Genomic DNA, 41,931 nt, shown 5'->3' with positions numbered 1-41,931 from the left:
TTCAGCACCACTTGTGTAGCCATCGGATTCTTAACCACCACGTGGCATGTAGCCTTCATTCCGCTACCATCTTGTGCAGTAGCAGTGATGGTCACTTCTCCAGCTTTCAAGGCTTTGAACTTGCCATTGCCTAAATCTTGGAGAGTGTTGGTTTTATCCATCGTCCAAACCACGTTTTGTGCTGCCTTTTCGGGCATTACTTTAGCGGTAAGGGTGAATACATCATCTACAATCGCATTATGCTGAGTTTTGTTCAGTACCACTTGTGTAGCCATCGGATTCTTAACCACCACGCGGCATGTAGCCTTCATTCCGCTACCATCTTGTGCAGTAGCGGTGATGATCACTTCTCCAGCTTTCAAGGCTTTGAACTTACCTTCACCCAAGTCTTGGAGGATGTCAGTTCTATCCATCGTCCAAACCACGTATTGTGCTGCCTTTTCGGGCATTACATTAGCAGTAAGGGTGAATACATCATCTACAATCGCGTGGTGTTGCGTTTCATTCAGCACCACTTGTGTAGTCATCGGATTCTTCACCGTTACGTGGCATGTAGCCTTCATTCCGCTACCATCTTGTGCAGTAGCAGTGATGGTCACTTCTCCCGCTTTCAAGGCTTTGAATTGACCATTTCCGACCATGTCCAGAATACCAGGTTGGCTCAAGTGCCACGTCACCTTTTGGTTAGCTTCCTTGGGTAAGACATTAGCAACTAGATTGAAGACATCGTCCACAGTCACATTGCGTAGGGTTGCATCCAGCACCACCTGTGTAGCCTTCGGGGTTTCGGGTTGAGAAGGTTGTTCGGGAGTTGGGGGAACAACAGGCTTGGTGGGGTGGTCTGGTGTCGAATTGCTTTTTCCATTCACCACCATTATTTGCGCACGAGGATAGTCGTTTGTCCAAATCTCACGGCGTTTACCATTCTCGTCAATCTCAACGTGAACCTCGTAGCGACGTCCAGGCGTTAAGCGTTTGAGGTCAATTTTGGCAACTGTTGAGTTTGGTTCTGTGCGTTGGAAGGGGCGTAATGTCACATTTCCAGATTGTCCAGCTTCAATCGACTCGTTGGCTTCTGGACAAACTAAACGATAGTAAATCTTGCTATAATAGTACTTTTGATTATTGCCACGGATTTCTGTATGAATCCGCATACCAATTTCTCGTTGTTTGGTGACATCAAATACTTGTTGATTGACTTCATTGCCATTCACCAAGAAATCAATATTGTCTACCTTAATTTTGATTTCAGGATAAGGCAAAACATCGATTTGGAAATTTTGATCTGCACCAAGAGGTATGAATTGTTTGGTCTTAGTATTGGTTGTTTCCAACACTAGTTTCACATTGTAACGTCCTGGAGCCATCGCATGAGGACCCGTGTTGTCGGAGTAATTTGTGGGAAAGTTCACTGCCACTTGTGTGTCTGCCAAACGGCGGAATGACACAATGCTATTGTTGGTGAAAGGAGCCACAAATTTAGCCCCACCATTCACGGGTTCAAACGTCATTCTCAAATTGCCATGCACTTCATCCACATTGGGATTACGCACGCCGAAGGTTATCATGGCAGGTTCTCCTACGTTTGCATAAGCGGGGAAGAGCATTTCGGGGGCTCGGCACACGGTCAAGGCACCCCCTTGGATCTCATCCGTCACGGAGACTCCGCTACTGGTTACTGCCAACTTCATGCGATTGGCATATTCAATAGGATACCACGCCTCGTATTTATCTGGATTCTTCGCCACTAGCTCACGTGAAACGGGCACCAAGAGATAGTCGCCTTGAGGAATGTCAGCAAAATGAATGTCTTCAATAGGGATATTTTGTGTCATGAAAATGGTTGTCCATTCAAAATTCCTATTGTTAGAGTTAATCAGTTTTACCGTATTCCCTTTTTGATCCATCACCGCAATGCCCACTTGTCCAGTGAAACGATAGAACTCTCCATTCATTGGATGGTAAGAACCAGAGGAAATCGTTGCATTAAAACGAGTGTTTGCGTCTCCTGTTCGGGGACTAATTTCAAAAGCAGCATTCTTGCGCGCGCCCAATGTGCGTTGTGGGGTGGGGAAGTCCGGGTATTGTCCATTCTTAGGGTGCGCCATCAGTACCACTTGGTTTTCCCAAAACTGCCCATTGCCCATAAACGGACCAGGCAGAGGAGTGGTGATGGTGTTAATATCATAATAGCCATCGCCTTGACCATCCCAACCAAAGTTGGCATGAATGAAGCCGCGTCGGTCATAGCCATCATAAATAAAGGCATGGATACCACCGCAAACCATCACAGGGTAGCCATCGGAAAGCTCTTGCATGATTGCTTCACGAAATTCGTCCGCTTGCATGCGATCGCGGTGCAACAAGCGTGTGGTATAACCAAAGTCATTTTGCAAAGCATCGAGGGTGTATTCGATGTTGGAGGGACTGGCTTGGGTGCCGAATGTGATGCGAATGGCTTTACCCACGTCTACCAGCAGACGACCAACAGCGTGCACAGAACGGAAGTCTTTCATTTGCTCGCGTGTGTCCTTCATTGCCTCCCAAAGATAGGTGGGCGATGTGTCGGCTTCGTCTCCGTCACCAGCTTTGCGGACATAGAGTGCTGGACGCTGTTTAGGCCATTTGTAGAAATACAAAAATTGTGCAGCAGCTGTGGCTACGCAGCCCGTGTAGGTGGGTTTCCCATTGATAACAGGGGTTTTGCTATTGTAAGGATAACTCTGCCCCCACTGAGCTGTGACAAGAGGAGTCACATAGCGCTTCAGCGATTTAGGAAGAGAAGCTGCAGGCTGTTGTCCACTGCGCACTTGACGCACTGTTTCCGTGTATTGTTGCAACAAAGCGTGAACTTGTGGTGGCAAAGCATTGACATCGCCTGTGGATAATTTTCCATAACCCACCACTTCATTCATTTGGCTTTCCCCTGAAACAATGACAAATCGTTGCTCCTCTTTGCTGACAAAGAGGTGGTAAGCAGGGGCTTCAGCTACAGATCTTGTGCTAATAGTAGAAGAACCAGGAGTAGGCACTGCCACTGGCTGTCTCATATATTGACGCGCAATGTCTGTTGCTTTCCTGATATCCACAGGATTTGCTTTAGCCGTGTACCCAACCATGCTGAGCACACTGACCGCAAATGATAGAATAAGTTTGTTATTTATCATGAGTTGATTAGTTTGATGCGTAAAAATCGGATATTATTGGAAACTACTGTTTTAAGCGATATGTTTTGTTCCCAACAACCACAATCCACAGCGGAGATTCTCCCACATGGAGACGGGTTGTTGAGGCATTCGTACGACCGCTAGCTAATTTTCGTCCCAATAAGTCGTAGATCACAACAGGAAGTCCTGCTGGTGCCTCTTCGATCAGAAGCGTCGTGTTGTTGCGATAAACTACGAGAGGGATAGTCTGAGACACTATTGCCGTGGGGGCAATAACAGTAACTACGCATTTTGCAGTCACTCCGCCAGCGTCTTTTGCACGTGCGGTAATGGTTGTTTCTCCTACTTGGAGGGCGCGGAATTTGCCACCACCGAGTGACTCTATAACCTTTGAATCTGCCACTTCCCACATGATGGCACTGGTGGCTTCTTGGGGGAGAGTTTTTGCTTGTAGCGTAAATTCGCTGTTGAGTGGTTGCGTTAAATTCGCAGGCATTTCAATGCGTGCCACATTTGGCGCAGGCACGCGCACTACGCATTTTGCGGTCACACCACCTGCATCTTGTGCACGTGCGGTGATGGTGGTTTCTCCCACTTTGAGGGCGCGAAACTTGCCACCACCGATAGAGGAAATGATGGTCTTATCAGCCACTTCCCACACGATGTCACTGGTGGCTTCTTGGGGGAAAGTCTTAGCGGTCAAGGTAAATTCGCTGTTGAGTGGTTGCGTTAAATTCGCAGGCATTTCAATGCGTGCCACATTTGGCGCAGGCACGCGCACTACGCATTTTGCAGTCACACCACCAGCGTCTTTTGAACGTGCGGTGATGGTGGTTTCTCCTACTTTGAGGGCGCGGAATTTACCGCCACCGAGTGACTCTATAACCTTTGAATCTGCTACTTCCCACACGATGGCACTGGTGGCTTCTTGGGGGAATGTCTTCGCTTGCAAGGTAAATTCGCTGTTGAGTGGTTGCGTCAATGTCGCTGGCATTTCGATGCGTACCACATTGGGCGCAGGCACGCGCACTACGCATTGAGCAGTCACTCCGCCAGCGTCTTTTGCACGAGCGGTAATAGTCGTTTCTCCTACTTTGAGTGCGCGGAATTTGCCACCACCGAGTGACTCTATAACCTTTGAATCTGCGACTTCCCACACGATGGCACTGGTGGCTTCTTGGGGGAAAGTTTTTGCTTGTAGCGTAAATTCGCTGTTGAGTGGTTGCGTCACTGTCTCAGGCATTTCGATGCGTGCTACAATTGGCGCAGGCACACGCACCACGCATTTTGCGGTCACACCACCTGCATCTTGTGCACGTGCGGTAATAGTCGTTTCTCCTACTTTGAGGGCGCGAAATTTACCGCCACCGAGTGACTCTATAACCTTTGAATCTGCCACTTCCCACACGATGTCACTGGTGGCTTCTTGGGGGAAAGTCTTTGCTTGTAGCGTAAATTCGCTGTTGAGTGGTTGCGTTAAATTTGCAGGTATTTCGATGCGTGCCACATTGGGCGCAGGCACACGCACTACGCATTTTGCAGTCACTCCGCCAGTGTCTTTTGCACGTGCGGTGATGGTGGTTTCTCCCACTTTGAGGGCGCGGAACTTGCCACCACCGATAGAGGAAATGATGGTCTTATCAGCCACTTCCCACACGATGGCACTGGTGGCTTCTTGAGGGAAAGTCTTTGCTTGTAGCGTAAATTCGCTGTTGAGTGCTTGCGTTAAATTCGCAGGCATTTCAATGCGTACCACATTTGGAGCAGGCACGCGCACTACGCATTTTGCAGTCACTCCGCCAGCGTCTTTTGCACGTGCGGTGATGGTGGTTTCTCCTACTTTGAGTGCGCGGAATTTGCCACCACCGAGGGATGCTATGATTTTTGAATCTGCCACTTCCCACACGATGGCACTGGTTGCTTCTTGGGGGAAGGTCTTAGCTGTCAAGGCGAATTCGCTGTTGAGTGGTTGCGTCACTGTCGCAGGCATTTCGATGCGTGCCACATTGGGAGCTGGCACGCGTACCACGCATTTTGCGGTCACACCACCTGCATCTTGTGCACGTGCGGTGATGATGGTTTCTCCTACTTTGAGGGTACGGAATTTGCCGTCACCGAGGGATGCTATGATTTTTGAATCTGCCACTTCCCACACGATGTCACTGGTGGCTTCTTGGGGGAAAGTCCTAGCTGTCAAGACAAATTCGCTGTTGAGTGCTTGCGTTAAATTCGCAGGCATTTCGATGCGTACCACATTTGGAGCAGGCACGCGCACTACGCATTTTGCAGTCACTCCGCCAGCGTCTTTTGCACGAGCGGTAATAGTTGTTTCTCCCACTTTGAGGGCGCGGAATTTACCGCCACCGAGTGACTCTATAACCTTTGAATCTGCCACTTCCCACACGATGTCACTGGTGGCTTCTTGGGGGAAAGTTTTTGCTTGTAGCGTAAATTCGCTGTTGAGTGGTTGCGTCACTGTCTCAGGCATTTCGATGCGTTCAACCTTGAGAGGCGCCTCTGGGTCTTGTGAGAAAGGAGAAAAGGAATCCCCTACAACGCAACGTTCTGCATTGATAATCTCTCGATTTTCGGGATCAATGACTAACACCACAGCGTGAACCTTCGTGTCTTTCTTGATGAAGTTGAATGCTCTAGATGTTAAGTTGGAAAAGCTTCCATATTTCTGAGTGTGAATGAAGGGAGCATCGAGTGGCATTTGCTTAGGAAGACTACCTTCGATACCTTGATAGATACCCGTTGCTGCGAAAACTACATCGTTAAAAGGCAAGTCTTTTACAGTGCCTGGTGCATTATAGAAGAACTTCATCTCTGGTACGCTATTCGCCCATCTTGAGTCACCCGTTGCGTTGTTGTTTTGATAAAAACTAGGATGTCTCAAATTATCTGCAGTCAGCACATAAGCCAAACGATACTTGTTTTCTGAAACAGGACAGCGGAAGGTCGTGGAACTACGTACTTCTATGCCTTTGTGGTCGGCGGTCCATGCTGCTTGTACTTTCACCTCCACCGCACTTTGTGCCCCAGAAGCCTTTTCTACATCGGCAAGCAAACCGAAGGGTTGTTCGTCTGTACCGCTGTTGCCGTAATAGGGCGCCACAACATGTGCGCCATTGAGTACAATTTTCGGACGTCCTGGGAATTTTCTGAAGACATGATTATAATCGCCTGCATTCAATGCGTCACCATCGTGCGCTGCTAGTCCGATGACGCGGTCAGAAGCAACTTTGTTGAGGTGCTCCAGAGAAGCTATGCCAGTGGGGCAGTTGGGACACCACATTCCTGTGAGGTCCTCCACCACAGCTTTGCGCCATACTGGACGAGTGAGGGTGTAACGCTCGCTTCCGCTTGTGGGAGAAAAATTGCGATTGGGTGCTCCATTGACCGATACAATCGTAACGGAGAAATCGTCAAGCCCTGGTTGAGTGCCAGCGGGTATGTCAATGGCGATAGTTGAACTGCCATTGTAATCCAATGGAGTGTCTAACGTAATAGTGCGTTCTTCGGTGGTCTTCCCATTCAGGTTTAAGGTGTAGCCCACCTTGTGTACCAAAGTGTTGCGTTCCCAGTTGTTTAATATCGCATAAGCCTTACCCATCTGTCCAGGTGCGGTATAGACCTTATTGGCTAAGGAGCAACTGACATTTTGGGCTTTAACAGGGGAAATGAGTAGACAAAAGAATGCCATCACAGCAAAAAGAAGTCGTGATGAACATAAACGATGCAAAATGCTTTGCAGGAAGAGTTTCATAGTGAAATTGGAGTCTTTTTAGTTGATGCAAAGTTAGCCATTTATTCGATAAAACATAGTTCCTTTATGCCAATTATTTTTATTGGTTTATATCTTTTTAGCACCAACTATTGCGCTTTTCAAACGGTAAGTTGGTTTTTATAAAGAAGGGCAGCGTGTCGTCGCAGTGAGGTTTTCGAGGTTGCTAAAAGTTCCTTGCCATTAATGGAGAAAATCTTTCCGAGGTTGTTGACTAAAATGTCGGAGGATTTCCAGAAAACGTGGGAGTTTTTTTCTAAAATGTCGGACGTTTTTTCGGGAAAGTCGCAGTTTTTTGATTGCTTCTCGGACAATTGGTGAATGCTGCTGTGATAAGCTGAAAATGGCGTGTGGTTTTCTTTAACAATCTAGCGTTTGCCCCTCTCCCTCGCGCGCGCATCACAGGAGTTTTGCACTTTTTGCTTTCACAACCTTCACACTTTTATCTGCAAACCTATGAAAGTGAGGGAGATATAAGGGCTGTTTTAGTAGGTGTTAACGCTTGCTGTGTGTCTCTCTGGAAAATGGCTGGAAAATGCCCAATTTTGGGATGGGGAGAAAAGGAGAGTTTTGTAAATGAACTCAGAAGGCTATGGGGTGAACCTTCGTTATTTGGGACTCGAGATGGATTCTTTCAGTACATCGCATTGAGAGTCGTTCAAAAGTTGTGCTTATTTAGTTGATGCACAGAGGTCTATAAAACTTTTTGTGAAGGTTGTGAAAGCAAAAAGTGCGAAATTGCTGTACGTACACGCGTTGTGCACGCGCACGCGAGGAACGGCAGTAAGTAGTGGTTTTAGCATGGAAGGAGCGAAATCGTGATCTGAGCAATCTTTTCTAATGGACATTGCATCTGGGTTCTTGCTTCGTGTCCCAAACTATCATGATGCGCCAGTGGGAAGAAAATAGTAATAGTATCTAAATGGGCTGACTAGTTGGTAGCCAATAAGGCGAGAAAAGCTAAAGAATTTTAAGATCTCTCGAACTGAAAGAAAGTTTATGCCACAATTCTCTGTTTTTGTATTTTGTTAATACAGGTAGTATAGGGTAGCACAAAAATAAAGCTCCCCACTGCGTGGCAGTGAGGAGCAAAAAGGGGAATTTCCAGTGCGAGAGAAGCGGGGTTGCTGTCGCACGGAAAAGTAGATTAGTTGAACCAACGAACGTAGCAGAGGTCTTGACGAGAAGACAAGTGCTTGTTCTTGGGATACATGCGGAAGGCAGTGCGGAACGAACCAGCCACGTCGATAGCGGTCTTGAGTTCGAAGGTGTAGAGGTTGCCTTCGTTTTTCACCACTTGCATGGGATAGGTCTTGTAGATTACGTCGTTACCAGTTTCGGGGTCTTGACGCATCACTACGAGATCAATGCCAATGGCATCATCCAAGCCTTGTTCGTCTACAACGTGGCGCACGGTGAATTCGGTGTCGCTCACCAAGTTGCCACCGTAGAGGTTGTCGCAAAGTTGTGATTCTACTACGCGGATGTTGTCCCAACGTTGGGTAACCGCTTCCTTCCAAGCAGCGATTTCGCGAGCGAGGCGGTTGTTCTCAGCAGAGATGATAGTGTAGCGGTCACGGAGAGGATTGTAGAAACGATCGTAGTAGTCGTCTAGCTGACGCTTCATGGTGTAGTAAGGAGCGATTTGCGCGATAGAGTTCTTCACGGTCTTCACCCAACCTTCGCTGTATCCCTTAGAGGCGCTGCGACTGTAGTAGAGAGGAATGATTTCGTTTTCGAGCAAGCTGTAGATAGTAGCAGCATCGAGTTTGTCTTGCTGACCTTGGTCTTGGTAAGTACGCACATCGGTGAGTGCCCAACCTGCACCTTCGCGGTAGCCTTCGTACCACCAACCGTCGAGTACAGAGAGGTTGACAACACCATTCATGAGTGCCTTTTCGCCAGAAGTACCAGAAGCTTCGAGAGGACGTGTGGGGGTGTTCATCCAGATGTCCACACCGCTCACGAGGCGACGAGCTAACTCCATGTCGTAGTTGTCGAGGAAGATGATCTTACCGATGAACTCAGGACGTTGAGAGATGTCGTGGATGTGCTTGATGAGGCCTTGACCAGCACCGTCAGCGGGGTGAGCCTTACCTGCGAAGAGGAATTGTACGGGATAGTCAGGGTTGTTGACAATCTTAGCCAAACGATCGAGGTCGGAGAAGAGGAGGTGCGCACGCTTGTAGGTGGCGAAACGGCGAGCAAAACCGATGATGAGAGCGTTGGGGTTGATCTTGTCGAGGAGTGACATCACACGTGCAGGATCACCTTGGTTCTTGAGCCAGTTGTCGCGGAAGCGTTCACGGATGTAGTCGATGAGCTTCTTCTTCAAAGCCACACGAGTTTCCCAAACTTCCTTGTCAGACACCTTGTAGATGTTTTCCCAAAGAGATTGGTTGCTCTGATCCTTGATGAATGCCTCGCCGAAATACTTCTTGTGGAGGTTTTTCCACTCGCTAGCACACCAAGAGGGGTAGTGCACACCATTAGTGACATAGCCCACGTGGCTTTCCTCGGGATTCACATTGTAAACTTCTGCATACTCATCGTGAGAGAGAATCTTGTGGTCGCGGTGAGACTCAGCAGGGAGGTAGCCAGGCCAGATTTCTTGGAACATGAGCTGAGAAACCTTACCGTGCAACCAGCTTACACCGTTGACCTCTTGACAAGTCTTGCAGAGGAAGGTAGACATGCAGAAACGTTCGCTTTTGTCGTTGGGATTTTGGCGACCGAGACCCATGAAGTCGTCCCAGCTGATGCCGAGGCGGCCAGGGAATTGTCCGAGATATTTGCCGCAGAGAGATTCGTCGAAGTAGTCGTGACCAGCAGGCACGGGAGTGTGCACGGTGTAGAGTGAGCTAGCACGTACGAGTTCGAGTGCTTCGTCGAAGTTGAGACCACTTTCCACGAAGTCGGTGAGACGTTGGAGGTTAGCGAGTGCAGCGTGACCTTCGTTGCAGTGATATACGTCTTTTTCGATGCCGAGCTTCTTGAGGGCGAGGATACCGCCGATACCGAGGAGGTACTCTTGCTTCATGCGGTTTTCCCAGTCACCACCATAGAGAGCGTGAGTGATTTGGCGATCGTATTCAGAGTTCATCTCATTGTCAGTGTCGAGAAGATAAAGGGGCACACGACCTACGTTGACACGCCAGATGAGGGCATGAACAGTGAAGGTGGAGAAGGGCACGTCTACAACAACTTGGTTGCCGTTAGCATCGAGCACACGCTCGATAGGCATACGGTCGAAATCCTGTGCTTCGTAGTTGGCAATTTGTTGACCATCCATAGAGAGGGTCTGAGTGAAATAGCCATAACGATAGAGGAAGCCAACAGCGCACATGTCAACGTTGGAGTCTGAAGCTTCTTTCACGTAGTCACCAGCGAGGACACCGAGACCACCAGAATAAATCTTCACGTTGTGGTTCATACCATACTCCATGCAGAGATAAGCCACAGACGCACGTTGGGCGTTAGGCTTCTCGTCCATGTAGTCGCGGAAGAGTTTGTACACCTTCTTGATGCGTGTCAAAACTTCCTTGTCTTCGCTCAGCTCAGTGAGACGCTTATAGGAAATGCGGTTGAGAAGTTCAACAGGGTTTTGATCCACTTCTTCCCAAACCTTTGCGTCCAAGCTACGGAAGAGGTCGAGGGCTTCTTGGTTCCAGCAGAACCAAAGGTTGTGCGCAATCTCATCAAGGGGTTGGAACGCAGCGGGGATGTGGCTTTTTACGGTCACATTCTTCCAACTAGGTTGGTTGGCGTTTGTGATTTTTACGTTCATGTTGTGTATGTGTTGTTATTTCTTACTTACTTGTTGAGAGCAAATTCGTATGCCTTATAATAGTAGGCGATGAAGTGTTCCCATTGTGCCTTATTGGCAAATTTTGCGGCATTGCGGCGCATCTTGTCACGAGCTGTCTTGGGAGCTGCGAGGTATTGCTGAATGACTTGGCTAATCTCTGCAGCGCACTCAAAATAATTGTTGTCGTCGCGGTGCAATACACTTACGCCATCCTCTAGGGTGCCAGTGTGTCCCAATACGCTGTTTACCCATTGTCCGAAACCGCTGAGATCAGTGGTGATGCAAGGAGTTTTGAACGCTACGCTCTCGAGAGGAGTATATCCCCAAGGTTCGTAGTAGGAGGGATAGATGGTGAGGTCGTTGGCAGTGAGAAGGTCGTAGTAGTGCAAATCGAAGATACCATCGTTGCCGTCGAGATAGCAAGGCACGAGAATGACTTTCACGTTGTTGTTCGTGCAGTCTTCAAAGCCCATGCTCTTGATGAGATTGACGATGCGGTCTTCGTTGAGGTTGTATAAGTCGTGAGTGATGATGGGGGTGTGGAGCGGAGTATCAATGGCTGCCGCTTTTTTACCTTTAAGTTGGAGACGTTCTTGCACATCAGCGCGTGGACCGAGCAACCAACAGGGGACTTCGATGAGCGAGAGCACTTGTTGGTTAGTACCCCGCAACTGCTCGTTGAGTTGCTTCATCGCTTCCATGTAAACATCAAAGCCTTTGCAACGGAAGTCGTTGCGGCCTGAAGTGGAGATGATGAGTGTGTCGTTGTCAAAAGTTTGTCCAGTGAGCGCTTTTGCCACTTGGAAAATGCGTTGACGGGCTTGGCGACGCTTGCTGGTGAAGGCAGGACCCTTGGGCACGAAATCAAGTTCAAAACCATTAGGGAGCACAACGTCTGCTGGTTTGTCAAGAAGTTGTGCGCACTCGCGGTCGGTGAAGTCAGACACAGTGGTGAAGCAGTGAGTGCGGTGGGCACTTTGCTTTTCTATGCTGTGCTTGGCTTCCATAGAGAGCTCACTTGCCATTTGGTCGCCGTTGTATCCGTTGAAATAAGCATAGAGCAACTTGTTGTTGCCAGCTATGGAGCGACCAATGCTCGTGGCGTGTGTGGTGAAGATGGTGCGTACCTCTGGGCAGTTGTGCTGGAGGAAGAGCATGCCAAGACCCGACATCCATTCGTGTGCTTGGTAAATGACGCGTTTTCCAGAATAGGACTGTTGAGTGATGACTTCAGCCACTTTACCTGCTGCATAGGAGAACATAGAAGCTTCGTCATAGTCACCATAGGCGTGGAGAGAATCCACTTGGAACAGTTCCCATGCACGACCATAAATCTCGTCTTTTTGCGCGAAGAGAGGTTGGAAATCTACGAGGACAGTGAGAGGTTGTCCAGGGATGTCCCAACGTCCGATGCGGATGGGAAGCCCAATTTCTTGAAGACTTTTCTTCCAATCTTTGTGGATTTTTTTGTCTTCGATAAAGAGAGGGTTGTCTTTTCCACCTTGACCGAGATCTGGTCCGATGAAAATGAGGTTATCCTTAAGTTGCTGTTGGAGCGTCTTGGCGCGAGTAGAGAGTACGGTGTAGATGCCACCGACTTTGTTGCAGACTTCCCAGCTAGTTTCGAAGACTACGTCGGGAAGTATTGTTGTTTGATTCATGATGGGATATACATTGTCTGCTGCAAATATACTCATTCCACTTGTACTTAACAACTATTTTAGCTTCAATTTGCCGTAAAGGTGCTATTTTCTAGCATTTTGCGCAGTGTTTTGGGCTAATGTGTAAACTGCATTTTGCAGCTAGTAAATACGAAAAACACCACATGACAAAGAGTTGTCAAGTGGTGTTTGCAATTTCTATTTCTAGCTTTGCGCTATTGGAGGAATCTTTTGGGGATATCTTCCTAAAGCCTTGATGTTAATGTTTGTGTGAAAGGACTTAAATTTAGTAGCGAAGGATTTGTCCAGTGTGGAGCACCGGTTTGCTACCTAAACTATTGAGACGGCTGATGTCTTCTACGGAAACCCCAATCTTGCGAGAGATACTGTAGAGGTTGTCTCCGTTTTTCACTTGGTAGAAGTTGCCCGTTACTTGTGGTTGTGATTTAGATTGTGCAGGTTGGCTGGGGAAGTCCTTACGATTAGGATGATCCACCTGTGCCAAATCTTGGTGGCTTCCTGAAACAGCTGCTTTGGTGAGAAGACCGCCTTGGCAGTCGCTGCGATTGAAGACAAAATAGTCGGCAGTAACATCTTGGTTGGGGAAGTCGAAGAGCAGTGTGGGATCGATGGCTACACCGAGAAAACGGGTTTCAAAGTGAAGGTGCGAACCAAAGGATCGTCCGGTGTTACCACCAAGACCGATGAGTTGTCCTGCTTTTACCACTTCTCCTATTTGAGCAATGCTCTTGGAAAGGTGGCCGTAGATGGTTTCGAGGCCATTCTTGTGGCGAATCACTACGTAGTTGCCGTATCCAGAGGCTTCATAGCCCACGATGCGGACTTTACCTTCAAAGGCAGCAACGATGGTGTCGCCAGTGTAGACTTTGATGTCGAGTCCTTTGTGGTAGCGGCGGAAGGTGGTGCGATAACCAAAATTAGAGGTTACCATGCGGCTAGGCGTGGGCATGTGAAAACCACGCAAATCAATGCGGTGCGTTTCGGGGAGCTCAATGTTGGTGTAACAATGCACTTTGGAAGTGTTCCACGAATTGTAGAGATCATTGCTTTCGTAGTTGGTAAAACTCGCCTTGTGAATCACACGATTGATGGTGAGTGAATCTGCGGCTTTGATACGGCGGTCGATAGGGGCTTGACGGGCAATGAGATCTTGTGCTGCCGCCGAGGAAAAACTGCTAATTATGAGGAGTAATAGGAGATAATATCTAGAGAAAGTAGGTTTCATTGGAACGAATAATAAGTTTCAATTCTGCAAATGTATTGAATTCCTTGCATTCTGCCAAATAGATGTTCTATTTTTACACCTTAAAATATGTAGACTAGTGCTGAAGTGCTATCTCTTAGCGTGCAGTCTGGGGGGAAATGGACTACTTCTTTTGGAGTCAGATACTTGTGCCGTTTAAGGAGAATCCTTGCACCAAATGGCGTGGATGTTTGTGCGTAGCATCTTCTAAAGTGTGGTGTCGACAGCATGTGGTTGATTTTGCTGACTTTCGTAACCATCGCCATTCGAATAGTGGACTAGGAAGGTGAGTGCTGTGTGAAGGTGCTGACAGTTGTGTGCGTCAACAGTGTTGCTGTTGTCCTAAAAAAGACGGGTGATGGGAAATTCCTTACGAAGGAGAGTCGTAAATTAACAATGTAATAACGGACTAAGGCTTAGAAAATTGTCCAATAGTAAAGAATTTCGTAATTTTGCGATTAAAATGTGGCTTTTCGACTTCGATAAAGACGGTCGAATGGCTTCAATGAATGATAGGAATGATTTCAGTTGAACACCTCAAAGTAGAATTTTCCGCCAAGGCTCTCTTCGAAGATGTGAGTTTCGTGGTGAACAAGCGAGACCGCATAGCCCTCGTGGGTAAGAATGGCGCAGGCAAGAGTACGATGCTCAAGATTATCGCTGGATTGCAGCAGCCCACTGATGGGCGAGTGGCGGTGCAGCGTGAAGTGAGTGTGGGTTATTTGCCGCAGGTGATGGTGCTCAGTGATGACACCACTGTGGTGGCAGAGGTGGAGAAAGCCTTTGCACATCTCCATGAACTGCGCGACCATGTGGCGCAACTCAATAGTGAATTGATGGAGCGTACAGACTACGAGTCGCCTGAGTATATGGAACTTGTGGAGGCTTTTAGTCGTGAAAATGACCGTTTGCAGATGATGGGTGCGCAAAATTATCATGCAGAAATCGAACGAACCCTCTCGGGCTTGGGATTTTTGCGTAGTGATTTTGAACGTCCCACACAAGAGTTTTCGGGTGGATGGCGCATGCGTATTGAACTGGCAAAGCTGCTCCTAGCACGACATGATGTTTTATTGCTCGACGAGCCTACCAACCATCTCGACATTGAGAGTATTCGCTGGTTGGAGCAGTTTTTGGCACACAGTGGTTGTGCGGTAATCTTGGTGAGCCACGACCGCGCCTTTATCAACAACGTGACGAATCGCACGTTGGAGATTTCTTGCGGCAAGGTGGTGGACTATCGCGTGTCGTACGATGAGTATGTGCAACTCCGTGCAGAGCGCAGAGAGAGCCAGCTCCGTGCTTATGAAAATCAACAGAAAGAAATAGCGGATTTGAAAGATTTCATCGAAAGATTCCGTTATAAGCCTACCAAAGCCGTGCAGGTGCAGAGCCGCATCAAACAGTTGGAGAAAATAGTTCCCATCGAAATTGACGAAATTGATACTTCGCGCCTTCATCTCAAGTTCCCTCCATGTGCTAGAAGCGGTGACTATCCCGTGATTTGTGATGATGTGGAGAAGCACTATGGCGAACACGTGGTGTTTGATCAGGTGAATCTTACCATCAAGCGTGGAGAAAAAGTGGCATTTGTCGGTAAGAATGGTGAAGGTAAGTCGACACTTGTGAAGTGCATCATGGAGGAAATTCCCCATGGAGGAGTGTTGAAGATTGGACATAATGTACAACTCGGTTATTATGCACAGAATCAGGCACAACTTCTCGACGACGAACTCACGGTGTTTGACACCATCGACCATGTGGCAAAGGGAGATATTCGCCTGAAAATCCGTGACATTCTCGGAGCCTTTATGTTTGGTGGCGAGGCATCGGAGAAGAAGGTGAAGGTGCTTTCGGGCGGTGAACGCAGTCGTTTGGCGATGATCAAGCTCCTCCTCGAACCTGTGAATCTTCTGATTCTTGACGAACCGACGAACCACCTCGATATGCGCACCAAAGATGTGCTGAAAGAGGCTATTTTGGCATTTGATGGCACGGTGATTGTGGTGAGCCACGACCGTGAATTCCTTGACGGCTTGGTGACCAAAGTGTATGAATTTGCTGGTGGTCGAGTGCGCGAGCACTTAGGAGGTATATACGATTTCCTTCGTCAGAAAGAAATTGCAAGTCTTGATGAAATAGGCACGCAGCTCTCCAACAATGGTACTTCACCTTCTGCCTCTGCTACGACGACTGTCAACAATAATGCGCCTTCGGAAGGGGCTTTGAGTTATGCCGAACAGAAGGAGGCTGCGAAACAGCGTCGCAAACTGGAACAAGCCGTGAAAGAGGCGGAGAAGAATATCGAACAACTCGAACAGAAAATCGAAGCACTCGAATCGCAACTCTCCACTCCTGAAGGTGCAGCTAATGTGGAACTTTTCACGCAACATGGTGAACTGCGCAAACAGCTCGCAGCGGCTGAAGACATTTGGAGCGAAGCTGTCGAAGCTCTTGGAGATTAACACACAAAATAGTCGTGGGAAGCTGATGCTCTCTGCGAACCACGGATGGAGAAAAGAGAACGAAGCGAGCTTGCATGGCTTTCTTATTCTCACTTCGTTGTTGATGCTCCTTTCTATAAAGTATATTCTGACTATAAAAGTAACTACTCATAATCCTCATATATTATGCAACTAAAACACGCTTTGCTCTCTGCTGCTTTGGTAGCGACAAGTGCTTTCGCACAGACCGCACTGAAGGGCTATGATAAGAGCAATATGGATTTGTCGGCTCGTCCTGGACAAGACTTCTATGAATATGCTGGTGGTGGATGGATGAAAACTCATCCGCTCACTGCTGAACATGCTGAATTTGGACAGTTTCATGCTCTTGATGAGGCGAATCGTAAACGCATTCTCACGCTTATCGAAGATCTCGCAAAGCAAAAGGCGGAACAGGGCTCTTTGCCACAGAAAATCGGTGGACTCTATCGCTTGGCGATGGATAGTGTACGTTTGAACAAAGAAGGTGCTGCTCCAGTTCGTCCTGTGTTGGCTACCATCAATGGGGCAAAAGACAAGCGCGAACTCTTCATGACGATGTCACGTTTGTCTCGTTTGGGACTTTCTCCCTTCCTCGAAATCGGCGTATATGCCGATATTAAGAATGCCAAACTAAATTTGGTGCAAATCAACCAAGGCGGTATCACACTCGGCGACCGTGACTACTATGTCAATGATGATGAAGCAACGGTGAAAATCCGCGAAGGTTATAAGAAATATATCCAACAGTTGTTTCAACTGGTAGGCTATTCTTCTGCAGATGCAGCTAAGAAGATGCAAGATGTGCTGGCAATCGAGACACGCATTGCAAAGGCGTCTTTCTCTAGCACAGAGTTACGTGACGTTGAAGGGAATTATCACAAGATGAGCTACGATGAGTTGCTCCGTGATTTCCCTGGTTTCGACTGGAATGCTTATTTCTTGCAACAAAACTTCCCCGCTGTCACTGAAGTTTCTGTCAATCAGCTTGAACCCATCCACGAAGTGGAGAAGGTTTGGAGCGAGAGTTCTCTGGAATCTTTGAAGAATTATCTTGAGTTCCAGGTGCTTGATGATGCAGCTAGTGCTTTGAGCGATGATTTTCGTCGTACAAACTTCGATTTCTATGGTAAAGTGATGTCGGGGTCTCAGCAAGATCGTCCACGTTGGAAGCGTGCCGTTGGCACAGTGGAAAACGTTTTGGGCATGGCTGTGGGTAAGATGTATGTGGAACGCTATTTCCCTGAATCTTCCAAGCAACGTATGCTTCAACTTGTGAAGAACCTTCAAGTGGCTCTCGGTGAGCGCATCGATCAACAAACGTGGATGAGCGCAGCCACAAAGACACAAGCTCACGAAAAACTCAATAGTTTCTACGTCAAAATCGGTTATCCCGAAAAATGGCGCAGTTATGATGGCTTGAACATCGATGAGTCGCTCTCTTTCTATGAGAACCTCCAACGCGCAGCTGCCTTTGCCAATGATGATATGATTCAGCGCAAGGTGAATAAGCCTGTGGATCGTGATGAATGGGGCATGACTCCTCAAACCATCAATGCGTATTATGATCCTACCACCAATGAAATTTGCTTCCCTGCAGGCATTCTTCAACCTCCTTTCTTCATGGCGGATGGAGACGATGCTCTAAACTATGGTGCTATCGGCGTGGTGATTGGTCACGAGATGACACATGGCTTCGACGACCAAGGTGCACAATTTGATAAGAATGGTAACCTCCGCAACTGGTGGACGGAGCAAGATAAGAAGAACTTTGAGCAACGCACACAACGCATGGTGAAGACTTTCAATGCTGTGGAGGTTTTACCAGGTTTGCACGTGAATGGCGCACTTACTTGTGGAGAGAATATTGCCGATCATGGTGGTTTGAAGATTGCTTATCAAGCATTCCAGAAAGCGCAGGCACAGAATCCTTCGACTGTGAACGATGGTTTTACTCCCGAACAACGCTTCTTCTTGGCTTACTCTTTGGTGTGGGCTGGTAATGCGCGTCCTGAAGCCTTGCGCAACCGCGTACGCACTGACCCTCACTCTCCTGGTCGCTGGCGTGTGAATGCTGCTTTACCCCAAATCGATGCGTGGTATAAGGCCTTCAACATCAAGAAGGGCGACAAACTCTTTGTCCCTAAGTCAAAACGAGTGGATGTGTGGTAAGGCTTAGCAGTAGTTTGTAGCGTAGTCGTTAGGTTAGTCTATTTAGCTAAGTTTACATATCTCAATAAAGTTCATACATCAGTAAGGTGGTCAGCACACTCCTTTGCAGCTGACCACCTTTTCTTTTTCTTTCTTCCTATATTGTTGCGATGCTCCACGTAAATAGTTTGATTCCAGCCATTGAATCCTTAGCGAGTTTAGGGTATTCCCTCAGAGTAGGGCACGAACGCACTTTGCCTACTGTGGGTTTGCTCAATCTCATGCCAAAGAAAGCTGAGACTGAGCATGATTTCTGTCGCATGCTTGCAGCTTCTGGCATTCCTCTCAATCTCGTGCTACTGAAAATCCCAGGACAGCAGTATAAAACTACGCCACAGGAATATGTAGATACGCACTATGTAGATTTTGCTCCCACATATTGTGAGAATGCTTTGAGATTGAAATCTGAAACTTCCAAGAATACTGACGAAAGTGTTGCGTATTCTTCCTATTCCTCTGACACTTTCAAATCTCCTCACATTGATGCACTCATCATCACGGGAGCTCCTTTGGAACAAATGCCTTTTGAGGAAGTGCGCTATTGGAGTGTATTGCAACATATCTGGGATTGGACAGTGAGGATGAACATTCCCACGCTCAATATCTGCTGGGCAGCGCAAGCCGCACTCTATCATTTCTACGGCATTGACAAGCGTCCACTTTCTCACAAGTGCTTCGGTATCTTTGCACAACGTAATCTAGCTCCGCAACATCCCTTACTCTGTGGTTTGGGTGAGACTTTTCCCATGCCGCATAGTAGACACACCGAAGTTTATCTAGGAGATACTGACACTGAATCCACTTTGCAGGGTGGTGATACGCAATTTCTTCCAGAAGAGTTGGAGGTGCTTGCTGATAGCGAGGTGGGGCAGAGCATTTTCTACGATGCCGCTCGGCTGCAAACTTTTGTGACAGGGCATTTGGAGTACAAAGCCGATACCTTAGATGGAGAGTACCGTCGCGACTTGGCAAAGGGATTGCCGATTGCTCCTCCTCTTCATTATTATGTAGAGGATAATCCTGAAAAAGGCATCGACTTCTCTTGGCAACAAACGGCTTTGTTGTTCTACCGCAATTGGGTGGTGACTCATTTGGGTGGCTCTACGAGCAAGGATTTCCCTTACTCTGGGGCAAATCAACGTGTCGCATTTGGCAAAGCGAGGAAGAATGAGTAACTTTGCAACCGCATTACATATAGACTATCGCAGTATAATATAGACATTTATGATATCAGTTGACGGTTTAACCGTAGAATTTGGAGGAACAACCCTCTTCAAAGACATTTCATTTCAGATTAACGAGAAAGACCGCATCGCTTTGATGGGGAAGAACGGAGCGGGCAAAAGCACGCTCTTGAAAATTCTTGCAGGTGCACGACAACCCACCCGCGGACGTGTAAGCGCACCTAAAGATACAGTGATTGCCTATCTTCCACAGCATTTGCTCACTGAAGATGGTCGCACCGTATTTGAAGAGGCTTGTTTGCCCTTTGAGCATCTCAAGGAGATGGAAGGTGAAATCGAGAAACTGAATCAAGAACTCATGACGCGCACCGACTATGAGAGCGAAGAATATATGGCACTCATAGAGAAAGTGGCTGCGATGAGTGAGAAGTTTTATGCGATTGATCTTACTCACTTTGAGGAAGATGTGGAGAAAATGCTTCTCGGATTAGGATTTGAACGCACCGACTTCCAACGTCCTACAAGTGACTTCTCTGGTGGTTGGCGCATGCGCATTGAGTTAGCAAAATTGCTCTTGCAAAATCCTGATGTGCTCCTGCTCGACGAGCCCACTAACCACTTGGATATAGAAAGTATCGGATGGTTGGAGAATTTCATCATGACCTCTGGCAAAGCTGTGGTGGTGATCAGTCACGACCGTAAGTTTGTGGACAACATCACTACGCGCACCATCGAGATAACACTCGGCCGCATCTACGACTACAAGGCGGGGTATTCGCAATACTTAGAGTTGCGCAAGGAGCGTCGTGAACAACAGCAGAAACAATATGACGATCAGCAAAAGATGATTGCTGAAACCAAGTTGTATATTGAGCGATTCAAGGGTACTTATTCCAAAACGAACCAGGTGCAGAGCCGTGTGCGCATGCTCGAAAAGCTTGAGCTAGTGGAAGTGGACGAAGAAGATACTTCACGCTTGCGTTTGAAGTTCCCACCTTCTCCACGTTCCGGCAGTTATCCTGTGACCATGGATGCTGTAGGTAAGACTTATGGTGACCACGTGGTGTTCAGAAATGCATCGCTCATGGTGGAGCGTGGTGACAAAGTGGCTTTTGTTGGACGAAACGGTGAAGGTAAATCCACGCTTGTCAAATGTATCATGGGACAACTCGAACACGAAGGCACACTCACCCTTGGACACAATGTGCAAATAGGTTATTTTGCACAAAATCAAGCCACATTGTTGGATGGAGAAATCACCGTTTATGACACCATCGACAGTGTGGCAAAGGGAGAAATCCGTTTGAAGATTCGTGATTTGCTCGGTGCTTTCATGTTTGGCGGAGAAGAAGGAACCAAGAAAGTAAAAGTGCTTTCTGGAGGTGAGCGCACGCGTTTGGCAATTCTCAAACTCTTGCTTGAACCATTCAATTTGCTCATTCTCGACGAACCGACTAACCACCTTGATTTGCGTACAAAAGACGTGCTCAAACAAGCATTGCAAGACTTTGATGGCACACTCATTGTGGTGAGTCACGATCGTGACTTCCTCGATGGCTTGGTGACGAAAGTCTATGAGTTTGGTGGAGGAAAAGTGAAGGAACACCTCGGAGGTATTTACGATTTCTTGGAAACTAAGCGTTTGGAAAATCTCCAAGAATTGGAACGTAAATCCTAATTTCACAAGCCGATGTCTAACCTTACTCTGAATCAAACTTACGAAACACTCCTCGCATTGTTGCGTTGTGCGCTCCATGGACAGGAGGAATCTCCCAAAGTCGTGGATTTTTCTGCTGTCATTCGTGAGGCACGTCGTCAAACAGTGGATGGTTTGCTCTATGGATTGCCTAAAATCGAAGTAGCTCCCGAGCAACGCCTCCAACTGATGCAATGGCTTGGTGGGTGGCCCATGTTGGAGCAGGTGAGTCTCAACTTCAATGCAGAAGTAGTGGAACTTGCCAAAGCCTTCGATGCTGCTGGCATTCGCTATGTCGTGTTGAAAGGGCAAGCATCTGCTACTGCCTATCCGCACCCACTCTTGCGTCGTCCTGGAGATATCGACATCTATGTTGCTCCTCAGCACTTCCAGTCTTCCATCGCGCTTCTCCTTCATCGTGGCTATGTGCCAGATCATCAGACTGCGTTACACGATACGTTCAGAAAAGGTGATATAGAGGTGGAGGTGCATCGGGAACTGCAACCCATGCAATGGCCTGCTACTGCGCGCAGATTGCGTAAGATGGTAGCGACTGAGGTTGATCAAGTGGAAGAGTGGCACAATTACGTTGAGATAGACGGCTATCAAGTAGCTGTGCTTCCTCCGCATCTCAATGTCATTCTTCTTACGGCACACACGTTGGTGCATGCCAGTCATGGTGGAGTAGGGTTGCGCGAAGTGGTGGATTGGATGATGGTGCAGCAACAAAGTCACGAGCAAATCGACGAAGCGTTGCTCCGTAATGGGTTGAAATACCTGCATCTTGGGCGATTCTATCGTATGTTAGCGGCTATCTCTGTGGAGTATTTAGGTGCAAATGCCAAGACGCTGCTACATAAAGATGAACATCTCTATCATCCGGTTGATGGATGGCGTGCTCAGCAGTTGCTACGATGGATCATTCGCACTGGCAAACACGGTAGTGTTCGTAAGAGTGGCAAAGGATTGTCAAGCATCGCACACTACTATGTCGAATTCTTCGTCAATGCCTTTCGTTTCTTCTCTTGGTCACCCACAGAGTTCCTAGCAAGCCCCCCAAATTTGTTGAAACGCGCATTCCTGCGTCTGAAGTTCTGGAAATAATAAAGTGATAGCAGTCGAAAAAAAGTCCGTGTCAAACCCAAGTATGACACGGACTTTTTGTTTTATCAAGGAAAAGCCAAAGCCAATTATGTTCAGCAATACTGATATAGCCTTATCATTTCCTTTATTTGTTGCTGTTGCAGGAACAGCGGTAGAATTACATCACACCGTCAGCGCGAAGTTTTTCTTGCCACTTCCATGCAGAAGAGAGTGCTTCTTCGAGGGTATGAACAGCCTTCCAGCCCAAAACTTTGTTGGCTTTGTCCACATTACCCCAAACTTGTTCAATATCGCCAGCACGACGAGGAACCACCTTGTAGTTGAGCTTCACGCCTGTGCACTTCTCGAAGGTGTTGATGAGTTCAAATACACTCACGCCGTTACCCGTACCGACATTGAAGATTTCCACAGGTTCATCGTTCTTACCGTCTACGATGCGCGCCATAGCAGCCACGTGCGCTTTAGCGAGGTCCACCACATAGATGAAGTCGCGGATGCAAGAACCGTCGGGAGTGTTGTAGTCGTCACCAAACACAGCGAGTTGTTCGCGGATGCCGATTGCTGTTTGAGTGAGGTAAGGAATGAGGTTGGCAGGTGTGCCGTTGGGCACTTCGCCAATGAGTGCAGTGGGGTGCGCACCGATGGGGTTGAAGTAGCGGAGAATGATCGCTGAGATGGGAGCACCACTGTGAATGAAGTCTTGGATGATTTCTTCGTTCACTTGCTTCGTGTTGCCATAAGGAGATTCCGCCTTCTTGATAGGAGCTTGTTCGCTCACAGGAAGGTCCTTAGCGTCTGGTTGACCATATACGGTGCAAGAAGAAGAGAAGATAATGCCCTTCACATTGTATTTAGGCATCAACTTGAGCAAGTTGATGAGGCTCACGAGGTTGTTCTCGTAATACTTGAGAGGTTGCTCCACTGATTCACCTACAGCCTTAGAAGCTGCAAAGTGGATAATACCCTCGATACCAGGATACTTTTGGAATACACCTTCGAGAGCTGGAAGGTCGCAGCAGTCCACTTTTTCAAAAGCAGGACGCACGCCACTAATTTTTTCGATACCTTCTACAACTTCAGCCTTTGAATTGCTCAAGTTGTCAATGATTACCACATCATAGCCTGCGGCTTGAAGTTCAACGGTGGTGTGCGAACCAATAAAGCCCGTACCACCAGTGACAAGGATGGTCTTTTTCATATTGATATGTGTCGTTGATTGACTATTTAGCGAGGGCAGACACTCACGTGAAAGCTCTATGCCATGAAGCTGTGAATACCTTTTGTTTATTGGTCGAAGATTCTGCTTCATGCCCCTTCATTTATGCAGCAAAGTTACGATTTTATTTCATTCTATATGCCGAAGAATTCAGTTTTTTCTGCTGCTAACTACAGAAATATTCACTTTTTCTGTAGATGTCTCTCACTTCCATAAAATGAACGCTCGAAGGTTTGCCTATTCTGCTTGGATTTCTTAACTTTGCTGTTACTTATTTTTTTAGAATACATCATCGATACAGATATAACACTTTATGCTAGCGTTCCTTCAACTTGTTGCCACAGACCTTCTCCATAAATTTGGGCACGACCTAAGTAAGGTGGTGGTGGTGTTCCCTAATAAGCGTGCATCGCTGTTTTTGAACGATTATCTTTCAGCACAAGCGTCTCAACCTATTTGGGCACCTCGATACATTACCATCAATGAACTTTTTCGTGCTTTTGGCGATCGAAACATCAATGATTCCATTGACACCATCTGCCGTGTGCACCAGCATTATGTAAAAGCCACGGGAGATAGGGTTTCGCTCGACAATTTCTATGGATGGGCAGAGCGTCTACTCTCTGATTTTGATGATGTAGACAAAAACATGGCAGATGCAAGTGCGCTCTTTCAGAATATCCGTGATTTACGAGAATTAGAGCGTACCGACTATTTGACGGAGGAGCAAACAGAGGTGTTGCAGCGATTTTTTAAGGAGTTTGATCCCGAGCATCAAAGTGAGATTCGCGAGCGGTTCAGCAGATTGTGGAATGCACTTCTGCCCATTTATGAGCAACTCAATGAAGAACTTGCTTCCGAAGGATTAGCCTATGAAGGAGCAGCTTTCCGTCGCACGGTGGAGCGACTCAAAGCTGGAGAAGTCGCACCACCTGCTCACATAGAAAAGTACGTTTTTGTGGGATTCAATGTGCTCGATCGAGTAGAATGGCAACTTTTCTCACAACTTCAGCAGATGGAGAAAGCGCTTTTCTATTGGGATTACGATAAATATTATTTGCCCAGCGAGAAAGAGCGTTTTTTGTCGGAAGATGACCGACAACTCAGCCCCGAAGAGCGACGTTTCAGTCAGATGTTGTGGGAAGATGCTGAAGCAGGTTTGTTCTTGCGACAAAATCTCCAACAGTTTCCCAACGAACTCCCCGCGGAGCATTTCGATAACCTCCGTCATATTGAAAAGGTGGAGATGGTGGCAGCTTCCACCGAAACTATGCAGGTGCAGAGTGTATTGCCCTGGCTCAAGGATAATCTCACCCCCGATGCGAAGCGCACAGCAGTAGTACTCTGCAATGAGTCTTTGTTGCAGCCTTTGCTCCATGCGCTGCCTTCCAATGTGGAAGAGGTGAATGTCACCAAAGGTTTTCCGCTCAATCACACCGCAGTAGCCACCCTCGTGGAGCGCGAACTCGGAAAGTTAGAACGCCAAGCCCAAGCACCAACCACGGTGGAATCGCTTACCCATTTGGTGCAGGCCGTGGAAGAAGCTGCTCAAACTTTGGTGGTAACATCCGATTTCGACAGCGAACGCTTTGAACACATCTTGCAGTCCGAAGCCTATGCGCAGATGAATGCCTTGCTCAATCGTCTGTTGCTCATCGCCGAGAGTGGACGTTTGATGGTCAATCCCACCACGTTGCGACGTATTGTGCGCCAGATTGTGCGTCAGTCGGTCATTCCTTTTGCTGGAGAGCCCGCAGTGGGATTGCAAGTGATGGGTGTACTCGAAACGCGTTGTCTAGATTTCGAGCATATCATCATGTTGTCTGTCAACGAAGGCGTGTTGCCACAAAAATCTAGTGACAATTCGTTCATCCCCTATCTCTTGCGCAAAGCCTTTGGACTCACCACCCCCGAGCGCAAGACCGCTGTCTATGCCTACTATTTCTACCGTTTGATACAGCGTTCCAAACGCTTGCGCCTCCTTTATAATTCTTCGTCAGAAGGCATTGTGGATGGGGAAAAGTCCAGATTCTTAACCCAACTCATGGTAGAATCTCAGTTGCCCATCGAGCATATCGCACTTTCCAGTGATCCCGTTTCATCGCACGACACCCCACAACCTGTGGATAAGCCTGCTGATCTGATAGAACGGCTTAAAATCAAACGAAAAGATGATAAGATAGAGAAGAAGGAGCATGTATCTCTTTCGCCTTCCGACATCAACACCTATCTGCGCTGCCAACTTCGCTTTTATTATGAGCGTGTGCTTGGCATACAGCAGCCTAAACCTGATGCAGAAGAAGTGCAGCCCAACACACTGGGTACGATATTCCACACTGCTGCGGAGTTGATTTATAAAAATCTCCTCAAAGAGCGAGGTGGAAAAGGGGACAGCGACCACTTTAAGCACTTGGTGGCTCATCCAGCGTTATTACAAGGTTATATTAGGGAGGCTATCGACAAAGAGAAGGTGAAATATACCCCTTTGCTGCTCAACATTATCGAGATTTTCCTCCAGTCACTTCTTGAGCATGATGCGAAATATCCTGATTTTCGCATTAAAGCCTTGGAAAGCTATCACACGATGTGGCTCAATCTTCCCTCGTCAGCTCCCATCTCCCAAGTTGCCATCGGAGGTATCATCGACCGATTAGACACCATTATCCATCAAGGACAGGAGCTACTCCGTGTTGTCGACTATAAAACAGGAGGACAAATTGAGGACGCCAAAGTATTGGACGAACTATTCTCCATTCGAGGTTCCAAGCAAAAGCACTATATGCTGCAAACTTTCATCTATGCAGCGATGCTAGAAGATGAGTTTGAACGTTTGCAAAAGGGACAGAGTGTGCCCCATTTATCTGCTGAGCTATCTCAGCTCCCCATAGCTCCGTCGTTGTTCTTTGTCCACAGACTGCGTAAAAAGGACTATTCGCCTTATTTGCAAGTGGATAAAAAGGAGGTCTTAGATTTTCGGGCTAGATTCCCCGAGTTTCGTGAATGCCTAAGCGAATTAGTGGCAGAAATCCTAAATCCAAATCTACCCTTTGAACCCAACACCAAAGAAGTGCAGATGTGTAATACTTGCCCTTACTATTCTTTGTGCTACCAATAAACTGACTCCATTATGCTTTCTATATCCGTTTCTTCCGAATTTTCTGAGCGTGTGCCCCAATTTAGAGGGGCATTTCTAGAGGTGACAGTGCAAAATTCTGCCACTTCTCCCGAACTTTGGGCTGAAATCGAAGCAAGTTGCGAAAAATTACAAGCCGATTTCACCACCGACACCATCAAATCACGCTCGAGCATTGCTGCCACGCGCGCAGCTTATAAGGCTTGTGGCAAAGACCCTTCGCGCTATCGTCCTGCTAGTGAACAACTTTCCCGCCGTGTCTTGCAGGGAAAAGGCTTGTATAGTGTAGACACTTTAGTCGATTTGGGAAATCTGGTGTCCATTTTTAGTGGTTATCCCACGGGACTGCTTGATGCCGACAAAATCGTGGGAGAATCTGTGGAGTTGGGCATAGGCATAGCGGACGAACCCTATGAAGGTATCGGACGTGGCACACTCAACATCGAGGGACTTCCTGTTTATCGCGATGCAGTGGGTGCCATTGCTTCGCCCACTTCCGACAGCACGCGTACCATGCTCTCACCTACTACGAGCCGTCTGCTTTTCATCATCAACGGTTATGATGGTGATGAGCAACTGCTGCAAGAGAGCATTGACCTAGCACAAGACTTGCTCCAACGCTATGCCCACGCAGGAGAAGCGAGAATCGTGAATTTCTAACTTCGTGTAACGCTAGCACGGACCCTTTTCTTTGTGGAGATGCTACGGCAACTTGGTTTTGTGTTGCTGTGTTAGCCTCTGTCACAGCACAGTCCTCAACAATCCCAAATCGGTCATCAGACCATTATAGTACAAAATTCATCCCCCTCAACACCTTTCGGTGCTGAGGGGGATGTCTGTATAGAGAGGTCTATGTCGTCAAAACATTGTAGTTGCTTGCGTCGAGGTGGAAGTGGCAAAGCCTATTCTTCTTCCTTTTGAGCATGCTCAGCGATAAGTGCCTGCTGGATGTCGGCCGAAACAAGTTCGTAGCTAGCAAACTTCATGATGAAGGAAGCGCGTCCACCGGTGAGGCTAGAGAGGGCAGTGGAGTAGTTGCTCATTTCCTTGAGAGGCACTTTGGCTTGCAACTTCTCGTAGCCATTTTCGGAACTCATGCCCACGATCATACCGCGACGACCTTGCAAGTCGCTCATCACATCGCCCATCTTGTCGGAGGGAACGAACACTTCCACATCATAGATGGGTTCGAGAATCTTAGGTCCTGCATTGCGGAAGGCTTCGGCAAAGGCGTGACGACCAGCAAGCATGAACGAAATTTCGTTGCTGTCTACGGGGTGCATCTTACCATCATAAACGATGACGCGCACGTCGCGAGCATAAGAGCCAGTGAGTGGACCTTGTTCCATGCGGCTCATCACACCCTTGAGGATAGCAGGCATGAAGCGAGCATCGATGGCACCGCCCACAACACTGTTGATGAAGACGAGTTTGCCGCCCCATTCGAGAGAAATCTCTTCTTTGCCACGAGGAGTGATGCGAATTTCTTGACCATTGAAAGTGAAGCTGGTAGGATCAGGCATACCTTCAAAGTAGGGTTCTACGATGAGGTGCACTTCACCAAACTGTCCTGCACCGCCCGATTGTTTCTTATGACGATAGTCTGCGCGCGCAGCCTTCGTGATGGTTTCGCGATAGGGGATACGTTGTTGGTAAAACTCGATTTGAATCTTGTCGATGTTTTCCAAGCACCATTTGAGTGTGCGCAGATGGAATTCACCTTGACCGTGCACGAGCACTTGACGCAACTCCTTGCTTTGTTCCACCACCCAAGTGGGGTCTTCCTGGCGCAAACGAGTGAGCGCAGCCATCATCTTTTCCGTTTCGGCTTCATTTACCGCACGGATGGCACGAGTGAATTTAGGATTAGGATACTTGATGAAGTTGAAACGATGTTCGCTGCCCTTGCCGTTGAGCGTGTTGCCGGTGCGCACGTCCTTGAGTTTCACCGTGCAACCGATGTCACCCGCAGAGAGTTGACTCACCTTTTCGCGGTTAGCGCCAGAGCAAACGAAGAGTTGTGCCATACGTTCCTTAGAACCGCGGTCGGCATTTTGCAAATCGTCACCTTCTTTCACCACACCGCTCATCACCTTGAAGTATTGCACTTCGCCAATGTGAGGTTCAACGCCAGTCTTGAAGAAATAGATGCTGGTAGGTGCGTCTTCCACTGGAGGCACAGCCTCACCGCGAGAGTTGTACACCACGGGCATTTCATTAACGTAAGGCACCACGTTGCCCAAGAATTCCATCAAGCGACCCACACCCATGTCTTTGGCTGCGCAAACACAGAACACTGGGAAGATGCTGCGAGTCACCATACCTTTGCGGATGCCTTCGCGCATTTCGTCTTCGGTGAGTTGCTCTGTTTCAAAGAACTTCTCCATGAGTTGTTCGTCATTTTCTGCTGCTGCTTCCACCAAAGCCTTGTGGAGCATTGTAGCGCGTTCCATTTCTTCAGCAGGAATGTCTTCAATGACGGGAGCACCGCCTTCTTCCTTCCATGTGAGTTTTTTCATCAAAATCACGTCGATGAGACTATTGAATCCAGCCCCAGTTGCCAAAGGATATTGCACAGGAACAGCCTTCTCACCGTAGATGGTTTGCAAATCGTCAAGGATAGCGTCGTAGTCGCAATTCTCGTGGTCAAGTTGATTGACGAGGAAAATGACGGGCTTGTTGAGTTTTTCGGTGTAGCGGAAGTGGTTTTGTGTACCTACTTCAGGACCGAAAGCACCATTGATGAGGAGGATAGCTGTGTCGGTCACATTGAGAGCGGTCATCGCTGCGCCCACAAAGTCGTCAGAACCTGGGCAGTCGATGATATTGAGCTTCTTCTCATTCCATTCTACGTGGAAAGCAGTAGCAAAAACGGAGTATCCATATTCTTGTTCGACTGGGAAGTAGTCGGAAACGGTATTTTTCTGGGTAATACGACCGCGGCGTGGGAGAGCACCAGCATGATAGAGCATGCATTCTGTGAGCGTGGTTTTACCAGAACGGTCGTTGCCAAGTAGGGCAATGTTTTTGATGTCGTGAGAGTTATAAACTTTCATACGAGGTAAAGATTTAGGCGGTGTGCACAGACTTGAGGAAAGGCACATCGTGGTGGGTAAAGATTGCCCGATTGTGAAAATCGGAGGTCAAATAAGGAGCGAACCAACCCCAAATTTCATGGTAATGGAGGGGGATGGCTCTGTTTTCGACCGAAAATTACAAAGAAGCTCTGAATTGACCAACTTTTTCCTTGAAAATTTCAATCTCTAGATAGCATTTTCTTAGTTTTAGGGCGATTTTCTGGGTAAAATCGGTATATGTTGAGGTAAAATGAAAGAGAATTTTGGGGAAGGCGTTGTGTTTGAGCCACGCCGCCTTCGAATCTACCTGTGTGAGTAAAAGTCAAAAACAGGGCTGTTCAACCTTAAAAGATGTTTTAAGCAGAAACTATTGCTGAATCTTTTAAGTTTTGTGTCGCTGCCAGAGAGTTTTTAGAGTATTATTTTTCTGATTTGTGGTTAGGCGATTGCCAGATAAGGCGAGATTCTAAACTAGCCTGCTCATGTCTTGATGAAATGCAAATGAGTAGTGAGTTTTCTCACGCGTGCGCGTCATGCGCGCCTTCCCTGGGATTTTTGATTTTTTGCTTTCACAACCTTCACAGAAGGGTGGATTTTTCCGTTAAGATACCATGTTTCGTATCAGGTTCATGGATGGAAGAGTTTCCTAACTTTTGAGCATTGGTGAGCACCTTTTAACGATGTTTTCTGTTCGTTTGACGAACTTCGTTCCTAATAGGGCTGTAATCATCTGAATATGATTGTCCTACAGAGAATTTTGTGAAGGTTGTGAAAGCAAAAAGTTGAAAATTGCTGTAGGTGCGCGCGTATGCGCGCGCGAGGGAGCTCTTTCTTTGCTTCCACGATATGCGAAGAACTCCGTCTTTTTTTCCTCCTTGATTTTCGAGAGCGTTTTTTGGTGAGCTTAGCTTTAGAGTTACCTTGTGTGATAGTGATGCTTAATGAAAAGTACTAATTTCGTGAGTCTCATCATTGCATCATCTAGTAAGGGCTGGAAAAATCGTGCGACGTATGCTGAAAAAACTCCGACGTTTTTGGAAAAATCTCCCACGTTTTTCCAAAAACGTGGGAGATTTTCTTCAATAGCTCGTACGTTTTTGCGGAGGTGTTGCAATACTCGTTTTTACAGCAGCTCCTTAGGGGCTTTTATATAGGGATAAAATGTAAGGCATTGAGGCTGAAGTGAGCGTACTGAAGTACGTGAACAAAGCTGAAGCTCGAAAATAATGCAGCACTTTGTCTTTATCCTAAATTGGTCATTAGAGCGTTATAGTGCAGAGCATAATGGAGCAGATAACTTCCTGAGCTCTTTCATATTCTTATTGGCATCTTATTTCTCGTTGGTTCTCGTCTTGGTCAACTATACCAAAGGCAAACGGTTCCTTAATTTCGCAGTATTTTTTCTTGTGAGAAAATTTTATATGTTGAGATGCCTTTTTGGGTTCTATATGTTGATATGAGATGCTTCGGGGTTTCTTGGGTCTTTTCTAAGCCTAAAATCGCCCACCCAAACCAAAGGGAAAGGTAACTGAAGAAGAGAGAGCTGACAGAATGCTTTGCCACTACTTCTACGTTTACCCAATACAGATTTGGTAAGTTTGTCAAAGCCCAACTTTGAGAAAATGCCCATAATGTAATAAATTCCACTGAAAGAAGTGAAATTTTCGTTTTTAATTGCTACCTTTGCAATGTCAGTTTTTTGCTTACTTGTTATGTTTACAGCACCGAGATAGGTGAAATTTCTGACAGTTCCAAGAGTTTTGAGAACTATGTTTCTCAGGCACTTGGAGTTCTCACAAGAACTTATGCTGCGGAATTGAGGTGATATGTAAAATCACTACCTTTGCAGCCAATTCATATCAATCTAAAACTCAAATAAGTAAGATGAGAAAAACAGTATTAGGCTTCATCGCCAGCTTCATGTTGCTTTCCGCACATGCCCAAGACCTGAAAATAAAGAAAGGGGAGGTATTACTTGGCGGAACACCAGTAGCACTTGTAAAAGAAGCGAAAAGAGTCTGCGACCTTTCTACGCCAGATGGGAAAAAGGTGTTCACATTCTTCATTACGAACAAGACAAAACAAGGCATCATCACACCAGAAGACTGGCTCCAGTTCACATCACCTGAGGGCGCAGTCTTTGAACTGCAAAACCCGAAAGACAGGATTGTACTGTCCACCACGAAGTACCTTGTCTACAAACTGTTAGACAGCAAACCCCAGATCATCGCAGTGGACGGTATCAAGACATCCACCATTGACGACCTCTTCAAGCAGGGCTCGCGTCCTTTCTCTGCAAAATGGGACAGCCTCTATACCATAGTCAAAAATATGGAGAAAACCGATGAGGAGTTTACCGCACAGCATCCCTTCTCCATCAACAACAATGGTGACATTATCATCAACAAAGAGATGGTGGGAAAGGTTTTTGTCAATGAACATTCATTAGGCAAAAGAGACTATTATGTCAAGGACCGTGTGGGCAACCAAGTAGCGGAGATTAAGCTCGAATCTTGGACCAGGAGCGAGAATTTCAGCAACATAACAACCTGTGATAATAGAAAACTTCCCTTCCTGCAATACAATACTGCATCCAAACTCTCCGAGGACGAGATGTTGCGCCGTATGGTATCAAAACTGCTTGCAAACGGCTATGCACTGGGAGATATGACGGAGAATATCAAGCTGCGACTGGCAAACAAGGCAAAAGCAGATGAGCAACAGGCTGCCGAAGAGGAACGACAGTTGGTGAAAGAGGTCAGAGATGCTTCCGTGAACATCTATAATGTGCCCGGCAAGGTGGTACTTGCTGACGGCACAACACATGAAGGCAACATCACTATCGTATATGAATCTATTGAAAAGAAGATGGGTAAAGGAACCAGTGGAATCCTCGACCTTGACGCACCGGCAATGGGATCAACCGTAACACTGACGCACAACGGTGCGAACGGCAAGACCGAACAGAAGTTCAAGGCTGCAGACAACGTAACCGTCTATGCAGGTGGCAAAACCTATATCGGTGCAAAGGGTTCAAAAGACGGTGTGTTAAGAAACGCCGGCGGCAATGGTTCTCTTAATATCGGAACACGCCACCCACAGTTCTTCGAGGTACTCTTTACCGACGGAAAGGACAATTACATCCTGGAACATCCATTAGATAAAAATGAACTTTATCTGAAGCTGAAGGACAGAAAGGAAGCTATCTATCTTGGCGACAAAGCATTATTAGGTACACGAAGCGAGAAGAAAAGAATTAAGCTGACTACGGAATATCTGAATAAGCCGAGCATGGATGCTGCCAAGTATGACACCCGCACAAAAGAAGGACTCCAGCAGCTCATCGCAGATTATACTGAAAATTAAAAGGAGGACTTCCCCTCCTCCTCCTAAAAGGGAGGGGCATAATGTCCTGTTTTTTCCTTATTCCAATCCTTACAGGTGCTTACTTGCATCGCAACTAAGCCTTACTTAACCTCCAATAGGTGCTTAATTGAAGTCCAATTAAGCACCTATTTGTTTAAAACCTCAATTCCGCAGCGTTTTTCCTTGTGAGGCGATTTTATGTGTTGAGATGTCTTTTTGAGGCTCTTCGTGTTGTTTTGAGGTTTTTGGGGGCTTCCTGGGTCTTGTCTATGCATGAAATCCTCCACCCAAACGAATGGGGAAGGTACCTGAAGAAGATAGAGCCGAAAATGCTTCCATGATTGAATGCCTTGCCGCTACTTCCACGTTTACCCAATACAGATTCGATGAGTTTTTCACAACCCAACTTTGAGAAAATGTCCATAATGTAATAAATTCCACTGAAAGAAGTGAAATTCTCGTTTTTAATTGCTACCTTTGCCATGTCAGTTTTTTTGCTTACTTGTTATGTTTACAGCACCGAGATAGGGGAATTTCTGACATATCCAAGGGTTTTGAGAACTATGTTTCTCAGGCACTTGGAGTTCTTACAAGAATTTATGCTGCGGAATTAAGGGAACTAATTAGCAGTTCATGTTTTACAAAAATACAAAATACACAAAACGCACATGTTTAATTTATTCAAGAAAGTAGAACCAAATAGTTTGGAAGCCGCTCTGAAAGCTTGCCAAGCCGCTAACAAACAAGGATATACTGAGGCTTTGATATATTTGGACGAACTTCACGATTCTATTTCCCAAGCCACAGAGATTATTAGAGACTGTATTGATGGAATGAAAAGATTTCATATTAATGACGCGTCACTAATCAATAATATACGAACTCAGCTTCAGACTGTTCAAACTGAATTTGAAAACTCATATCATGACACTCAAAGCAACTTGAATATCAAGCGAAAGATGTCTGATAAGTTTAATATAACTTTGTTTGGTAAAACAAAAGCTGGGAAAAGTACTCTTATGGAAATTCTTACCCATGGAGATGGTTCACACATGGGCAAAGGGGGGCAAAGAACAACTCGAGACGTTCGTAGCTATGAGTGGAAAGGGATGAGTGTAACAGATATTCCAGGAATAGACGCTTATGGAGGACAAGAAGATGATGCGAAGGCAGAAGAAGCGGCTGTTTATGCAGACTTGATCCTTTTCATGATAACAGCAGGACAGCCAGAAGGAACAGAAGCAGACTGGATGGTTAAACTCAAGAAAATGGATAAACCAATCCTTTGTATTTGTAACTATAAACAAAGTCTTGGAGAAGGTGTGGATGATTTCCGCTTAAAACGACTTCTATCAAATCCTCAAAAACTTGAGGAAAGAATGAATATTAAGGAGCTAGTAAATCAATTCAATATTTTTTTACACGAACAATTACCAAACGAGCATGTTGATTTCCTTATTACACATTTGCTTGCTAAATTTTGTTCGCAACAACCAGAATATGCCTCAAAAAGCGCAGAATTAGAGAAAGTTAGCCGTTTCTCAAATGTTGAGCAATCAATTATCAATGAGGTATATACTAATGGAGTACTTCATCGTAAAAAGTGTTACCTTTCAATAATTGATGCACCTTTGTATCAACAAATGAATCAACTTTTTGCTTTCAGTGCAGAAGCTTATAGTCAATTTAGAGTCATTCAGGATAAGGTGTCTTTATTTAATGACTGGTGTGTATCTTTCAATAAGAACCAAAAGGAAAGAATACAAGGAGTAGTTACACAGGAATACAATAAGGTTAGGAACTCTATCCCAGGTTTTGTTGAACGTCATTTAGAAGATGACGATGTTAACAATGCTTGGAAAAACCATTGTGCTCAATTCAATACTCACAACAATATCGAAAAAAGTGTCAATTCAGTCAAAGACAAACTTGAAGAAAAAATCAATGACATCTTCTCTGAATTAAAAACAGAAATGAACTTTTCGCTTAAGTGGAAAGTTGATACGGGGTTGGGTAATTACCAATTTATCAATTGGAAAAGAGGAATGAAATGGGCTGGTGCAATTGGTTCTGCAGGTCTAACAATTGCTGCAGTTGCACTCTCCTCTGGACCATTAGGTTGGGCAGCACTAAGTGTTACTGCAATCTTTGGATTCTTTACTTGGTTATGCGATTCTCGAGAAGATAAACTTCGAGAAAGAAGAGCGAAACTCTCAAAAAAGCTGAATGAGAGAATAGACAAAGCTGAAAACCAAGCAAAAGAGAAAATCACAAAATGGTATGAACGCAATATTGAGGTTCAGGAAGAACAGATTACCAAACGCTTATCTTTGGTTGGACGTAGCATGCTCTCGCTATCTAGTGGTGAAAGGCAACTTGCAATCGGATATAGCAAGAACCACAGAAATATCACGAAAATGATGATTGCAAATATATTCTATTTGATGAATATACCTATTTCTGAGCTTGATCGTATCATATGCGTGGCAAGGGTACCAGGAAGAAGAATTGCTATTGTCATAGATGGAAGGGACAATCTTCCATTAAAAATATCAGAATTGGCTTCACATCTAGGCAATAATGAAACTATAAGTATTATAAAACTTGATCCTCACAGAAAACTAGAATCTCAAATAGTATTCCTTCTCATATATTTCGGATTTAAGAATAAACCACTTATTAAGAAAGTGAACAACGAAACTCAGACTGTTGTTTATCTTTATGGCAATGGATATAAACAGACTGAACTTGATTCTTTGGATCTTATTCAACAAATATTAAATGTACATATAATTCTAAAGTAATATGGATAGCATTAAAATTCAACAACTCAACAAGGCTTCGCTCGATTTGTTTTCGGATGCGACTAAAGCCTTCGCTTCGTCATCATCAGAGAAACTAAGATCACAATCCAAGTCTGTGCCCACAAAATTTGTAGATGATGACAAAAAAGTTAGAATCGTATTTGTGGGGCAGTACAGTGCTGGTAAGTCTTCTATTCTGTCCATTTTAACAGGACAACAACTGGAAGTTGGTCAAGGTGTTACAACAAATAAGTGCAACTTCCTTGATTGGAATGGTATTGAGGTGGTTGACACTCCTGGAATTCATACTCAAAAGCGTCCTGACCATGATGAAATCACTTACAATGCGATGTCTGAAGCCGACCTTATAGTGTTTGTTTGTACAGCAGAAGGTTTTAGTGACGGATTGGGTACTCATTTCAGAAAACTCTTGATAGAAAAAGGGAAAGGAAATGAGATGATGTTGGTATTCAACAAAATGGAGGATTCCAAGTATGGTAACACCAAAGAAGGACAAGAAGAATTCTTCAAGTGCGACGTGCTCCCAGTGATATCTCCAGAGTATTCTGCAGAAGATTTGTTCGTTACATACATTGACACATATTCTTATCTTGACTCTATTGAGGCAGAAGGTGAGGATAAGGATCAGTTGTTAGAAATGAGTGGATTTTCTTCTCTTTTTGATAACACCAATAAATTTATTCAAAAAAAAGAAAGTAATTGGCAAGTGTACAACTTCTTTGTATAAACTAGAACAGATGCTTTCAGAAGCATTGTCTGAATTCAAGACAGGAGATATATGTGTTGATGGTACTTTGGACTTGCTTAACCAGCAACGCAAAGCCCTTGTTGACGCTAAAGAACATATTAAGACTAAGTCATATAACATAATCAGACGAAACACACAAGAAGTTCGAAATTGGGGATATGAAATTGCGAATCTGTTGTCTTCGTCTGATAATGAAAAAGAAGTAAACAATCGTTTACAAGAAAAATATGATGCAACAGATAGCGTTTATAAGAAAGCAGCCAAAGAACTCGAGGAAGTTATTATGTACGAAAACAACGAACTCCAAAAGTTTGCTCAAAAACTGGAGAAGTCAGAATTTGTAAAGTCCTTAAAATCTGCTATCGAAAGAAAAATTCAAGATGTTAAAATGTCGAAGCAAACTGCATCCAATCTTAAATCAGGTGCTGAAAAAGCAGGTGAAGCAGGAAAATGGATGTCAAAATTTGCAACAGGTAAGAGTGCCGAATCCGGATGGAATGCCATTTTCAAGCTTGGTACATACTCAGGTTCTAATGCACATCAATCAGTTCTTAAAGTTGGTCATTTCTTTGGCCATAAATTTAAGCCTTGGGAGGCCGTAAAGACAGCATCTAAGATCGGCAAATTTGGCAAGATACTCGGTGTAGGAGGTGCTCTTTTAGGAATTGGTTTGCAGATTTGGAACGATCATGAAGAAAGTAAGGCTGAGAAACAACTTATTTCATATCGTAGTGACATCCGAAACTCTTTTGGTGAAGTAGCAAACGTTATCGACATGCGTTTTGATGAGGACACTCAAACATGGGTTGAAGATAATTTGAATCCAAAGATCGCCGATATTGACAATCAAATCAAAGAAATCGAGAATGAGCAAACTATCAAGGATAAAGAGTTTGCCCTCTACAGCGAAATGCTTATTAGAACAAGAAATCTGATAGAAGAAGTACAAAATGAAATTTAACATAGGTGTTCATCCTATATAGATTGACAACAATACAAATTATTGCTGTCCGGTAAACTTCCAAACGACACAAGAAAGTTTCCCGAAGCCCTTTAGAATAGGACTTCGGGCTTTCATTTTGAGAAAACAAGCCCCCTAATCGAATAATGATGGTTCCGAGGGTGGGGATTTAGCTCTTTCAGCCCAAATTGTACACTCATCCTTTTGAGGATCTTCCATGAAAGCGATGAAATTGGTGTAATACATGAGCGTCAATCTAAGCATGGCTACGATTTGAGAAAAAGAAACGTGTCTTTTTATCATTCTAGAGAGCACTGTGCACAAGAGGTTGGCAATGAGTACAACCCAGGTTTGTATTTGGATGGCATTCACGCTCTCACCATAGAAAAAGTGCAAAGGAAAATTCTGTTTCAGTTGTTTGTATAGCGTTTCTATAGCCCACCTGCACTTGTAGATTTCAGCAAGTTGCTCAACCGATAGTTCAAAATTGTTGGTCAGCAATCTCACTGACTTACGAGAGTTATTGCTCCATAGCTCTACACATCGGGCTTCGTGCCTTACCTTCTCTTTCTCAAAAAGAATGTGTTTGTCGATATGAGTGACTAGACCATCACGAGAAACATAGGCTGTAGAATAGAGCTCCTTGTAGTTAAGATTCTTCTTCATCTTAGTCACATAGCAGACACCTTCTTCGGTAAGCCTTTGAAACTGAGCATAGTCAATGTAGGCTCTGTCCATTGCCAAGGTGGAATCTTGGGGCAGGTGCACCTTTTTGAGAAGATAATGATCGTGTTTGGCAGCAGAGGTCAGTTCTACCACCATGGGTACACCTACTTGATACTTCATAATGGTGTGTACCTTCATGCCGCCTTTCTTCTTTCCGCTTTTAGGATGTCTGCCTACTCCTTTGAGAATGTTATCAAAGAGCGTGATTGTGGTAGAATCCATCATATACAGCTGCTGTTCCTAGGCTTTTTGACAGCTCACTGAGCAGCTGTCCGGTAAAATATGTACTTTTGCTCATGTTGCTAGTTTTTTTTCCAACAAGCAAAGTAACAAAAGAGGCTGAAATCCTGCAAGAGGGTTTCAGCCTTATTTTTATCATCAGAAAAACTTTTACCGGACAGCTATATATGTTTTTAAGCGGAGGTGTTGCAAAACTTGTTTTTACAGCAGCTCCTTAGGGTCTTTTATATAGGGATAAAATGTAAGGCATTGAGGCTGAAGGGAGCGTACTGAAGTACGTGAACAAAGCTGAAGCTCGAAAATAATGTAGCACTTTGCTTTTAACCCAAATTGGTCATTAGACCGTAAAAGCGTTACTGGTAACGGAAAAGATTAGGACCTCTCCTTTTTCATTTTCTTATTGGCATCTTATCTCTCGGTGGTTCTAGTCTTGGTCTACTACACCAAAGGCAAACGGTAAACAATTTCCTCCACAATCAAATAAAATCTGTTGAGAATGTAAGGATCTTTTGGCGATTGGGGGGATACAAAAAAAGCACCTACTCCGAGGTGGAGTAGGTGCTAGGTGAGAAGAGAAAGAGGGGAGATTATTGACCCTTTTCCATCTTAGCCTTAAGCGCTGCAAGAGCATCGATGTCACCAAGGCTAGTAGAAGCAGCTTGGTTTTGGATGTTAGCAGTGTTTTCTTCCTTGCGAGGAGCAGCAGCACGGCGAGTCTTCTTTTCGCTGCGTTCTGCAGATACGCTTTGGTCGAAAGTGCGAGTGTGAGAGAGGAGGATGCGCTTGCTGTCCTTGTTGAACTCGAGCACAACGAAGTTGAGCTTGTCGTTAAGTTGAGCCTTGCTGCCATCTTCCTTCACGAGGTGCTTAGGAGTTACGAAGCCTTCAACGCCATATTGGAGCTGAACAACAGCACCCTTGTCGTGAAGTTCGATGATAGTACCTTCGTGAGTGCTACCTTCGGTGAATACAGTTTCGAATACATCCCAAGGATTTTCTTCGAGTTGCTTGTGACCGAGGCTGAGACGACGGTTTTCCTTGTCGATTTCGAGCACCTTAACTTCGATAGGAGCACCAACTTGAGTGAACTCGCTGGGGTGCTTCACCTTCTTAGTCCAAGAGAGGTCAGAGATGTGGATGAGACCATCAACACCTTCTTCGAGCTCTACGAATACGCCGAAGTTAGTGAAGTTGCGCACCTTAGCAGTGTGCTGAGAACCAACGGGGTATTTCACTTCGATATCCTTCCAAGGATCTTCCTTGAGTTGCTTGATGCCGAGAGACATCTTGCGTTCAGTGCGGTCGAGGGTGAGGATCACAGCTTCGATTTCGTCACCTACCTTGAGGAAGTCTTGTGCAGAACGGAGGTGTTGGCTCCAAGACATTTCAGAAACGTGGATGAGACCTTCAACACCAGGTGCGATTTCTACGAATGCACCGTAGTCAGCCATCACTACTACGCGGCCCTTAACCTTGTCGCCCACCTTGAGGTTAGGATCGAGTGCATCCCAGGGGTGAGGAGTGAGTTGCTTGATACCAAGAGCGATGCGCTTCTTTTCTTCGTCGAAGTCGAGGATAACCACGTTGAGCTTTTGGTCGTCTTGAACCACTTCGCGAGGATTGCTCACGCGACCCCAAGAGAGATCAGTGATGTGTACGAGACCGTCAACGCCACCGAGGTCGATGAATACACCGTAGTTGGTGATGTTCTTAACGGTACCTTCGAGCACTTGACCCTTTTCGAGCTTGCTGATGATTTCTTGCTTTTGAGCTTCGAGTTCAGCTTCGATGAGTGCCTTGTGGCTAACTACAACGTTCTTGTATTCTTGGTTGATCTTGACAACTTGGAATTCCATAGTCTTACCAACGAATACATCGTAGTCGCGGATGGGCTTCACGTCGATTTGTGAACCGGGGAGGAACGCTTCGAGACCGAATACGTCTACGATCATACCACCCTTGGTGCGGCACTTGATGAAACCCTTGATGATTTCCTTGTTCTCGAGGGCTTCGTTGATACGCTCCCAAGACTTGCTAGCGCGAGCCTTCTTGTGAGAGAGTACGAGTTGACCCTTCTTGTCTTCGAGGCTTTCCACGTAAACTTCTACAGTGTCACCAATCTTGAGATCGGGGTTGTAGCGGAATTCGCTTACGGGGATGATACCATCGCTCTTAGAACCGATGCGCACCACAACTTCACGCTTGGTGATGTTAGTAACTTCACCTTCAGCAACTTCGTGCTCGTGAACGTTGTTGAGAGTTTGGTCGTAGGCAGCAACGAGAGTTTCCTTAGCTTCGCCAGCTACGCTACCGTTTTCAAATGCGTCCCAGTCGAAATCGGCCAAAGGAGCAATGTTTTTGAGATTCTCCATTAATGTTAAGTTTGTAGATAAATAAATGAATGAATGATGTGCCATCGAAAGTCCGCACAAAGTGGGTGTCCCATATTGGAGAAACGGGGGCTGCACCCACGTTGACCGACGTATCAATGGTGGCTCATGAGCCATTGAGCCATAAGCCGCTGCAAATATAGTAATTATTTCTGGATTTTACGCTCTTTGTGTGAGATATTTAGCTATATATGAGATATTTTCCTCGCCTTTGCTTGTTTTGGTGCTCTTTTTTGTGTAAATTCGCTGCTACTAATTCCTAAAAGATAACGCAATGCGTAAATTACTTTATATCATGGTGGCTTCCGTGCTCACTATGTTTGCTTCGTGCGATTGGTTCAAGTCGAAAAAGGACGCAGAGGGTGACACCACCACTGTTGTTGCTCCAGCAGAGGTCGATAGCACCCTTTATGGGAAGGTTGTAGACGATTTTGGTATGAGCACGTTTGCAGTGCAGCAGACTTCTGGTCAAGTACTTGAATTGTTGCGTTCGCATCAAGATGGCGGTGCAGCAGAAATCTATGGTGATGTGCGTGTAGGCGATGAGTTTGCCTTGACCACCACCGATGGCGGAGAAGCGCTTGATCGTGCCATCAACGTGACGGAAGTGAAGGCATTGACCAACGATTTCAAAATCATCAATGGCAAACTCTTGCTCAATGTGGCAACAAGTCCTGATACGGTGCAAATCATGACCCTTTCTGCCGACAGTTTGATTGCAAAGGGTGCAACGCAGGTGTATCGTTTGGGCAAGAAATAAGTAGTAATACTAGAAATAAACAACAGAGGAATACCTCCTTTGCGTGGGAGATGGTGACTGATTAGTGACCATCTCTTTGTCGTCAAATAGTGAGTGTGAGACATGCCTCGCACTGTAGCTCTGC

Annotated in this window: 21 protein-coding genes and 1 pseudogene; 12 read left to right on the top strand and 10 right to left on the bottom strand. The window is 45.9% G+C overall.

Annotated elements, in window-relative coordinates:
• From BQ2633_RS11430 to BQ2633_RS02870, 5 genes are all read right to left on the bottom strand, one after another.
• On the bottom strand, positions 1–3,167 hold a 3,167-nt coding region (locus BQ2633_RS11430; RefSeq protein WP_083233917.1), incomplete at its 3' end, for a C10 family peptidase.
• Positions 3,168–3,210: 43 nt separating this feature from the next.
• The gene (locus BQ2633_RS02885) at positions 3,211–6,936 is read right to left on the bottom strand and encodes an Ig-like domain-containing protein (protein ID WP_075564956.1); all 3,726 of its coding nucleotides are present in this window, start codon (positions 6,934–6,936) and stop codon (positions 3,211–3,213) included.
• Positions 6,937–8,101: 1,165 nt separating this feature from the next.
• Complete coding sequence (glgP, locus tag BQ2633_RS02880; protein ID WP_075564954.1) at positions 8,102–10,741, bottom strand: alpha-glucan family phosphorylase; 2,640 nt, start codon at positions 10,739–10,741, stop codon at positions 8,102–8,104.
• 26 nt (positions 10,742–10,767) lie between these two features.
• Entirely contained in the window at positions 10,768–12,423 is a 1,656-nt protein-coding gene (locus BQ2633_RS02875; RefSeq protein WP_075567149.1) for a glycosyltransferase, read from the bottom strand.
• 286 nt (positions 12,424–12,709) lie between these two features.
• A complete protein-coding gene (locus tag BQ2633_RS02870) occupies positions 12,710–13,669 on the bottom strand; it encodes a peptidoglycan DD-metalloendopeptidase family protein (protein ID WP_075564952.1) in 960 nt (319 codons plus the stop codon).
• Positions 13,670–14,205: 536 nt separating this feature from the next.
• Between BQ2633_RS02870 and BQ2633_RS02865 the strand changes: the two genes are divergently transcribed.
• From BQ2633_RS02865 to BQ2633_RS02845, 5 genes are all read left to right on the top strand, one after another.
• A complete protein-coding gene (locus tag BQ2633_RS02865) occupies positions 14,206–16,152 on the top strand; it encodes an ABC-F family ATP-binding cassette domain-containing protein (RefSeq protein WP_075564950.1) in 1,947 nt (648 codons plus the stop codon).
• Positions 16,153–16,317: 165 nt separating this feature from the next.
• A complete protein-coding gene (locus tag BQ2633_RS02860) occupies positions 16,318–18,342 on the top strand; it encodes a M13 family metallopeptidase (protein WP_075564948.1) in 2,025 nt (674 codons plus the stop codon).
• Positions 18,343–18,491: 149 nt separating this feature from the next.
• Positions 18,492–19,556, top strand: coding sequence for a homoserine O-acetyltransferase/O-succinyltransferase family protein (locus tag BQ2633_RS02855; RefSeq protein WP_083233916.1), 1,065 nt, complete (start codon positions 18,492–18,494; stop codon positions 19,554–19,556).
• 49 nt (positions 19,557–19,605) lie between these two features.
• Positions 19,606–21,243, top strand: a complete 1,638-nt coding sequence (locus BQ2633_RS02850) for an ABC-F family ATP-binding cassette domain-containing protein (RefSeq protein WP_075564945.1) — start codon at positions 19,606–19,608, stop codon at positions 21,241–21,243.
• Positions 21,244–21,255: 12 nt separating this feature from the next.
• Positions 21,256–22,365, top strand: a complete 1,110-nt coding sequence (locus BQ2633_RS02845) for a nucleotidyltransferase domain-containing protein (protein WP_075564943.1) — start codon at positions 21,256–21,258, stop codon at positions 22,363–22,365.
• A 157-nt stretch (positions 22,366–22,522) separates the two neighbouring features.
• On the opposite strand, the gene galE is transcribed toward BQ2633_RS02845, so the two are convergent.
• Positions 22,523–23,563 carry a UDP-glucose 4-epimerase GalE gene (gene galE, locus BQ2633_RS02840; protein ID WP_075564941.1) on the bottom strand — a complete coding sequence of 347 codons (1,041 nt, stop codon included), beginning with the start codon at positions 23,561–23,563 and terminating at the stop codon, positions 22,523–22,525.
• A gap of 331 nt (positions 23,564–23,894) precedes the next feature.
• Between galE and BQ2633_RS02835 the strand changes: the two genes are divergently transcribed.
• Positions 23,895–26,696: a PD-(D/E)XK nuclease family protein gene (locus BQ2633_RS02835; protein ID WP_075564939.1), complete on the top strand. Its 2,802-nt coding sequence runs from the start codon at positions 23,895–23,897 to the stop codon at positions 26,694–26,696.
• Between the two features lie 12 nt (positions 26,697–26,708).
• A complete protein-coding gene (locus tag BQ2633_RS02830; protein WP_075564937.1) occupies positions 26,709–27,374 on the top strand; it encodes a B3/B4 domain-containing protein in 666 nt (221 codons plus the stop codon).
• A gap of 242 nt (positions 27,375–27,616) precedes the next feature.
• Here the strand turns inward: BQ2633_RS02830 and BQ2633_RS02825 are convergent, their stop codons facing one another.
• Complete coding sequence (locus BQ2633_RS02825) at positions 27,617–29,770, bottom strand: elongation factor G (RefSeq protein ID WP_075564935.1); 2,154 nt, start codon at positions 29,768–29,770, stop codon at positions 27,617–27,619.
• Positions 29,771–31,675: 1,905 nt separating this feature from the next.
• Here BQ2633_RS02825 and BQ2633_RS02815 point away from each other — a divergent pair.
• Entirely contained in the window at positions 31,676–33,157 is a 1,482-nt protein-coding gene (locus BQ2633_RS02815) for a hypothetical protein (RefSeq protein WP_075564931.1), read from the top strand.
• A gap of 301 nt (positions 33,158–33,458) precedes the next feature.
• On the opposite strand, the pseudogene BQ2633_RS11555 reads toward BQ2633_RS02815, so the two are convergent.
• Positions 33,459–33,641: pseudogene (locus tag BQ2633_RS11555) on the bottom strand (hypothetical protein); the annotation flags it as partial.
• A 184-nt stretch (positions 33,642–33,825) separates the two neighbouring features.
• Here BQ2633_RS11555 and BQ2633_RS02800 point away from each other — a divergent pair.
• From BQ2633_RS02800 to BQ2633_RS02790, 3 genes are read left to right on the top strand one after another with little or no spacing between them, the layout of a single operon-like run.
• Positions 33,826–35,961 (top strand): GTPase domain-containing protein, encoded by a 2,136-nt coding sequence (locus tag BQ2633_RS02800; RefSeq protein WP_075564929.1) that lies wholly within the window; start codon positions 33,826–33,828, stop codon positions 35,959–35,961.
• A gap of 1 nt (position 35,962) precedes the next feature.
• Positions 35,963–36,709, top strand: a complete 747-nt coding sequence (locus tag BQ2633_RS02795; RefSeq protein ID WP_075564928.1) for a GTPase — start codon at positions 35,963–35,965, stop codon at positions 36,707–36,709.
• A gap of 10 nt (positions 36,710–36,719) precedes the next feature.
• Positions 36,720–37,691, top strand: a complete 972-nt coding sequence (locus BQ2633_RS02790) for a LeoA/HP0731 family dynamin-like GTPase (protein WP_141700117.1) — start codon at positions 36,720–36,722, stop codon at positions 37,689–37,691.
• Positions 37,692–37,826: 135 nt separating this feature from the next.
• Here the strand turns inward: BQ2633_RS02790 and BQ2633_RS02785 are convergent, their stop codons facing one another.
• Together BQ2633_RS02785 and rpsA are read right to left on the bottom strand one after the other, a co-directional pair.
• Positions 37,827–38,642, bottom strand: coding sequence for an IS4 family transposase (locus tag BQ2633_RS02785; RefSeq protein WP_075564926.1), 816 nt, complete (start codon positions 38,640–38,642; stop codon positions 37,827–37,829).
• Between the two features lie 602 nt (positions 38,643–39,244).
• Positions 39,245–41,029: a 30S ribosomal protein S1 gene (rpsA, locus tag BQ2633_RS02780; protein ID WP_075564925.1), complete on the bottom strand. Its 1,785-nt coding sequence runs from the start codon at positions 41,027–41,029 to the stop codon at positions 39,245–39,247.
• 292 nt (positions 41,030–41,321) lie between these two features.
• Here rpsA and BQ2633_RS02775 point away from each other — a divergent pair, with 292 nt between their 5' ends.
• The gene (locus tag BQ2633_RS02775) at positions 41,322–41,807 is read left to right on the top strand and encodes a hypothetical protein (protein WP_075564924.1); all 486 of its coding nucleotides are present in this window, start codon (positions 41,322–41,324) and stop codon (positions 41,805–41,807) included.
• Positions 41,808–41,931: the final 124 nt, after the last annotated feature.

The organism is Ihuprevotella massiliensis (genome assembly GCA_900095835.1).
GTDB classification, from domain to species: domain Bacteria; phylum Bacteroidota; class Bacteroidia; order Bacteroidales; family Bacteroidaceae; genus Alloprevotella; species Alloprevotella massiliensis.
The sequence above is the reverse complement of the archived record's forward strand: the minus strand, read 5'-3'. Positions and strand labels throughout refer to the sequence as shown.

Bases quoted from the DNA above. Each gene is read 5' to 3' on its own strand.
- BQ2633_RS02855 (WP_083233916.1), top strand. From the start codon at position 18,492: ATGCTCCACGTAAATAGTTTGATTCCAGCCATTGAATCCTTAGCGAGT.
- BQ2633_RS02835 (WP_075564939.1), top strand. From the start codon at position 23,895: ATGCTAGCGTTCCTTCAACTTGTTGCCACAGACCTTCTCCATAAATTT.
- rpsA (WP_075564925.1), bottom strand. From the start codon at position 41,029: ATGGAGAATCTCAAAAACATTGCTCCTTTGGCCGATTTCGACTGGGAC.
- glgP (WP_075564954.1), bottom strand. From the start codon at position 10,741: ATGAACGTAAAAATCACAAACGCCAACCAACCTAGTTGGAAGAATGTG.
- BQ2633_RS02825 (WP_075564935.1), bottom strand. From the start codon at position 29,770: ATGAAAGTTTATAACTCTCACGACATCAAAAACATTGCCCTACTTGGC.
- BQ2633_RS02875 (WP_075567149.1), bottom strand. From the start codon at position 12,423: ATGAATCAAACAACAATACTTCCCGACGTAGTCTTCGAAACTAGCTGG.
- BQ2633_RS02850 (WP_075564945.1), top strand. From the start codon at position 19,606: ATGATATCAGTTGACGGTTTAACCGTAGAATTTGGAGGAACAACCCTC.
- BQ2633_RS02845 (WP_075564943.1), top strand. From the start codon at position 21,256: ATGTCTAACCTTACTCTGAATCAAACTTACGAAACACTCCTCGCATTG.
- BQ2633_RS02830 (WP_075564937.1), top strand. From the start codon at position 26,709: ATGCTTTCTATATCCGTTTCTTCCGAATTTTCTGAGCGTGTGCCCCAA.
- BQ2633_RS02775 (WP_075564924.1), top strand. From the start codon at position 41,322: ATGCGTAAATTACTTTATATCATGGTGGCTTCCGTGCTCACTATGTTT.
- BQ2633_RS02815 (WP_075564931.1), top strand. From the start codon at position 31,676: ATGAGAAAAACAGTATTAGGCTTCATCGCCAGCTTCATGTTGCTTTCC.
- BQ2633_RS02790 (WP_141700117.1), top strand. From the start codon at position 36,720: ATGCTTTCAGAAGCATTGTCTGAATTCAAGACAGGAGATATATGTGTT.
- BQ2633_RS02795 (WP_075564928.1), top strand. From the start codon at position 35,963: ATGGATAGCATTAAAATTCAACAACTCAACAAGGCTTCGCTCGATTTG.
- BQ2633_RS02785 (WP_075564926.1), bottom strand. From the start codon at position 38,642: ATGATGGATTCTACCACAATCACGCTCTTTGATAACATTCTCAAAGGA.
- BQ2633_RS02870 (WP_075564952.1), bottom strand. From the start codon at position 13,669: ATGAAACCTACTTTCTCTAGATATTATCTCCTATTACTCCTCATAATT.
- BQ2633_RS02885 (WP_075564956.1), bottom strand. From the start codon at position 6,936: ATGAAACTCTTCCTGCAAAGCATTTTGCATCGTTTATGTTCATCACGA.
- BQ2633_RS02800 (WP_075564929.1), top strand. From the start codon at position 33,826: ATGTTTAATTTATTCAAGAAAGTAGAACCAAATAGTTTGGAAGCCGCT.
- BQ2633_RS02865 (WP_075564950.1), top strand. From the start codon at position 14,206: ATGATTTCAGTTGAACACCTCAAAGTAGAATTTTCCGCCAAGGCTCTC.
- BQ2633_RS02860 (WP_075564948.1), top strand. From the start codon at position 16,318: ATGCAACTAAAACACGCTTTGCTCTCTGCTGCTTTGGTAGCGACAAGT.
- galE (WP_075564941.1), bottom strand. From the start codon at position 23,563: ATGAAAAAGACCATCCTTGTCACTGGTGGTACGGGCTTTATTGGTTCG.